Origin of the sequence: Microvirga soli, assembly GCF_016734765.1 — a bacterium.
GTDB lineage: Bacteria > Pseudomonadota > Alphaproteobacteria > Rhizobiales > Beijerinckiaceae > Microvirga > Microvirga soli.
Genome location: NZ_JAERQE010000005.1, coordinates 113,169 through 168,593 on the forward strand (window position 1 = coordinate 113,169; position 55,425 = coordinate 168,593).

Sequence of the window (55,425 nt, forward strand, 5' to 3'; positions counted from 1 at the left end):
CGCGGGACACGATGGCGGTGTTGATGTTGGGGATCACCACCGTGCCGGCATCGGCCACCTGCGTCTGCGGCAGGGCTGAAGCCACCTCACGCGAGGTCTGCGGCTGAGCGGGCACCGGGGAGCCGGATGCGCTGGCCTGAGCCGTCGCAGGAGCCTGAGCCGAGGCGACCTGGGCCGGCACGTTGAAGCCGACCTCGGCCCTGGACCTCACCTGACCGGAGACAGGATCCACGTCGTCGAGACGGATCCGGTAGTCGCCGGGCTTCACCCCGCTGGCGATGGAGAAGGAGACCTTGCCGTCGCCTCCGGCTCCACCGGGGGCGATGAAGCTCTCGTTGAGATAGAGACGAATGGTGGCTCCAGGCGAGGACTGGCCGGACACATAGAGCTTCCCCTCCTCCGCCTCGACCGTCACGATCTTGATCTCAGGCCGGGCAGTGGGAGCCGCCGGCGCTGGCGCGGTTGGTGCCGGCGGGGAAATGGTCGGAGCGGCGCCAGCCTGCTGCTGCGCAGAAGGAGCGCTAGGCTCGGCGGGCTTGGTTTCGGGATTCGACGCCTCGGCCACCTTGGCCGCAGGCGGCTCGGGGTTGGACAGAACCACCGTGGGCGAGTCTGGAGAGGTCAGGGTCACCAGCGGGCGGGTCTTGCCGTCCGTGATGACGACCGTGACGGCCTGGGCGGAACGCTGGCGCGTTCCATCCGGCGCAATGGATTGCAGGACCACCTGATGGGATCCGGGCGGCAGCGGCGGCGGCACGATGGCGAAGAGACCGGACGCATCGGCCGCGGCGCGGGCATGGACCTGGTCACCCCGGAGAAGCTCGATGGTGGCCCCGGGCGCGGCGCGGCCGGCAATGACGCTCTCCCCGTCCGGCTCGACACGCACGAGGTCGAAGGACGGGACGACCGGGGCTTCCTTGACCTGTGCCGGAGGCGCCTCGCTGGAAGACGGCGGCTTGGCGGCGGCCTGCTGCTGGCCGGGTGTGGGCTGGGCCGGAGGGGCGGACGGCTGCGCCGTCTGGGCAGGCGCTGCGTTCTGGGAGGTTTCAGGCTTTCCGGACCAGGACCAGTACAGCACGCCGAGGAGCACCGCGACGACGGCCGCGGCAGCGGCGCCGAGAAGCGCGATCGTGCCCTTTAACTCTTTCGGTTGCGCCATGATGCTTTTTCTCAAACGCGGCACTTTCCGCCATTTAATCCGTTTATCTTTCAAAAGGCTACGGCCATAAAGGACAAATAATGCACTACGACTCAGCCAGGGAGGCTCCCCGCCTCCCCGAAATGCCCATGTCATCTGTCAAATCGATCAAATCCATCTGCGTCTATTGCGGCTCCGGCTTCGGAGACGACCCCGTTTTCGCTGAGAATGCGGCGGCATTGGGCCGCTTCATGGCCGAACAGGGGATCAATCTCGTCTATGGCGGCGGCAATGTGGGCCTGATGGGCACCGTGGCCCAGTCCGTCCTCGATCATGGCGGTTATGTCACAGGCATCATCCCGGAATTCCTGAAGTCCCGAGAGAAGCTCCTCGATGACGTGCAGGAAACCATCGTGGTGCCGGACATGCATACCCGCAAGCGGCTGATGTTCGAGAAGGCCGACGCCTTCGTGGCCATGCCCGGCGGCATCGGCACCTTGGAGGAACTCGTCGAGCAGATGACCTGGTCGCAGCTCGGCCGACACACCAAGCCGATCCTGATGCTGAGCACCCAAAGCTTCTGGAAGCCTCTCCTGACCCTTATCGCACACATGCGCGACCAGGGCTTCATCCGTCCTGGTCTGGAACTCAACTACCTCGTGGCCGAGCGCGTCGAGGAGGTGATCCCGATGCTGGAGAACGCCGCCCGGCGGGTCGGAATCGTGGGCAACGAAGAAGCCATCGAGCGCCGGTTTTAAAGGGCGCTCTCCTCCATCTCGTTTGCGAGATTATGTCCGGAGATGCGAACCAGCGAGTCGTTGCGAAGTTCGTAGACCACGCTTCCGTTCACCCTGGTTCCATCTTCCCATGCCCCTACGTAGCGAACGATGAACTGAGGGCCGTTCACATGCCAAAGACCTTCAATTGAGCGGCATGGTTTATCGCTCAGCTCACAACTGTCGCCGCCCAAGGAAATCCCTTCTTTAGGGCCGATAGGAGCCATGCGACCGTTCCGGATCAGGAAAAGGCTCGCATATTTGTAAGTGTAGCCCTGGAACGTGCCTCCCCCCTCGATGACGATGCCTGCCTCAAGGCCCAAGCGCAGAGGCTTGACTCTTCCAGGGCTTCCCCAAGTGCCCTCTTCCGTAAAAGTATCATGACTACCTACAGGCTTCAGCCTGCCGTTATCGAAGTTGAGAAAGTCGGCACTGATCTTCGCGCCGCAGCCGTGACAAGCCTCGCCTGGCACCCCTCCGAGCGTGATAAAGACCACGAATTTGTTGAACGACAAGGCTTGGTAAGGGTAGCGACAAGGGGTGCTGCTATGATGCAGCTTACGGGGCCTTTCCAGAATACCTGGATAAGCAGCCTTGAGTGCCTGACGAAGCAGAGGCTTGGTTGCGACGATCTTCCGTGTGCTCGGACACAGCGGCAGTTCCGATGGCGCGTCGGCAGCCTGAACGGGGTAGCAGGTGCCGATTAAAAAGAGTGATGGGAGAACCCACATTTTGAGCATCGAACGATCTTTCCTCCCCTACAGCAGGACATCGAGCCCTGTCGAGGCAAGCAGATGTTCGAATTGTTATCACAAATCATAACTTAGCCTGTGCGGGACAACACGAGCCCGCCCAGGATCATGCCCGCTGCCAGAAGCCGCTGCCATGTGATCGCCTGGACCGGTAGGCCAAACGCCCCTAAGGCATCGAGAACCAACGCGGCTACGACCTGCCCGAAGATCAGGGCTGCCACGGTGCTGACGACGCCGAGCTGCGGCACGCCCCAGATCACGATGGCGACATAGAATGCGCCCAGCAATCCGCCGAGCCAGGACCACCATGGCGCTGCCGCAACGGCACTGCCCGACGGCCACGCACCCCGGAACGCGCTGACGACGGCAAGGATGAGAAATCCGATTCCGAAAGAAATGCAGGCGGCCAGCACCGGATCACCGAGCGACTTCGCCAGCGCGGCATTGATGGGTGCTTGGGCGGAGAGAAAAACACCGCCCAGGAGAATTCCAAGGATCGGCAATAGGAGGGAGACGCTCATGGGATCACCTCGGACTCGATTCGGCTTCAGCGACGTCGAACTCATACACGGTCCTCATCCTGAGGAGGCGCGGTAGCGCCGTCTCGAAGGAGGCTCCAGTGCTCTCTGAAACCTCCTTCGAGACGCAGACTAACGTCTGCTCCTCAGGATGAGGTTGAGTTTGGTTGTCTCAGAGCGCCGCTCCGCCCTTCAAAAGCTTGTAGACCATCGAATCCGTCAGGGCCTGGAAAGAGGCGTCGATGATGTTGGGGGAGACGCCGATGGTGGTCCAGCGCTCGCCCGTTCCATCGGAAAACTCGATCAGCACGCGCGTCACCGCATCCGACCCGCCCTGGTAGATGCGCACCTTATAGTCGACGAGTTCCAGATCCTGGATCAGATGCTGGTACTTGCCGAGGTCCTTGCGGAGCGCAACGTCGAGCGCGTTCACCGGGCCGTTGCCTTCGGCGGCCGAGATCAGAACCTCATCGCCGACGCGCACCTTCACGATGGCCTCGGACGCGGTGACCATTTCGCCGACCGCATTGAAGCGGCGCTCCACGTTGACGGAAAAACGCTCCACGTCGAAGAAAGCCGGCACCTCGCCCAGCATGCGTTTGACCAGCACGTAGAAGGACGCATCCGCACCCTCGAAGGCGAAGCCCTCCGACTCCTTGCGCTTCACCTCGTCGAGCACACGGGCGATGCGCGGATCGCCCTTTTCGAGTTCGAACCCGCAGCGCTTGAGTTCCGCCAGGATGTTCGACTGACCGCCCTGATCCGACACCAGAACCTTGCGCGCATTGCCGACGACGTCGGGCTCCACATGCTCATAGGTGCGCGGATCCTTGAGCACCGCGGAGGCATGGATGCCGGCCTTCGTGGCGAAGGCGCTCGAACCCACGAACGGCGCGTGGCGGTTCGGCTGGCGGTTGAGGATCTCGTCCACCTGTCGCGACACATGGGTGAGCTGGCCCAAGGTCTCATCGGTGACGCCGAGGTCGAAGCGGGCGGCATAGCCGTCCTTCAGTTTCAGCGCGCCGATCAGCGTGATGAGATTGGCGTTGCCGCAGCGCTCGCCGAGGCCGTTGAGCGTGCCATGGATCTGGCGCGCTCCGGCCTCGACAGCCGCGAGGGAATTAGCAACCGCGCAGCCGCAATCGTCATGAGCATGGATGCCGAGATGCGCGCCCGGCACCACCTTCACGACCGCCGAGACGATCTCCGTCACCTCATGGGGCAGCGTGCCGCCATTGGTGTCGCAGAGCACGACCCAGCGCGCGCCCGCTTCATACGCGGTCTTCACACACGAGAGCGCGTAGTCGGGATTGGCCTTGTAGCCGTCGAAGAAATGCTCGCAATCGACAAGCACCTCGCGGCCCTTGGCGCGGGCGGCCTCGACGCTCTCGTGAATGCCGGCGAGGTTCTCCTCAGGCGTGGTCTCCAGCGCCACGCGGACATGATAATCCCAGGCCTTGGCGACGAAGCAGATGGCGTCGGCCTCGGCTTCGAGCAAAGCCGCCACGCCGGGATCGTTCGAGACGGAGCGCCCCGCCCGCTTCGTCATGCCGAAGGCCGTGAACTTGGCGTTTTTCGTGCGTTTTTCAGCAAAAAAGGCGGTATCCAGCGGGTTCGCCCCCGGATAGCCGCCTTCCACGTAATCGATGCCGAGCCGGTCGAGGAGCGTGGCGATCGCCTTCTTGTCCTCGAGCGAAAAATCGACCCCCGTGGTCTGCGCCCCGTCGCGCAGGGTGGTGTCGAAAAGGGTGACGCGGTCTCGGCTCATGATGACAACTTCCTGTCTTCCTGGGGCGTCAGACGCTTTTCCATGGTGGTGGTGCCGAGCCATTCGTCGCCGAGCGGCACCGTGTTGCGGCGCTGCGGCTGGAAGCCATGCTTCTGAAAGAACGGCAGCGCGTTGTCGCTCACCTCGGCGACGAGACGCGGGGCGCCGCGTGCACCGGCGAGCTTCTCGACCGCATCGAAGAGCATCGTGCCGATGCCTTGGCCTGCCACGGCCGGGTGCACGTAGAACAGCTCGATCAGCTCGTTGTCCTTGAGCGCAATGAAGCCGACGGGCGAGCCCTCGACGGTGGCCACCAGCGTGAGGCTTTTGTTAAGCTTCTCGGCAAAGGCATCGTCCTCGGCGCGGGCGATCCACGCTTCCTGCTGGCTCTCGCTGTAATCCTCGCCGGTCAGCTCCGCGATGCTGTCCTCATAGATGTCGACGAGCAGCGGCAGATCGGCCGGCAGGAAGGGCCGAAGCCCCGGTTTCGGCAATGCCTGTCCCATCAACGTGCAACCTCCCAGGTGGTGGTGCCGTCCTTGTTGTCCTTCACCACGACATTCAAAGCCGCAAGCTCATCGCGGATGCGGTCGGACTCGGGCCAGTTCTTCGACGCACGCGCTTCCTTGCGGGCGGCAATCAGCGCCTGGACCTGCGCAGCATCGACGTTCAGCGCCGATTGCTTGCGCGCCTTCCACGCCTCCGCCCCTTCGAGCAGGAAGCCCAGGGCACGAAGGTTCGCGCCGAGTTCTTCATGAGCGCTCTGCCCGTCGAGGGCATGAAGCTCCGCCAGCATCTTCGGTGTGTTGAGGTCATCGCTGAGCGCATCGACGATGTGGTCCGAAACAAAAGCAGTCTCTCCCCTGCCTGCCAGCTCGTACCAGCGGTCGAGGGTCTTCTCGCTTTCCTCAAGCCCCTTCACCGTCCAGTCGATCGGCTGGCGGTAATGAGTGCGCAGCATGTTGAAGCGCAGCACCTCGCCCGGCCAGTCCTGCAACAGCTCGTTGATTGTGAAGAAGTTGCCGAGGGATTTCGACATCTTCTCGCCTTCCACCTGCAGGAAGCCGTTGTGCATCCACACATTGGCCATGCGCGGCGTCTCGAAGGCGCAGCAGGACTGCGCGATCTCGTTCTCGTGGTGCGGGAAGACAAGATCGATGCCGCCGCCGTGGATGTCGAAGATCTCGCGGGCGTTCGGATCGGCGCAGGTGAGCCTTGTCTCGAAAGCCTGGACGAGGTGCCGCCACGCCATGGCCGAGCACTCGATGTGCCAGCCCGGGCGGCCCGGTGTCTGGATGCCGGCCGGCGAGGCCCAAGCCGGATCCTGCGGGCCCGAGGGCTTCCAGAGCACGAAGTCCATGGCATCGCGCTTGTAGGGCGCCACATCCACGCGGGCGCCGGAGAGCAGTTCGTCGAGAGAGCGCTTCGAGAAGGCGCCGTATTTCGGCACGCCGGACAGGTTCTGCATGGCCGAGACCGAGAAGAGCACGTGCTCCTCGGCCACATAGGCTGCCCCGCGGGCGATCAGCCGCTCGATGATCATGCGCATCTCGTCGATATGCTCGGTCGCCCGGGGCTCGACGAAGCGCGGGGGCTGGTCAGCTTCGTTCACATCCTCGGGCATGAGCACGCCGAGCGCCCGGATGTCCGCGTGGAACTGCTCCTCGGTCTTCCCCGTCACGACCCGGATCGCCTCGTTGTGCGGCATTCCCGGGCAATCCCGGGCCGCGCGGGCGTTAATCTTGTCGTCCACATCGGTGATATTGCGCACATACGTCACGGCCTGCTTGCCGTACACATGTCTCAACAGACGGAAGAGAAGGTCGAAGACGATGATCGGGCGGGCGTTGCCGATGTGGGCGTAGTCGTAAACGGTGGGTCCGCAGACGTAGAGGCGCACGTTCTCAGGGTCGATCGGGACGAAATCGTCCTTCGACCGGGTCAGCGTGTTGTAGAGGCGAAGCTTGGCCGCCATGAAACCATACCCCTGTCAGGCCGCGGGCCGGAGGGTGGTTTCGATCTTGGAATGAGAACGAGACGGCTCCAGCCAGCGAAGTGCGCTAGCCGCAAATAATCCCGGAAATGAGGATCGTTGCCGTGTTCATGAAGCCATCAATGCCTTTTCAGGCAGAAGCCGTCAAGATTTCCGAATTGGTAATCATGTTTAATTTGCACGGCCGCATGAAACGGGTTCAGCTTGAGCGCGTTAGAGCTTTGTTCACGCACACTCGCGCCATAATGGCACGAGTTCAAACAAAGAGGTCTTCGATGCGCCGCGCATTTGCCATGCTCGGAATGGGTACTGCCGTGTTTTTTGCCGCCGCGTCCCTGACGCTGCTTCCCAATGGTACCCAGGCCTCTTCCACAGAAGCGACCTTCATGATCCCCGCCGCCGACGGCTATGGCGTTGCGGAATGCCTCATAGGAAACCAGGCTTGTGGCCAAGTTGTGGCAACCGCCTGGTGCGAGGCTCATGGATACACCAAGGCCGTTTCCTTCCGTCAGATCTCGCCGGAAGAAGTCACCGGCACCATCCAGAAGGCCTCGTTCGGCCCCAAGGATCCGCCGGTCTCCGTGACCTGCTCGAACTAAGGCCGGTCATACGCGAGACGGCATTGGCGAAAGCATGGCCCGGGCAGTCGACAGAACGGCTCGGGTCAGATCGGCTAGCAGAGGACCGACGATCCGGCTCTGCTGCCAGTAAAGCGGGACCTCGAACGGTTCAGAGGGCTCCAGCGCCACAAGGCGTCCTTCGCGAATATGCTCCTGAACCGTCGATTCCAGGTTCATCCCCCACCCCAGTCCTGCAAGGGCCGCATCCACGAAGGCCTGCGATGACGGCAGCCAGTGGACAGGCGGCCTGACATCGGTGCCAAGCGCCCTTTTGAGCCAGAGCGCCTGAAGCTGATCCTTCCGGTTGAAGACGAGACACGGCGCCCGAGAGGCCGATGGTTCATCCAGTCCGTCCGGAAGCCAACGTTCCACAAATCCTGGGCTGGCGGTCGCGAGGTAGCGCAGGGCGCCGAGAGAATAGCAATTGCATCCCTGGATCGGCTTGCCGTGCGAGGTCACGGCCGCCACGACCTCGCCGCGTCGCAGCCATTCGGCGCTGTGATCCTGGTCATCCACCACGAGGTCGAACAGGAAGCCCTCGGTCTCGGCCATCGCCGGGATGAACCAGGTGGCGAGACTGTCCGCATTGACGGCGATGCGCAGGGTCACGGGGCGGCTCTCGGGCTGAAGACCCGGCAGATTCTGGCGCAGGGAACTCTCGAGCAGGGCAACCTGCTCCACATGCTGGCACAGGCGCTGGCCGGCCTCGGTCGCCAGACACGGCTGGCCCCGCACCACGAGAACGGTCCCGATCCTCTCCTCCAGAAGCTTGATCCTTTGGGAAATGGCGGAAGGCGTCACGTTTAGCTGCTCCGCCGCCCGCTCGAAGCTACCGGTGCGCACCACGGCGGCGAGCGCGGACAAAAGGGCGTAATCCAGCATCAGATTAGTTTCTCTAAACCCGCAGCAGAGACTTTAACTGTTCTAATCCTATGCTGGGGCGTAGGAGACGTCGACTCCTCTCAAGGCACTCGACATGACAGCTCCCCTGCTCGCTGGCTTTCTCCTCGGCCTCAGCCTCATCCTGCCCATCGGGGCTCAGAACGCCTTCGTGCTGCGCATCGGCCTACGGGGCGAGCATGTGCTGGCCGTTTGTCTCACCTGCGCGCTCTCGGACGCCGTGCTTATCCTGGCCGGCGTCTCGGGCTTCGCGCAGCTGAGCGCACAGGTACCCTGGGCCGAAACCGTTCTGCGCTACGGAGGCGCTGCGTTCCTCCTGGCTTACGGGGTGCGCAGCTTCATGGCCGCCTTCGGGTCGGAAGCCTTGAGGCCATCCGAGGCGACGCCAGCGACCTTAAGCCGGGTGGTTCTCACGAGCCTTGCCCTCACATGGCTCAACCCGCACGTCTATCTCGACACGGTGGTCCTGATCGGCTCGATCTCGACTCAGTTCGACGAGGGCAAGGGATTGTTCGCCGCCGGGGCCACGCTGGCCTCCTTCGTGTTCTTCTTTTCACTCGGCTATGGAGCGCGCCTGCTGAAACCGCTGTTCGCCCGACCGGTCACGTGGCGCGTCCTCGATGTGGCGATCGGCGTCATCATGTGGGCGACGGCGGCAAGGCTGCTCGTAAGCGAAAGCGCGGGCTGAACGCTCTACGAGTTCATCCACTCCCCGCATTTCGGAGGCGCCTCGGTGCCCCAGGGCATCAGCGGCACGGTAGAGGTGGAGTTCTTGGGCGAGCCTTCGATGGGCCGGTCCGAATAGACCATGTAGACCAGGGTGTTTCGCTTCACGTCACAGCCGCGCACGATCTGCATCTTCTTGAAGATGAGCGAACGGCGCTCGCTGAACACGACGTCGCCCTGGCCGAATTTCTGCTTGAACTTCACCGGCCCGACCTGCCGGCAGGCAAGCGAGATGTCGGACACCTCCTCGGCGACGCCAAAGGTGCCGGCAATGCCGCCGCGTTCCGGGGTCGTGTAGTGACAGGCCACGCCTTCAACGACGGGATCGTCGATGCCGTAGATGGCGAGCTTGTCGTCCGGGGTGAGCGCCCGCCAGACCGTCGACTTCTTGAAGATCAGGTCGGGCTCCTGGGCCACGGCACCAGTGGCGGCAGCCAGGGTGAGGGTCAGGGCAAGGGCAATTCGGGCAAGCATCGTCAGTTCGTCTCCCACGGTTACGCTGTCATGTGGGGATGGTTCAGGGGTTTGACGAGAGGCTATTCGGGCTGATGGCAGACGATGCAGATCTTGTTGCCGTCGAGGTCGCGAAAATAGGCGCCGTAATAATCCTTGTGATAATGCGGTCGAAGACCCGGCTGCCCCTCGTCCGTCCCTCCCTGCCCCATGGCGGCCGCATGGCAGGCGTCCACCAGGCTGCGTTTGGGCGCGAGAAGGGCGATCATGGCTCCGTTCCCAACACTCGGGGTCTCTCCGTTGAAGGGCCGCGCCGCCAGGAACTGCGGCGGCCCTCCGGGCGCCCCCCATCCGACGAGCATGTCGTCCGCATACCGCACCTCGTGCCCGAGCGGCGCGAGGACGGCATCGTAGAACACCCGGGCCCGGGCGAGGTCATTTGCCCCGATGGTCGTATGGGAGTACATGCTGGATCTCGTCTCAGGGTCGCTCATGCGGGAAGGCTAGACAGCTTCCCCTGGAGCGGGCAAGGCGTTAATCACAATAGGGTCAAATTCGGGCGTCACATGACAAGCCAGCCCGGCATATGATGCCCAACGGACCGGTTCTGCGATCAGCTTTATGACAAAGACATCTTTCCTCCGCTCCTTCATCGCCTTGGCGGCCTTCCTGGCCGCCGGACAGGCGGCACTCGCCCAGTCCGCGCAGTGCCAGCGCTTCCAGGCCGAACTGGCCTCCCTGGAGCGCAGCGGCGGCAGCGCGCCGACTGGCCAGATGCGCACCCAGCGGGCGGAGATCAACCGGCTCGTCACCTATTACCGCAACATCGGCTGCGAGCGCGGCCCTCTCGGCTTCCTGGCAGGTCCCGCGCCGGCCGAGTGCGGCTCCATCGCCACGCAGATCCGCCAGCTTGAGGCCGGGTATGCTCGCCTGGCTGCTCAAGGAGCAGAGCAGGGAGACATCGAGGCCCGGCGTCGGCAACTCCAGGCTGCAGTCCAGCAGACCTGCTCCACGGAGCCCCGCGGCTTCTTCGAATCGCTCTTCGGCGCCCCGCGCCAGCCGCAGCAGCAGCAGGTCATGCCCGAGGGCCAGCCGATCATTGCCGATGACGAGCCGCGCTCTCTCGGCGGCGGGCGCCTGATCTGCGTGAAGACCTGCGACGGCTCCTTCTTCCCGCTCACCACCCCGCCGGGTGGTGGCCAGAGCGCGAACGAGATGTGCCAGGCCCTCTGCCCCGGCACGGAGACCACCGCCTTCGCCTATCCGGGCGGCGACAACGGCCTCAACCGCGCGGCTTCGCTCTCCACGAACCAGCCGTATACGTCGCTGGCGAACGCCTTCAAGTTCCGCAAGAGCTTCGACGAGAGCTGCGCCTGCAAGAAGCCCGACGAGAGCTGGGCCACGGTGCTGCGCAAGGCCGAGGGCATGCTCACACAGCGCAAGGGCGACCTGATCGTCACCGCCGAGCAGGCAGAGGAGCTGTCGCGCCCCAAGGCGCAGGCCGCCCGCAAGGCCGCCGACAAGAAGGCCGAGGAAGAGGCCAAGGAAGCCGCCGAGATCGCCGCCGCCGCGCCGACCGCCAGCAAGGAATCGGCCGGCATCGGGCCGCAATCGATCGACAACACCACTGTCGTCCGCCAGGGCGAGGGTGCGAAGCGCGAGGTCGCCGCCAGCAACGGCCAGAAGAAGACCGTCCGCGTGATCGCCCCCGACGTGATCCCGGTTCCGAACGTTCAGAACTGATCGTTCTCGCATCTTGTGCGTCATCCCCGGACTTGTTCCGGGGATCCACGTCTTCAAACCATCAAAACGTGGATGGCCGGGACAAGCCCGGCCATGACGGCTGCGTGTGAGGTGCCAGAAGCGTCTCCATTCCGCCCCGCCTCCCGCCATGCTATCACCCCGGCATGAAACCGCTCGATTCTCTTGAGATGCCCCGCCCTGCCGGCACGTCCGACCCGATCATCACCGTCTCGGGACTGACCAAGACCTATGCGTCCGGGTTCCAAGCTTTGAAGAAGGTCGATCTGGAGATCCGGAAAGGCGAGATCTTCGCCCTTCTGGGCCCGAACGGCGCCGGCAAGACGACGCTCATCAGCATCATCTGCGGCATCGTCAATCCGAGCACCGGAACCGTCGTCGCAGACGGGCATGACATCATCCGGGATTTCCGGCCCGCCCGCACGAAGATCGGACTTGTGCCGCAGGAACTCACCACCGACGCCTTCGAGAGCGTGTGGGCGACGGTCAAATTCAGCCGGGGCCTCTTCGGCAAGCCGCCGAACCCAGCCTATCTCGAGAGGATCCTCAAGGACCTCTCTCTCTGGGACAAGCGCGACAGCAAGATCATGACGCTGTCCGGCGGCATGAAGCGCCGGGTGATGATCGCCAAGGCCCTGTCGCACGAGCCCACGATCCTGTTCCTCGACGAGCCCACCGCCGGCGTCGACGTGGAGCTGCGGCGCGACATGTGGAACATGGTCCGTCGTCTCAGGGAGAACGGCGTCACCATCATCCTGACCACCCATTACATCGAGGAAGCCGAGGAGATGGCCGACCGGATCGGGGTGATCAACAAGGGCGAGATCGTCCTGGTCGAGGACAAGCATGTTCTGATGCAGAAACTCGGCAAGAAGCAGCTCACCCTGCACCTGCAGAACCCGGTCACGAGCCTGCCGCCCGAGCTGCAATCGGACAACCTCCAGCTCTCCGCTGACGGCACCGAACTCGTCTACACCTTCGACACGCAAAGCCAGGAGACGGGCATCGCACGCCTCCTGCGCCGCCTGAGCGAGCACGGCATCGACTTCAAGGACCTTCAGACCTCCGAGTCGTCGCTCGAGGAAATCTTCGTCAGCCTGGTGCGGGGGCGCTCATGAACTTCTATGCAATCAAGGCGATCTATCTCTTCGAGATGGCGCGCACCTGGCGCACGATCATGCAGAGCATCGCCTCGCCCGTGCTGTCGACCTCGCTCTATTTCATCGTGTTCGGCTCGGCCATCGGTTCGCGCATGGCCAGCATCGAGGGCGTGAGTTACGGCGCCTTCATCGTGCCAGGCCTGATCATGCTCTCGATCCTGACCGAGAGCATCTCCAACGCCTCCTTCGGCATCTACATGCCGAAATTCGCTGGCACGATCTACGAGGTCCTGTCCGCGCCGATCTCGGCGGTGGAGACCGTGATCGGCTATGTGGGGGCAGCCGCTACCAAGTCGATCGTCATCGGCACGATTATCCTGATCACGGCTCGGCTTTTCGTGGATTTCTCCATCGAGCATCCTGTCTGGATGATCGCCTTCCTGGTGTTGACCTCCGTCACCTTCAGCATGTTCGGCTTCATCATCGGCATCTGGGCCGACAGCTTCCAGAAGCTGCAGGTCGTGCCCCTGATGATCGTGACGCCGCTCGCCTTCCTCGGGGGCAGCTTCTACTCCATCAACATGCTGCCGCCGTTCTGGCAGACCATCGCCCTGTTCAACCCGGTGGTCTATCTGGTGAGCGGCTTCCGCTGGAGCTTCTACGGCGTCGCCGATGTGGGCGTAGGCATCAGCCTCGGCATGACCCTGGTCTTCATGCTCCTCTGCCTCGGCGGCATCGGGTGGATCTTCAGGACCGGGTACAGGATCAAGGCGTAAGCCTCCGCCTTCATTCTCCTCTCCGTCATGGCCGGGCTCGTCCCGGCCATCCACGTTTTGAGCGGGTTAAGACGTGGATGCCCGCAACAAGTGCGGGCATGACGAGGTAGATTTGTGCAAGAGCCTTTAAGCCACCTGACCCGACAGCCGCGCCTTCGCGCGTTCCGCTCCGATCAGCGGCAGGAGCGCCGCTAGCTCGGGACCATGATCCAGCCCGGTCAAAGCGAGACGAAGCGGCATGAAAAGCGCCTTGCCCTTGACCCCCGTAGCGGCCTTCACGGCTTCCGTCCAAGCTTTCCAGGTAGTCGCATCCCAAGGAACTTCCGGCAGAACGCCGGTCGCAGCCTCGATGAAGGCTTTGTCCTCGATGGCCGGCGTTACGGGACCGTGCACGACCGTGGCCCACTCTGCCGCATCCTGAACCTTCGTCAGGTTACCGCGAACCGCATTCCAGAACGCCTCGCCCTCATCTGCGCCAAGCTGCGCCAGCCGCTCGCGAGCGACCTCATAAGGCATCTCATGGATGAGGCGGGCGTTCAGGTGCTCCAACTCGCTCTCGTCGAACTTCGCCGGCGCGCGGGAGATGTGCGAAAAGTCGATGAGCTTGGCGAGTTCGTTGAGATCGGCGATGGGCCGCACGGACTCGGCCGAACCGACCAGCACCGCAAGCGATGCGACCGCCTGCGGCTCGAGACCGGCATCGCGCAGGCCCTTCACCGAGAGATGGCCGAGACGCTTCGACAGTCCCTCGCCGCTCGCCGTGATCAGCAGGCTGTGATGGGCGAAGGTGGGCGAACCGGCGCCGAGCGCCTCGAAGATCTGGATCTGCACCGCCGTGTTGGTCACATGGTCCTCGCCCCGGATCACGTGGGTGATCTTGAGGTCGATGTCGTCCACCACGGACGGCAGGGTGTAGAGATAGGTGCCGTCCTCGCGCACCAGCACCGGATCGGACAGCGAGCTGCAATCCACGTGGCAAGGGCCGCGCACGAGGTCGTCCCAGGCGACGTTCGTCGGCTCCAGTCGGAAGCGCCAGTGGGGCTTGCGGCCCTCCTCTGCGAGCTTGGCGCGATCCTCATCCGTAAGCTTCAAGGCGGCCCGGTCATAGATCGGCGGCAGGCCGCGGGCGAGCTGGCGCTTGCGGCGGAACTCGAGCTCCTCCTGCGTCTCGTAGCAGGGATAAAGCCGCCCGGCCGCCTTTAGCCGCTCGGCGGCGGCGTCATAGAGCGGGAACCGCTCCGACTGGCGCACGACCACGTCGGGCGGGATGCCGAGCCAGTGCAGATCGGTCTCGATGGACTCCGCATATTCCTGCTTCGACCGCGCCAGATCCGTGTCGTCGAAGCGCAGGATGAAGGTGCCGCCTTCCCGACGCGCATAGAGCGCGTTGAGCAGGGCCACGCGGGTGTTGCCGATATGGATGTGCCCGGTCGGAGACGGGGCAAAGCGAACGATGGGCTTGGACATGCAATTGCTATGGCGAAGGGAGCGAATGTGCGCAAGGGGCGAAGGGCGTTTCGGCGTTATTCCCGGCCGGGGCAGCGGAGGGAAGCCAATAGCGCTGAGCGTGGAAGTGGATCCCCGGAACAAGTCCGGGGATGACGTGGTGGATGTTAAAAGCGCTAAATGTCTAATGATCCAACCCGTGGTTTGCCCATAGCGCGCTCCAGGGCCTCGTCCTTTTGGTGCGCCACCAACCCTTGGTCGCGGTAGCGGTTGACGATGGGGTAGCGGCGGTCGCGGCCGAAATTTCGGCGCGTCACCTTCACGCCGGGCGCCGCCTGCCGGCGCTTGTACTCGGCGATGTAGAGCAGGCGTTCCACCTTCTTCACCACCTCGAGATCATAGCCCTTGGCCACGATCTCCGAGACCCGCAATTCCTCCTCCACGAGTCCGCGCAGGATCTCGTCGAGATCCTCGTACGGCGGCAGCGAATCCTGATCCTTCTGGTTCTCGCGCAGCTCCGCAGTTGGCGCCTTGGTGAGGATGTTTTCGGGAATGACGATGCCGTCGGGACCCAGTGCCCCCTTCGGCTTCCAGCGGTTGCGCAGGGCCGACAGCGAAAAGACCTCCATCTTGTAGAGATCCTTGATCGGATTGAAGCCGCCGTTCATGTCGCCGTAGATCGTGGCGTAGCCGACCGACATCTCCGACTTGTTGCCGGTGGTCAGCACCATGGCGCCGAACTTGTTCGAGATCGCCATCAGGATCGTGCCGCGGGCGCGGCTCTGAAGGTTTTCCTCCGTGATGTCCCGCTCCCGCCCTGCAAACAGAGGCTTCAGCGCGGCTTCGAAACCCTCCACGGGCCCGGCAATCGGCAGGGTATCGTAGCGCACGCCCAGCGCCTTGGCGCAATCTTCCGCATCCTTCAGGGACTCGCCCGAGGTGTAGCGGTAGGGCAGCATCACGCAATGCACCCGGTCCGGCCCCAGGGCATCCACCGCCATGGCGGCGCAGATGGCGGAATCGATTCCGCCGGAGAGCCCCAGCACCACGCCGGGAAAGCGGTTCTTCTCCACATAGTCGCGCAGGCCAAGCACGCAGGCGGCGTAATCGGCCTCCTCGCCCTCCTCCACCGTGACGACCGGAGCCTCCCGGCAGACCCACCCCTCCTCGCCCTTCTCCCAGGTGGTGAGGGCGATGGTCTCCTCATAGGCCGGCAGCTGGCAGGCGAGCGAGCAATCCGCATTGAGCACGAAGGAGGCACCGTCGAAAACGAGTTCGTCCTGGCCGCCGATCTGGTTGAGATAAACCAGCGGCAGGCCGCTCTCGGTCACGCGGGCGGCCGCGATATTGAACCGTTCCTCCGTCTTGCCGCGCCAATAGGGCGAGCCGTTGGGCACGAGGAGCATCTCGGCTCCGGTCTCGGCCAGGCACTCGACCACGTCCCCGCTCCAGATGTCCTCGCAGATCGGAAGGCCGAGGCGGATGCCGCGGAAATTGACCGGTCCCGGCAAGGGGCCGGCCTCGAAATTGCGCTTCTCGTCGAAGACGCCGTAATTGGGCAGATCGACCTTGAAGCGCACGGAGACCGTGCCGCCGTCGAGGAGCGCATAGGCGTTATAGAGAAGCCCCTCCTCCCGCCACGGCAGGCCGATGAGCATGCCGGGCCCGCCATCCGCGGTCTCGCGGGCGAGCCGCTCGAGCGCCGCCCGGCAGGTATCCTGGAAGGCGGGCTTCAGCACGAGGTCCTCGGCGGGATAGCCCGCCAGGAACTGCTCGGCGAACATCACGATGTCGGCGCCCATCCGGGCCGCCTCGGCGCGGGCGTGGCGCGCCATTTCTTCGTTGCCGGCCACATCGCCGACGATGGGGTTGAGCTGCGCGAGCGCGATCTTGAGAATGTTCTGAGCCATGGCACCTGCAGATTTAGCGCGCAGCCGGGTGCGCAGCAATGCAACGAGCAAAGCTTTCCCACGGCGGTTCAACGCGTCTGGTGCCATGCCGATCCGCCATTTGGTATCAGCGATGGCAGAGCACTCGTGGGCTGCACTCCACGCCTTGTGCAAAGCTCAAGCTTTGTGGGAACCCGCAACAGTCCAGTTCGTTATTTCCACACGAAACACTGGGAGACTGACATGTTCAAAGGCGGCCTGCTTTGGCTCATCGGCATTCCTCTGCCGATCATCCTTATTCTCTTCTTCATGGGCTGGCTGAGCTAAGCTCAAATACTTGTAGAGTAGCGTACGCGTGAAAGAAAAAGGGGCGCCCGAGGCGCCCCTTTTTCTTCGATCATTCAGCTCTTCATTCCGCCGCCAGGGCGGCCGGCTGTTCCCTCGCCTGACGCTCGCGCTTGATGAGCTCCGAGGTCAGGAACGCGATTTCCAGCGCCTGTTCGGCGTTGAGGCGCGGGTCGCAATAGGTGTGGTAGCGGTCGCGCAGGTCCGCATCCGTGAGCGCGCGGGCGCCGCCCGTGCATTCCGTGACGTTCTTGCCGGTCATTTCCAGATGGATGCCGCCTGCGTGCGTTCCTTCCGCCTGATGGATGGCGAAGAAGTCCTGCACCTCGCTCATGACCTGCTCGAATGGCCGGGTCTTGTAGCCCGAGCCCGCCTTGATGGTGTTGCCGTGCATCGGGTCGCAGGACCACACGACCGTGCGCCCTTCCCGTTCGACCGCGCGGATCAGGCCCGGCAGGTGATCGGCCACCTTGCCTGCGCCAAAGCGGCAGATCAGGGTAAGGCGTCCGGCCTCGTCCTTCGGGTTGAGGGTGTCAATGAGTTTGAGCAGACCATCGGCCGAGAGTGACGGGCCGCATTTGAGGCCGATCGGATTCTGGATACCGCGCATGTATTCGATATGGGCGTGATCCGGCTGACGGGTGCGGTCGCCGATCCAGAGCATATGGCCCGAGGTGGCATACCAGTCGCCGGTCGTGGAATCGACCCGGGTCATGGCCTCCTCGTAGCCGAGCAGCAGCGCCTCGTGGCTGGTGTAGAAATCGGTCGAGCGCATCTCGGGATGGGTCTCGGGATCGATCCCGATGGCCCGCATGAAGTTGATGCTCTCGGTGATGCGCTCGGCGAGCTCGCTGTAGCGCGAGGATTGCGGCGAATCCTTCACGAAGCCCAGCATCCAGCGATGGGCGTTCTCGAGATTGGCGTAGCCGCCGGTCGCGAAAGCACGGATCAGGTTGAGCGTCGCGGCCGACTGGCGGTAGGCCATGAGCTGGCGGCGCGGGTCAGGCGTGCGCGCTTCAGGCGTGAATGCGATATCGCTGATGATGTCGCCCCGATAGCTCGGCAGCTCGACGCCGTCGATGATTTCCGTGCCTGAGGAACGCGGCTTGGCGAACTGGCCGGCCACGCGGCCGACCTTCACCACGGGCGAGCCGCCCGCATAGGTGAGCACCACGGCCATCTGCAGGAACAGGCGGAAAAAATCGCGGATGTTGTCGGCCGAATGCTCGGCGAAGCTCTCGGCGCAGTCCCCGCCCTGGAGCAGGAAGGCCTCGCCCTTGGCAACCTTGGCCAGGGTCTTCTTCAGCTTGCGGGCCTCGCCGGCAAACACGAGCGGAGGAAAGCCGGCGAGCTGCTGCTCGACGCTCTCAAGGGCCTCAAGGTCCGGATAGGCCGGAACCTGCTGGATCGGCTTGTTTCTCCAGCTATCGGGCGTCCACCGCTCGGTCATGACACTTACCCCCGTGTCCTTTCTTCAATGCTCATCGTGCGCCGCAACAAGCGGCATGAAACGGCACCTATACACGACACGAACGAAAAGGCGAGTGCGTAGAGGTGACGCCGCGCATGAGGGGACCGCATGTCGCGGGAGCCCCTAACCTTTGGAGTGGAAGAAAAGCGATCCTCAGCGCGCAGGACGCTGACGGCTCTCGCGCCGGGACATCCAGAGGGCGCCAAAGCCCATCGCCACGGCAATGACCGGGATGCCGAAGTAGACATAGGCTTCCAGGAGGGTCATGGCTTCAAGTCTCTCAAAATCAACTTCGCTATCGAATGTAGGATGAACCCGACGAAAAGCCAAACGATGCTGACGAGAATGGCAATGGAATCCCTCGCCATAGCCTCCGATCCGTAGCCGACAGCGACCATCGGCCCCACGAACCCGGCAATCACGAACGCCACCGCCACGTTATTGAGCGCTGTTGCTGTCAGCTTGGTCTGCTCGTTATGGATCAGGCTCACTCGGTACCCCCACGCAAATCCTACTACCCCACCGCCACCGGCTTCTTGACCACCACGGGCGTGCGCATAGTCACCAGTTCCTCGGCCGCCGTTGGGTGAACCGCCACGGTGCGGTCGAAATCGGCCTTGGTGGCCCCCATGGTGACGGCGATGCCGGCGAGCTGGATCATCTCGCCTGCGTCGTGCCCCATGACGTGGACGCCCACGACCTTGTCGGTGGCCTTGTCGACGATCAGCTTCATGAAGACCCGGTCCTTGCCGCCCGAAAGCGTTGCCTTCATGGGCCGGAACGCGGTCTTGTAGACGTCGATCTCACCGTAGATCGCCCGGGCAGCTCCCTCGCCGCAGCCGATGACGCCGATCTCCGGGGTGGAGAAGACGGCGGTCGGAATCAGGTCGTGATCGACGATGGTGGGCTTGTTGCCGAAGACCGTATCGGCAAAGGCGTGCCCCTCGCGGATGGCGATAGGCGTGAGATTCGCCCGGTTGGTCACGTCGCCCACCGCGTAGATCGACGGAGTCAGGGTCTGGGAATAGGCATCAACCGGAATTGCCCCAACCTCGTCGACGGTGATTCCCGCCGCCTCCAGGCCCAGCCCCTTGGTGTTGGGACGCCGCCCGGTGGCGACGAGAACCTGGTCGACCATGAGGGTCGAGCCGTCCGATAGGGTCGCGGCAATCCCCTCTCCTGTCTTCTCCAAGCTCGAGAGGGTCCGGCCCAGGGCCAGGTTGATGCCGCGCTGGGCATAGGCCTCTCCCAAGGCATCGCGGACGTCGTCGTCGAACCCTCGCAGGAGCTTGTCGCCCCGGTGCAGGAGCGTGACCTCGCTGCCGATGCCGGCGAAAACGCCTGCGAACTCGACGGCGATATAGCCGCCGCCGACGACCAGAATGCGCTTCGGCTGCTGCTGCAGATGGAACACCTCGTTGGACGTGATGCCGAGCTCGCCGCCCGGAATGACCGGCTCCAGGGTCGGATGAGCCCCGACTGCCACGAGAATATAGCGGGCACGGACGCGGGCGCCTGTCTTGAGCACATGAACAATGTGCGGATCCTCGATCACCGCGCGGCTGTCGACGACCTCGACGCCGGCCTTCTCCAGGTTGGTCCGGTAGATGCCTTCCAGCCGGTCGATCTCCCGGTCCTTGTTGCGGATCAGGGTCGCCCAGTCGAAGCGGGTCTCGCCGACGCTCCAGCCGAAACCTTCAGCCTCATGAAACTCGTCGGCGAAGCGGCTCGCATAGACCATCAGCTTCTTGGGCACGCAGCCGCGGATCACGCATGTGCCCCCGACCCGGTACTCCTCAGCCAGCATCACCTTGGCGCCGTAGCCGGCTGCGATCCGGGCCGCGCGTACGCCGCCCGACCCGCCTCCGATGACGAAGAGATCAACATCGAATGAGGTCATGGCGCGGTCTCCGCTCAAATTCCGGTTCAACAAGTCATATAGGCAGTGTCGTCAGGCTGCACCGCCCGAAAGCCCTGTTCCGGGCGCATGGCTGTCCGCCTGATAGCGTAGCTCTTACGCGAAGGTTCAACAGCGATAAAGAAGCAAGCGCTTGCCGCTCCCCGGTTCCCTCATTAGGGTCTGCCGCAGGACGCTCTCACCAAACGTCAGCGTCAATGGAGGAAACCAGATGACCCAGTTTCGCAAAGGCCTTTGGCGCGGCGCACTCGCTGCTGCCGCCGTGGCCGGATTCGTCACATCGGCCGCAGCCCAGATGGAGCTCAAGATCATGGCTCCCGCAGCGCCGGGCGGCGGCTGGGACCAGACGGCCCGCTCCATGCAGCAGGCCCTGACGCAGGCTGGCATCGCCAAGAGCGCGCAGGTCACCAACGTTCCGGGCGCCGGCGGCTCCATCGGCATCGCCCAGCTCGTTAACAACTCCAAGGGCGACGGCAACCAGCTCATGGTCATGGGCTACGTGATGGTGGGCGCGCTGCTGACCAACAAGTCGCCGATCACCCTCGACCAGACCACGCCCATCGCCCGCCTGACGACGGAATACGAAGCGATCGTGGTGCCGGCCGACTCGCCGATCAAGAACGCCAAGGATCTCGCCGCAGCCATCAAGGCCGATCCGGCCAAGGTGACCTGGGCCGGCGGCTCGGCGGGCGGCGTCGACCACATCGCCGCGGCACTCTTCGCCAAGGCGGCGGGCGCCGACCCGACCAAGATCAACTACATTCCGTTCTCCGGCGGCGGCGAGGCCCTGGCGGCCATCCTCGGCGGCAAGGTGACCGCCGGCATCTCCGGCTACGGCGAGTTCGAGAGCCAGGTGAAGGCCGGCAAGCTGCGCCTCATTGGCCTGACCTCGGCGAAGAAGACGGCGAATGTGGACGTGCCCTCCATCAAGGAGCAGGGCATCGACCTCGAGATCGCCAACTGGCGCGCGGTCGTGGCCCCTCCCGGCATCTCCGCCGACCAGAAGAAGGCTCTGACGGACACCATGGACAAGATGGCGAAGTCGAAGGAGTGGCAGGAGATCCTGAAGGCCAAGGGCTGGGAAGACGCCTACATCTCCGGCGATGCCTTCACCAAGATCCTGGCCGACGAGCAGGCCCGCACCAAGGAAGTGCTCACCGCCGTGGGTCTGGTGAAGTCGTAAGCTCAAGCCTAGAGCATCGTGCGGAAAAGTGGACCCGGTATTCCGCGCCCAACGATGCTCTCATTTATGGGAGGTAGCATCGGATGCATCCCAAAAGTGCAAATCCACTTTTGGGTCCGATGCTTTAGAATGACTTCCGGAGCGCCGCGTGTCGAAGCGCGGCGCTTCTTTTTTTGCAGGAATTGCCATGGCCACCTCTCCCCAGCGGCGCGTCGACGTAGCAGGCCTCGTCATCGCGCTCATCCTTCTCATCCTGGCCGGCGTTGTCTGGTGGGACATGAGCAAGCTTCAGATCCTGTCCCCCTATGACCTTGGCCCCAAGGTCATGCCCATTGTCGTCTCAGGCGGACTTGTTCTGCTTGCCATCGGCAATGCCATCGGGGCCCTGCGCGGCGACCTCCCCGCGCGTGACACCCTGGATTGGAAACCGATCATCCTGATCCTCGGGGCGCTGGTCTGCCTGATCGTGCTGATCCGCTTCGGTGGCGGCTTCATGATCGGCACGGCCCTGCTGTTTGCAGCAACATCCACGGCCTTCGGACGCCGGGCTTTCATCACCGATTTCATCATCGGTGCCGTGATCGCCCTCATCGTCTACGTGCTTTTCGCCAAGCTCCTGACCCTGTCCCTGCCGGCAGGGCCGCTCGAACGCCTGTTCTGAGGTCTTTCCATGGAAGCCTTCGCCTCCCTCGCCGATGGCCTCGTTGTCGCCATCCAGCCGGCGAACCTGCTCTTCGCCCTCATCGGCGTTCTCCTCGGCACCGCCGTGGGCGTTCTGCCCGGCATCGGTCCGGCGCTCACGGTGGCGCTGCTCCTGCCGATCACCTTCAAGCTCGATCCTGCCGGATCGATCATCATGTTCGCCGGCATCTATTACGGCGGCATGTATGGCGGCTCGACCACGGCAATCCTGATCAACACGCCGGGCGAGAGCGCATCCATGGCGACCGCGCTGGAAGGCAACCTGATGGCCAAAGCCGGCCGCGGTGGCCCGGCGCTTGCCACAGCCGCCATCGGCTCCTTCGTGGCGGGCACGATCGCCACCCTCGGCCTCACGCTCCTGGCGCCCTACCTTGTCGATATCGCCGTGAGCTTCGGGCCGGAGGATTACTTCGCCCTGATGGTCGTTGCCTTCGTGACGGTCTCAGCCACTTTCGGCGATTCTCCCGTTCGCGGCCTCACCAGCCTGTTCATCGGCCTGATGCTCGGACTGGTCGGCATCGATCTGCTCTCCGGCCAATCGCGCCTGAGCTTCGGGGTGCCGGAGCTCTACGACAATATCGAGGTCACCACCCTGGCGGTCGGCCTCTTTGCCGTGGGCGAGGCGCTCTATGTCGCCTCCCGCCGCCATATCCAGGAGGAAAAGCTCGAGGCCGTTCGCGGCTCCCTGTGGATGACCAAGGAGGACTGGAAGCGATCCTGGAAGCCCTGGCTGCGGGGCACGATGTTCGGCTTCCCCATCGGTGCCCTCCCGGCGGGCGGTGCGGAGATTCCCACCTTCCTGTCCTACGCGACGGAACGGCGCCTGACCAAGTACCCGGAAGATTTCGGCAAGGGAGCCATCGAGGGCGTGGCAGGCCCGGAGGCTGCCAACAATGCCTCAGCCGCCGGCACCCTCGTGCCGCTGCTGACGCTGGGCCTTCCCACCTCGGCCACGGCCGCCATGATGCTGGCCGGCTTCCAGCAATACGGCCTTAACCCCGGACCTCTGCTCTTTGCAGAGCAGCCCAATCTCGTGTGGGGCCTTATCGCCAGCCTGTTCATCGCCAACGCCATGCTGCTCGTGCTGAATCTGCCGCTGGTCGGTCTGTGGGTCAGGCTTCTCATGATTCCACAACCCTGGCTGTATGCAGGCATCCTGGTCTTCGCCACGATGGGGACGATTGCGGCCAACCCGTCGCCGGTAGAACTCATCATGCTGACCGTCTTCGGCGTGCTCGGCTTCCTGATGCGGCGCTTCGACTTCCCGATCGCGCCGGTCGTGGTCGGCCTGATCCTCGGCCCCATCGCTGAAAGCCAGCTGCGCCGGGCGCTCTCGATTAGCCTCGGCGACCCGATGACGCTTCTGCAGAGCCCGATCTCCGCGACGCTGCTGGCTATCGCGCTCATCGCCCTCATCCTGCCCTTCTTCCTCAAGGGACTGGGACGGTTCAAGGCGGTGGAGGACTAAAGCTCCACGACCTCTCGAAACAATAAAGGCGCCTCAATGGGAGGCGCCTTTATTCTGCCTTGTCGGCTACAGCTCACACGGGCATCAGCCGATGGATGCCGAAGCCTCGCGGACTTTCAGGGTAGCCGTGCTCACCAGCTCGGCGGAGCGCGCGATCTCGTTCATGCTGGCGCTGATCGACGAGACGCTGCGCGAGGCTCCCTGCATGTTGGATGACATCTCCTGCGTCACCGCCGACTGCTCCTCCACGGCAGCGGAGATCGCAATCGAAATCTCGTTGAGCCTCTGAACGGTCGAGGTGATGGCCTCGATGGCCGACACGGCCTGCTGCGTTGCCGCCTGTGTCTGTGCAATCTGTGCACCGATCTCTTCCGTGGCTTTCGCGGTCTGCGTGGCCAAACTCTTGACCTCGGAGGCAACCACTGCAAACCCCCGTCCAGCCTCGCCCGCCCGTGCCGCCTCGATGGTGGCATTCAGAGCGAGGAGATTGGTCTTGGACGCAATGCTGTCGATGAGGGTGACGATCTCGCCAATCTTCCGTGCCGAGGTTGAGAGTCCCGACACGATAGCATTCGTCTGCCTGCCCTGCTCCACGGCCTCGGTGGAGATGGAGAGTGCGTGATTGACCTGCTGGCCGATCTCATTGACGGATGCTGCAAGCTCCTCGGCCCCGGCTGCAACCGCCTGTACGTTCTCCGATGTCCCGCCTGACGCACTCGCTGCACCTTCAGCCTGAGCCGTGACGCCGGCGATCGCCCTCGTGATCTGGATAAGTTCAGCGGCAATCGATTGCTGGATCTCGGCGCGGCGCAAACGCTCATGCACCTGCGCCGTGATGTCGGTCGCGAACTTGATGACCTTGTAGGGGCGCCCTGCCATGTCGAAGATCGGGTTGTAGGAGGCTTGGATCCAGACCTCTCGGCCGCCCTTGGCAACACGCTTGTACTCGGCTGACTTGTACTCGCCCCGTGCGAGGGCGGTCCAGAATTCTCGGTATTGATGGCTGTTGCGATAGTCGGGCTCGACGAAGAGGCTATGATGCCTGCCCTGGATCTCATCGAGGCCGTAGCCCATCGTGCTGAGGAAGTTCTCGTTGGCAGTCAGGATAGTGCCGTCGAGCTTGAAGGCGATGACCGCCTGGGAACGGTGGATCGCTTTGATTTGCCCTTCAAAATCGGCAGCCTGAAGCTTCTGCTCGGTCGTATCCGTGGCGAACTTGACGACCTTGTAGGGCTTTCCGCCTCGGTCGAGGACAGGATTGTACGAAGCTTGAATCCAGACCTCCTTTCCACCCTTGCCGAAGCGCTGATACTCGGCCGTCTGCGCTTCACCCCGGCTCAGAGCAGCCCAGAACTCACGGTAATCAGCGCTACCCTTCTCGGCTGGGGCTACGAACAGGCTGTGGTGCCCGCCCTCGATCTCCTCCAGCCGGTATCCCATCACGTCGAGAAAGTTTTGATTGGCGCTGATGATCGTGCCGTCGAGCTTGAACTCGATGATGGCCTGAGACCGGTCCAAGGCCTCCAGCTTGTCCGACATCTCACCACTTGCCCGAAACATAAACATCAACCGCCCCCAAGCCTTGCCCATTGGCGCGTCTTGGCGCCGCTCCTTGGGGAGATGCGGAAGACGCTCTTGACGAGACCGGAGCAAGCCCGGTCTTGAACTGGCGCCAATTTGGCCATCAACTCCTAACGGCTTGTTAAGGGGAGCAGCGGTAACGCAGAGAAACTGTCTGGCTCTACTAGGTAAAAATGCAAATTGTCATTTGCATTTTAAGTCGATGCTCAGCCCGACCTTTGCATCAGCAGAAGTCGTGAATTCAACACCATGGATTTCCATGGTTCGTCTGATGGCATCGATACCCGCCTTCCGTACAGTATCGCTGCCGTGAGCCTCAATGCGCTTGATCGTTGTTGCCGAGACGCCCGAGGCGTCGGCGAGCTCACGCACGGACCAGTTGAGGAGGGCTCGCCCGGCGCGGATCTGCTCACTTGTAAGGGGGACCGCAAGGTCGAAGGCGAGCGCCGTTGCTCCTGCGGGAGCAGGCTTCAGATTCGCTCTAGCCAATCCAGCCTGCTCGAGGTGGTGAAGCCATAGCTCGTCGACAACGAGTCTTCCCAACCCGGCGAGAACAGCCGCCTGATCCGGCTGAAACTCGCGCGGTTCGGTATCGATCAGGCACAGGGATCCGAGTCGTATACCAGGCTCGGTCGTCAGTGGTGCGCCGGCATAAAACCGAATGCCGGGCTCGCCCGTCACGTAAGGATTGGTTGCAAGATTCCGGTCTGCCTTCGCATCGGGCACGACGAAAACCTCATCATGCATGATGGTATACTGGCAGAAGGAATGCTCGCGCGCCGTGACCTTGAGGTCGGGGATCCCGACAGTCGACTTGAGCCATTGCTGCGTGCCATCGAGAAAGGTCACGGCAGCGATCGGAACTTTGAACAGCTGCTGGGCCACACGACAGATACGGTCGAGGGAGGGAGAGGTCGGAGCGTCGATGATGCCGAGCCTCCGGAGGGCTGCGAGACGCTCCACCTCGTTAGGGGGAAAAAGAATTGCCATGAAACGGCCCTTAGCCCTGCCATGGGCAGAAACGCATGATCGGCGGCAGCGGTCCGACCGGGCGCCCCGGCCGTGGCACGATGAAGCCTGCGTCTCACACCTCAATCCATCCTGAAAAATCCTGAGATTCAGCCACGACAATACAAAGGCTCGGTTGCCCGAGCCTTTCGCCGGTGAGGCGGACGATGCGATCGTGCCTTACTGCAGCTGGTGGCCGCGCTTGCCCATTTCCTCACGGGCGCGGCTCATCACGAACTGGGCGGTCTGCTGCGTCCAGGTCGCGAGATCACGAACCACATCGTCAAGGATGCCTGGCTGGGTCTCCACGTACTTCTTGCCCGCCGGAGACTTGTAGAAGTCGGAGATCGTCTTCAGCTCGGCCTCGGTCATCCGGCTGGCAAAAGCCCGCGCGGCGTTGTCGACCATCTTCAGCTTTTCCTTGTCGAGCTCAGGGCGGATCTGAGCCACGACCTGATCGAGGTCCTGCTTGATCTCAGGACGCGTCACGTTCATCTGCTGCAGCTGCTCGAGAAAAGGCTCGACCATGGCGTCGAACGAGCGGGTCATGCCAGACGTGATGGCGACTTCGCGGGCAAGGGCGAGATGGCTGGCGCTCGGCTGCGCCTGGGCGAAGACCGGGCTGGCGAGCATGAACAGCGCGACCGAGGTCGCGGCCAGTCGTGAGGCATTACGGATCATCAATGTGGCTCCAATCGTCATGGCTTTGGTCAGAGCTGACCGAGTTCGACGAGCCCGTCAGCGGTGGCGAGGATCGCCCCGGTGGCCAAGCCCAGGAAAAGACCGTGCTCCACGACGCCGGGGATGTTGTTCAGCGTCGAGGCAAGCACGTTCGGCTTGTCGATGCGCTCAAGATGCGCATCGAGAATGAAATGGCCGCCGTCCGTCACATAAGGCGCACCGTCGGCGGCGTGCCGGAGGCGCAGCTCGCCGGTCATGGACAGGGAATCCAGCAGCCGGGCGATGGCGCGCTCGGTAGCCGTGAGGCCGAAGGGCATCACCTCGATGGGCAGCGGAAAGCGGCCGAGCTTCGTGACGAGCTTCGACCCGTCGGCGATCACGATCATGCGCTGGCTGGCAGACGCGACGATTTTCTCCCGCAGCAGCGCACCGCCGCCGCCCTTGATGAGACGCAGGTCGCTGTCGAGCTCGTCGGCCCCGTCGACGGTCAGGTCGAGGTCCGGCGTTTCATCGAGACTCGTCAGGGGAATGCCCTCGCGCTGAGCCTGCTCGCGGGTCGCCTCGGAGGTGGGCACGCCCATCACCTTCAGCCCGCCCCGGACGCGCTCGCCGATGGCCGCGACGAAATGGGCCGCCGTGGAGCCGGTGCCGAGCCCCAGCCTCATCCCGTCGGTGACGAGCCGGGCTGCCCGTTCGGCTGCTTCGCGCTTGAGAGTGTCGCTCACGAATATCCTCGAAGATCATGGAGGCGCCCGGCCGGTGGGCCGTATGACCCGCCTCTAGCATGCCGGAACGCCTGGAAGAAAGAACGTTTCATAGGCTGCTCGCCCGCTAACCCGCCAAGAGGCCTCAGGGCCGCTGCGGCGAGGCTCCCGTACCTGGGCTGACGCTGGGGGTCGCCACAGGGGCGGCCGCCGAGGAGGTCGCTGCCGATGGTGTCGTCTGCGGGGTGCACACCACCCGCTCGTCGAACACGTAGCAGATGCTCATCTGGCCGGTCCGGAAATTGACCCGGAACACGCCCCCCTCCCGCTCGTGGCGGGAGGCGACAAGCCCATACTCGCCCGGCGTCTGGGGACCCGCGCCCTCACCTGCGCTGAAGCATAAGGTCACCCCAATTGTGCCTTCCTGGAGACCATACTGGCAGGAACTGACCTCGCCGGTGATCCGATCGATCCTATAAATACGGTTCAGGTCGGTCTGGGGAGCGGGAACGAAATCATAGGACGCAGCCAGGGCGGGTCCTCCGAGGCTTCCCGACGCCAGGGCCGCAAAAACAATCACCGCGGAACCAGAGAACCGCATTCAACACTCCATTCGGTAAGAACGAATCAACCTTAGGACCTTATCATCCCCATGCTTGATTCCCTTGCCCGCAGCAGGTAGCCGACCTTCATGGCCATTGATACCCCGCACAATGTCTCGCCCATCGCCGTCTTCGACCTCGATGGAACCCTGGCAGACACGGCCGGCGACCTCGTCGGAACCCTGAACGTGATCCTCGATCGTGAGGGATTGGCGGCCCTGCCCGTCCGCAAGGCACGGGACATGATAGGCGTGGGTGCCCGCGCGTTGATCCAGCGTGGGTTCGAGGCGGCCGGCAAGGAGCTGACGCCAGACTATCTCGACGAGCTGTTCCGGCAGTTCATGGTTCATTACGTGGAGAATATCTGCGTCCGCACCAAGCTCTATCCCGGCGTGGCCGAGGCCCTGGATCGGCTGGAAGAGGCAGGATTCATCCTGGCGGTCTGTACCAATAAATTCGAGGAGCAGTCAGTGAAGCTCCTGAAGGAGCTCGGCATCGGCCATCGGTTTGCGGCCAATTGCGGCCGCGACACCTTCCGCTACTTCAAGCCGGACCCGCGCCACCTCACCATGACCATCGAGCGGGCGGGCGGCCATCCGAGCCGGGCAGTCATGATCGGCGACTCGCGCACCGATATCGTGACGGCGAAGAACGCCGGGATTCCGGTGATCGCCGTGCCCTTCGGCTACACGGACGTCCCGGTCCAGAGGCTGGAGCCGGATCTCGTCATCAAGCATTTCGATGAGCTGTTTCCCGCCATCCAGCGCCTCATGAGGCCGCTCGCGGCCTGACGCGCGCAAGTCATCGCCCGTGCACTTGGTGCACACGAACTTGTGAAGCTTATCTGTCAGGAAGGAAATGGTGGGCGCGACAGGGATTGAACCTGTGACCCTTCGCGTGTGAAGCGAATGCTCTCCCGCTGAGCTACGCGCCCTGACAAGGGCCTTCTAAAGGCGCAGAACCCTCTGCGTCAAGCCAAAGAAGCGGCCAAGCCGGCAAGTATTTTGTTGCAAGGATTGTGGCGCCTTGGCCTTAACGTCTCGGTTACGACGTGGCCAGATTGTGGCGCATACGCACTAGGATTTTATAGCAGAACCCTGATAATCCTTGGATCCGAAGCGGGGCTGTTGCGTTGTGCAATCACGAACCCGTCACCAAACTTGTTCAAACAGAGGCAATTATGGGACGCACTTTCGCTGCTCTCACTGGGTTGGCTTGCGCCTTCGCGGCGCTCGCAACACCGGCTGCGGCATTTACGGCTATCGATCCTCTCACCCGCCAGCCGCTCTACAGCGCCGAGGAGACATACCGGGCGCAGGCCTCCGCGTTTCCGCGGCAGATCGTGACATTCAATGGCCGCTATGCCCCTGGCACAATCGTCGTCTCTACCAGCGAGCGCCGCCTGTGGTATGTGCTCGGCAACGGCCAGGCCGTGCAGTACGGCGTCGGCGTAGGCCGTCCGGGCTTCACCTGGGCGGGCACTCATTCCGTCACCATGAAGCGCGAATGGCCGGATTGGCGCCCGCCGGCCGCCATGCTCAAGCGCCGTCCCGACCTGCCTCGCTACATGAAGGGCGGCCCCGACAACCCGCTCGGCGCCCGCGCCCTCTATATCGGCAGCACCATCTACCGGATCCACGGCTCGAACGAGCCGGAGACCATCGGCGAGGCTGTTTCCTCGGGCTGCATCCGCATGACCAACGAGGATGTCACCGACCTCTACAGCCGCGCGAAGGTCGGCTCGCGGGTCGTGGTGCTGCGGTAAATCCTTGTAGTTCAGAAACTCGATACGTCATGGCCGGGCTTGTCCCGGCCATTGTCGTTTCTAAGAGCGCTTTTCACTGTCATTACGGGGCGACCAGAGGCCGAACCCGGAATGACAGTGCTGGTTCTCACCGGACCCGATCCCGCGACAATCCCTTGGCAGCCAGTTCGTCGAGGTAACCCTGCCATTTCTCCCCCTGCTCCGCCCCGAGCCGATAGAGATAATCCCAGCCGTAGATCCCGGTATCGTGCAGGTCGTCGAAGACCAGCTTCACGGCATAGTTGCCCACCGGCTCCACGCCGATGATCGCCACCTCACGTTTGCCCGGCACGGTCTTGCGCTCGGCGGGGCTGTGCCCCTGCACTTCGGCCGAGGGGCTGGTCACCCGCAGGTACTCGGCCGGGAGGCTGAAAGCCGTGCCGTCGTCGAACGCGACATGCAGGCTGCGCCTGTCCTTTGACAGCCTAAGTTCCGTCGGCCAGCGCTCGGATGCCATGATCTCACCCTTTTCCCGGTTGCAATTGACGCTACGTGCTTGATGATGCGGATTGAAGCAAGATTCCTGTGAGCGAGAGCGTTTCCACCATGAGAGCCATGTCGGCTCAGCTTGAGACTTCCGAGGCTGACCAATCTCTGATTGACCCGTTCGGCCGGGCCATCACGTATCTGCGCGTCTCGGTGACGGATCGCTGCGACTTCCGCTGCGTCTATTGCATGTCCGAGGACATGGCCTTCCTGCCCAAGCGCGACCTGCTGACCCTGGAGGAACTCGACCGGATCTGCTCGGCCTTCGTGGCCAAAGGCGTGCGCAAGCTGCGGATCACCGGCGGCGAGCCTCTGGTGCGCCGGGACATCATGACCCTGTTCGGCTCCCTCTCCCGCCACCTGGATTCGGGCGCCCTCGACGAGCTGACAGTCACCACCAACGGCTCGCAGCTCGCCCGCCACGCAAAGGATCTGGCGGCCTGCGGCGTCAGGCGCATCAACGTCTCCCTCGATACCCTCGACCCGGACAAGTTCCGGAGCATCACCCGCTGGGGCGATCTCGCCAAGGTGATGCACGGGCTCGATGCCGCTCAAGGAGCGGGCCTGAAGGTCAAAATCAACACCGTTGCGCTCAAGGGCGTCAACGAGGACGAACTGGAAGCCCTGCTCGAATGGGCGCATGGCCGCGGCATGGACCTGACCCTCATCGAGGTGATGCCGCTGGGCGAGATCGACGGGCAGCGCATCGACCAGTTCCTTCCGCTCTCCATGGTTCGGGCCCGCCTTGCAACGCGCTATACGCTGGAAGATCTGGACGACCGTACAGGTGGCCCAGCCCGGTACGTACGGGTGCAGGAAACAGGGGGGCGCCTCGGCTTCATCACGCCGATGACCCACAATTTCTGCGAAAGCTGCAACCGGGTGCGGGTGACCTGCACGGGTCAGCTCTTCATGTGCCTCGGCCAGGAAGATGCCGCCGACCTCCGGGCGCCCGTGCGTGCCTCCGAGAGCAACGAACTGCTCGACCGCGCCATCGTCGACGCGATCGCCCGCAAGCCCAAGGGCCACGACTTCATCATCGACCGGCGTCACTCCCGCCCGGCGCTCAGCCGCCACATGAGCGTCACGGGCGGCTGATCCGCATTTTTTACTGCTCCCGGTAAGTACTGAGACAGACTGTCATTTGACTGTGCAGTATTTTCAAGTGATATCGAGCCAGACCATTGGGCTGGGCTGCCGTGAACGTATCGGGTATTGGACGAAGACTGGCGATTGCCGCCGGGCTGCTGCTCGGGCTGGGCATGAGCCCATGCCTGTCGCAGGCACAAGCGCCCGCGCCGCAGCCTGTCATCCGGGTCGCCATCGAGGGCGCTTATCCGCCCTTCAACTTCATCGATCCCAACAACGAGCTGCAGGGCTTCGAGGTCGATCTGCTCAAGAGCCTCTGCGAGGCCATGCAGGCCCAGTGCGAACTCGTCCAACATGAATGGGACGGCATCATTCGCGGCCTCCTGGACCGGGAATACGACGCCGTCATGTCATCGGTGGAGATCACGGAACGGCGCGGAAAGCGGATCGCCTTCTCCGAACCATATTACCGCATTCCGGCGATCTTCATCGGCTCGAAGGAGACGGCTCCCGGCGAGATCTCGCCGGCCGCGCTCGCCGGCAAGACCATCGGCACCACGGACCGCAGCGACCATGAAACCTATCTGAGAGAGTTCTACAGGGACTCGCAGATCGAGGTCTATGCGAAGCCGGACGAAGCCAATCTCGACCTCCTGGTCGGGCGTCTCGATGCGGTCTTCGGGGACAAGCGCCTGCTGACCCGGTTTCTGGCAAGCCGCGAAGGCAGCTGCTGTCACATCCTGGGCGACACGCCCAAGGATCCGGCCTATCGGCATCAATCCTACGGCATCGGCCTGCGCAAGGAAGACGCGGCTTTGCGCGAGCGGTTCAACCGCGCCATTGCCGAGGTGCAGGCCAACGGCACCTATGACCGGATCCGGGCCAAATATTTTTCCTTCGATATCAAGTAGAGCCGTTTGACCCTGGCGCCCTCTCTTCCTAGAACCGGTAAGGTTTTCAGGGAGCGGACAATGGCGAAGGTTGCATTCCTCGGTCTTGGCGTGATGGGCTATCCCATGGCGCGCCACCTCAAGGACAAGGGCCACGAGGTGACGGTCTACAACCGCACGGGCCCCAAGGCGGACAAATGGGTTTCGGAGAACGGCGGACGCGCCGCCAGGACCCCGCGTGAGGCCGCCGAGGGCCAGGAGATCGTCTTCGCCTGCGTGGGCAATGACGACGACTTGCGCCAGGTGACGCTCGGAGACGATGGCGCCTTCCAGGGCATGGGCCGGGGCGCGATCTTCGTCGACCACACCACCGCGTCGGCAGAAGTGGCGCGCGAGCTTTACGCCGCCGCCCAGGAGAAGGGCTTCGCCTTCATCGACGCTCCGGTCTCGGGTGGCCAGGCTGGTGCGGAGAACGGCGTTCTCACCGTGATGTGCGGCGGCGACGCCGAGCCTTACGGGACAGCCGAGCCGGTGATCATGAGCTTTGCCCGCGCCTGCCGGCTGCTGGGCCCCACCGGCTCCGGCCAGCTCACCAAGATGATCAACCAGATCTGCATCGCCGGCCTCGTGCAGGGCCTGGCCGAAGGCATTCACTTCGGCAAGAAGGCCGGCCTCGACATCGAGGCGGTGCTGGAAGTGATCTCGAAGGGCGCCGCCGGCTCCTGGCAGATGGAGAACCGCGGCAAGACCATGAACCAGGGCAAGTTCGATTTCGGCTTCGCCGTCGACTGGATGCGCAAGGACCTGTCCATCGTACTGGGCGAGGCGCGCAAGAACGGCGCCAGCCTGCCGGTCACGGCCATCGTCGACCAGTTCTATGCGGAGGTCCAGAAGATGGGCGGTAAGCGGTGGGATACATCGAGCCTGATCGCCCGGCTCGACAAGTAAGCGGCAGAGTTATCCTTTCAAAGCAAAACGCCGGGGCCAAAAGCTCCGGCGTTTTGTTGTCCAGGATCAGCGCTCCTGCGGACAGGGACGTCCGGGCAGGCAGCGCTGGGCGCGGCCCTCGCCACCCTGCCGCCTTTGTCCCTCGAAGGAAGGCCGTTCGCGCGAGGGCCTGTCCATGTCCCGTCCCGGGCGCGGCTGGTCGAAAGCTCTTGGCGGCTCGCGATTAGCCCGCTCCACCCGGGCGGGAGCCTCCATGCGCGGCCTCGGCTGGAACGCGGGCGCCTCCGGCCGTTCGAACCGGCGTGGTGGGGGGCGCTCCTCGAAGAGCGGGCGGGGGCGCCTCTCGGCGCGCTCAATCTCCCGCGGCGCGACATCACGGGACGGACGGTCCGGGCGCATGTCATCCCGCAGGGCAGGCCTTGCCGGACGGATGGGCCTCTCGTCCTGGTCCGGCCTTTCAATGCGCCGACGCGGCGCCTCATCGTCATCACGACGCGGGCGGCGTTCTTCGATCTGTGGCAGACCAATCACCGGCGCTCTATCAACCCGCTCCGGATCGGGCCTCCTGTCCGGCCGGATGTGCGGATCGCGGCGCTCGGGCTCGCGACCGGCCCTCTCTCTGTCCCGATCAGGACGCTCGCGCTCGATCTCGATCCGTGGCTGGTCCGGCCTCGGCCGACGCTGCAGGATCTCATCCGCATCGAGCCTCGGGTCACGCGGACGTGCCGCGTCGCGCGTGGGAGCATCAGGTCGAGCCTCACCCCTGTCGCGATCCTGCTCGACAGCGCGTGGGCTGCGCTCCCGGTCGGGCCGCTCCCTTGGCTCAGCTGCGTTGGGGCGAACTGCGCGCGGACGCTCCTCCTGCTCGCCGATGAGCGGGATCCGGCGCGAGGGGATGCGGTCCGGCTGCATGCGCGGACGCTCGCCGGAGCGCACATCCCTGCCCTCACGAGGCTCCCTCGGGCCGACCGAAACCGGGATCGGCTCGATAGGCGCGACAAGACCGGGCTGCCTCGGCACGCGGGGCTCCTCGGCGCGCAGGTTGCGGCGCGGTCGCGGCAGGGGCTCATCGCTGCGGTCGAAGACGTAAGGAGCCCGCACGGGAATGGCGACAGGCCCCCTCGGGGTTCTCGGAGCGATCGGCTGGTAGAAGTAGCGGGGCGGACGCGCCCGGTACGGCACCGGGATCGCATACGGGATCGGCAGGATGCCGGCCATGATCGGCGGCGGCGGCGGCTCGCGGATGATGGTGATGAAGTCCTCGTCGTCCTCGTCCCATCGCGGCAGGAGATAGGCCGGCATACGCGGCGGCGGCACGTCGCGGATGATGGTCACCACCTCGACGACCTCGATCCGCTCCACCCCTGGCAGCGGCGGAGGCATGTCGTCGTAGATCACTTCCTCGAAGACGGCCGGCGGAGCATAGGGGGCCGAGAGGCGCGCGAGCCTGCGCCGGCAATCCGGCGCGTGCGGACCGTTGGGATAGGCACGAAGATAGGTCCAGTAGGCCTCGCGCGTGTTGCGTGTGACGGTGCGGCGCCACACGGCAGCCTCGCGGCGGGCGGCGAGAAGCGCCGTCACGCGCCGGGAGAGGCGATGGTCGGGGTAGCGGCGCAGGAAAGCCTGATAATCCTGGATCGTGTCACGCTCGACCGCGATGGCATAAGCCTCCTCGGCGGGCACCTCCTCAATGCGCCGAACCTCACGAACAAGAGGCGTGGCAGCGGCCTCAGCCCGCTCGAAGAAGACGAAGGAGGCATCACCGAGATTGGCCGAATGCCAGGGGATCTGCAGGCCGTTCGTGGTCTCGTGCACCCGCAGGCGCGTGCGGGCGAAAACCTCATCCAGGGGCAAGCCCGGCTGGCGGATCATTTCCGCAAGCGCCGTGGCGTAGGGGCCGTAAGGGCCCGATCCGTCCGTGGCGACGATGTTGGGCGCCGAGGAGAAGGCCATCAGGAAGCCTGAGGGCGGCTCCACCAGGGCCAGCCCCTTGGCGATGGGCTCGCCCGTGGCGCCAAGAGAATACTCGCGGGCCATGTCGGCGACGACCACCCTCACCCTGGCCGGGCTCCGCTCAAGGGAGCGGACGAGGTCGGAGAGCCGAAAGCCCTCGATGGCGATGTCCGCGTCACGCTGGATGCGGGCATCGACCGGCAGCAGATAATTGTCGCCTTCGAGCTGGACCCCGTGCCCGGCCAGATAGACCATCACCGTGGAGCCGGGCTCAAGGCCCTCGACCTTGTCGAGAAAGTCCCGCACGAGGCTGCGCAGGTCGTTGGCGTTGAGATCGCGGCCCTGCACGACCTCGAACCCGGCGCTTGTCAGGGTCTGGGCGATCAGGCCCGCATCATTCGCGGCCGTTGCAAGATTGCGCCCCTCATAGGCGCCCTGCCCGACCAAAAGGGCAAGACGATCCTGCGCCAGAGCGGCGGAGGCCTGACTCAGGGCAGCCGCCAGGATGAAGGCAGCAAAAACGATAGCACGTTTCAGGGAAAGCACGGTTTGAGGCCCCTCTGCGACCCCCTTTTTGCGGGATCATGCCAGGAGGATAAGCCCAAGGCGGTTGAATGTCCTGTGAACAAACCGGGACAATCGGCAGGGCGTCAGCGCCGTGTCATCGTGAGATAGACCACGAAGGCCCCGATGGCGATTGCCAAGCCCATGATCACCATCTGTCGGGTCTCGCCGGTGAGGGCCGCATCCCGGTACATCTGCGAGAGCCGCTCGGCGCGCTCAGGGTCGCGAGACACGAACAGGCCGATCACGATGCTCAGGGTGGCAAGGCCAAGGATCCAGTAAGTGGGGCGCATGGCTCTTTCCTCAGCGTCCCTGGAACCGGGGCGCACGCTTCTCGCGGAAGGCCGCGACGCCCTCCATGAAGTCGTCGCTGGACCCGGCTTCACTCTGCAGCTTCGCCTCGAGCTTGAGCTGCGCTTCGAGATCGTTCGAAAGGCTCTGCGCCACCGCCTGCTTGGTGAGGCGGTAGGAGAGCCCCGGCCCGGCCGCGAGCTTTGACGCGAAGGCCGCCACATCGACCGCGAAGTTAGTGTCTTCGAACAACTTGTAGACGAGGCCCATGCGCTGCGCCTCCTCGGCGGGGACGGATTCCGCGCTGAGCATGAGGGCGAGCGCGAGCTTGGGGCCGATCAGGCGCGGCAGGATCCAAGTGCCTCCGGCATCGGGGATCAGGCCGATCTTGGCGAAAGCCTCCTGCAGATAGGCGGAGCGGGCCGCCACGACGATGTCGCAGGCGAGCGCGATGTTCATGGAAGCCCCGACGGCCGGGCCGTTGAGGGCGGCAATGACGGGCTTGGGATAGTTGGAGAGCCTTAGGATCAACGGGTTATAGTCCCGCTCCAGAGCCGGCCCGAGATCGAGACGCCCTTGCTCGTCGCGCTTGAGGTCGACCGTCAGGTCCTGGCCCGAGGAAAAGGCGCGCCCCTCGCCTGTCAGCACCACCACGCGCACGTTCTCGTCGCGCTCGCACTGATCGAGCGCGTCGCGCAGCTCGGCATGCATGGTGGCGTTGAACGCGTTCATCTTGTCGGGCCGCGCAAGCGTGATCGTCGCGACCGGTCCGTCGACGGTGCAGCGCAGGGTCGTCGGGCTCATCTATCCAAGCTCCTTATCGTCGCGCTTGAACATAGAGCACCGGCCCCAAAAGTGGACACCACTTTTGAGACCCAGACCAGTTCAGATTGTGGAGTGATCTAGAAAACGGACGACTGCAGGGTCTCGGCCCGAGCCGTCAGGTCGCTCTCCAGAGCTGCGCGGGTGTAGGTCTCCCCGATTCTCTGGATCTCGTAACGGGGCTCTTCGCCGCCGGACGGCAGCAGCTTGGTGACGACGAAGTCGCCGGTCCATGAGGGACTCATGAGGCGCTTGCCCGTGAACGTCACTTGCTGGCCACGGGCATAAAGATAATCGGACAAGGAAGGTCTCCTTCAGAGAGCGGAATCGGGCGCGATGCAGCGGCAGCCGACGGGACTTACTACTGCCTGAACAGGCGAGGCTGCTCGTTCCGGTGCCGGGCCCTGCGTGGCAGGTTCATCCAGGGAACGAGGTTGAGATCTGCCGGATCGTCCATGTCGGGGGAGTCCAGCAAGCCGGAAACCTCCGCCTCCCGAAAAACCCCGATCGGCGATGCCATCGGGCTGAACTCATCCTCACCGGTCACGCCATCATAAGGGCAGACCGTCGAGCGGATGAGGCGTCCGTCAAAGAAATGGCTACTTTGATGGAAAGGAACATATGTCATGGAATTACCTGATTGTATCAAGTAAACACCCCGCAAGACTAATCGTTCCACATGTGACTTTAATTACTATTATTATTCTTCATTAGACCAACGTATATTCCAGTATCTCTAAATTTTTTACTCTCCGCCGTCTCGAAGCAATTCACGGACTTCCCTCTGCAGTGTCGGCAGCAATTCGGCCTGAAACCAGGGGTTTTTCTTAAGCCAGCCGTTATTGCGCCAGGAGGGATGCGGCAGGGGCAGGATACGGGGCTTTTGCGGGCTGCCAAGAATATCGCGCCAGCGCCTCACCGTCTCAGTGAGACCATCCTTGAAGTCGTCGCCCATATGCCAAGCCTGCGCGTACTGGCCGATCAGCAGGACGAGTTCGAGATTGGGCAGGGCCTGGAACAGGGGCTGGCGCCAGGCTTCGGCGCATTCCCGGCGCGGCCCGAGATCGCCACCCTTCGCATCCTGACCTGGAAAGCAGGAGCCCATGGGCACGATGGCAACCTTGGAGGCGTCATAGAAGGTGGGCTCGTCCATGCCGAGCCAGTCGCGCAGCCGGGTGCCTGAACGGTCAGCAAAGGGGATGCCGCTGGCATGGGCCCGGGTGCCCGGCGCCTGGCTGGCGATGCACAGGCGCGCGGTGGCGCTGCCCTGGAGGATCGGGCGCGGCTCGTGCGGCATGGCCGTGCCATAGCGCGGCGCATCGCGGCAGATGCGGCAGGCCCGCAATTGCGCGGCGAGATCGTCGAAGTTCGGCGGAGGATTCATTCCTGATGAAATGGGAATTCCAGCACAGGTCTTGGAGACACTGCCCGCGGGACATGACGTCGCTCTTTTACGAATGCTCCCGGCGCCAATCCTGAGGCCGCTCGAACTCGCCTTCCCAGAGCCCAACTCCGCGCTCCTGGGCACGGGCTTCCTCGGCGTCGTAATCGCGTCCGTAGGAAACCGCCCATCCGCTCTCCACCATATGGGTGCCGATGTCGGTGCCGTTAACGGTGCACCGGGCGAGGATGCGCTGATAGCGGTCTCGTCCGGCGGCGCGGCAGCGGACATTGTTAGCTGACACGAGATCGATCAGCGCCCGCCGGGCCGTCTCTCCGCAGGCATAAGAGCGGCCGGCCCGGGAGCAGCGCTGCTCCATCTCGGGAGCGTCGATGCCCTTGAGGCGGATGCGGGCCTCGCCGATGCGGATCGTGTCGCCATCGGTGACCTGCGCCCTGCCCTCCAGCGAGCGCCCGCCCGGTTTCAGCACGAGCCCGGCTCCGCCCGCGAGCGCCAGCGCAACGATGAGCGAGGTGATGCCGTTCCGCCCGGAGCGGCGGCGTCGGAACCTTACGACAGGCGCTCGGACACTCCCGCCTGCCCGAAGGTGGCCATGTCGCGATGAACCGCAGCGGCCGCCTTCACGAGGCCGGTGGCCAAAGCCGCGCCGGAGCCTTCGCCGAGGCGCATGCCCAGCGCCAGTAGTGGGATCTTGCCGAGGCGGGCGAGCACGTCCTGATGCGCGCCTTCGGCGCTCAAATGACCTGCAATGCAGTGATCGATGGTCGAGGGATGGATGGCGTGGAGAACGGCCGCGGCGGCGGTCGCCACATAGCCGTCGAGCACAACCGGAATCCGCTGCAGCCGCGCAGCCAGGATTGCGCCCGCCATGGCAGCGATCTCGCGTCCGCCGACGCGGCGCAGCATCTCGAGCGGGTCCTTCAGGTTTTCGCCATGGTGAGCGATGGCCGCCTCGACAGCCGCGACCTTGCGCTTCAGGCCCTCGTCATCCACGCCCGTGCCGCGCCCGACCCAGTGCTCGGCAGGTCCACCGTAAAGCGCCGTGTAGATCGTCGCCGCGACCGTGGTGTTGCCGATGCCCATCTCGCCGATGGCGAGAAGGTCGGTGCCGCCGGCAATCGCCTCCATACCGAATGCCATGGTGGCCACGCAGGATTTCTCGTCCATGGCGTCAGCCTCGGTGATGTCGCCGGTCGGCATGTCGATGGCGAGATCGAAGACCTTGAAGCCTAAGCCATAGGCCGCGCAGATCTGGTTGATGGCGGCACCGCCCGCGGCAAAATTCTCCAGCATCTGCCGGTTCACGTCCGACGGAAACGCCGACACGCCCTTGGCGGTCACGCCATGGCTTGCCGCGAACACGCAAACGAGCGGCCTGTCGACGCTGGGCGTGGGCTTCGCCTGCCAGGCGGCGAGCCACTCGGCGATCCGCTCCAGACGCCCCAGGCTGCCGGCCGGTTTGGTGAGCTGCCGGTCGCGCATCCGCACGGCCTCGACGGCGGCCTCGTCCGGACCCGGCATGGTCGTGATCAGGCGGCGGATATCGTCGAAAGGTGAGGACACGGCATCAGACATGGAGGGCTCCAGCCCATGGGGCATTGCAGAACGCGAAGAGGCGTGACCTATAACGGCCCATGCACGCGGGGTGAAGCATGTCGGAGCAAATTGAACCGGACGAGGTGGCGCCCGTGAGCGCGTGGCAGGCGGCTACCATCGACCTAGCCCATTGCGTTCGCTTCTATTCCCGCCTTCCGGTGCCAGCCCTGCCGTGGGAGCAGGACGCCCATGCGCCGCCGAGCTTTCCGCGCCTGCTGCGCATGATTCCCGTGGCGGGCCTCGTGCTCGGCCTCCTGCCGGCCACCGTGCTGGGGCTTGCCCTGCTCGTCGATCTCGGCCCCTGGCTTGCCGCGACCCTGTCGGTCGCCGCCATGGTGCTGACCACAGGCGCCCTGCACGAGGACGGCTTGGCCGATACCGCCGACAGCGTCGGGGGCACCACCCGCGAGAAGCGCCTTGAGATCATGCGCGACAGCCGGATCGGCTCCTTCGGCGCCTCGGCCCTGGTCCTCGCCCTCGCGCTTCGGATTGGCGCGCTGGCGGCCCTGGCTGCGCGGATCGATGGCGCTGCCGTCCTAGCGGCGATTCTTATTGTAGCCTCCCTGTCCCGCACGGCGGGCCTGATGCCCCTCGTTTTCCTGCCCCCGGCCCGCCTGGACGGGATGTCCCAAGCGGTCGGCAAGCCGGCGCGGAAGACCTTCTGGCGGGCGGGAGGAATCGCCGTCATCCTGGCGATTGTGCTCGGCGCGCTTGCCGATCTGCCGGCTGGCGGAATCGCCCTGATGCTGGCGCTTTCCGGCCTCTCCGGCCTTGCCCTGACCCGCTTCGCGAAGCGCTATCTCGGTGGGCAGACGGGAGACATCGCGGGCGCCGCCCAGCAGGTCGCCGAGGTCGCCGCGCTGATCGGCCTCTTGACCGTTCTCAAACCGTGACGACATGAGAAGCAGATGACCCGTGTTTCCAGCCCCTGCATCCGCGTCTGCACCCTCGATGCCGAGACGGGCCTCTGCGAAGGCTGCGGCCGTACGCGCGAGGAGATCACCCGCTGGTACCGCATCACGGAAGAGGAGCGTCAGCTGATCATGGCCGAGCTGCCGGAGCGGATGCGCCAAGCCTTCTCCCTCGAATCCCCCTTCGCGTCCGAACCGGGCAAGGCCGATTGATGCCGGGCATTCGCGGAGCGGGCCTGCTTCTCCTGATCGGCGCCCTTCTAGTGGGGCTCTTTGGCGAGGAGAATATCGGCGAGTTCTCCACCATGGAGGCGGCGGGTCTCATGGCCTTCGGCGGCCTCTCCCTCCTAATGGCCGCGTCCATCGTGGAAGGCTTTGGGCGGCATTGGACCTTTGGTGTGCAGTCCGTTGCCATCAGCGGCGGCATCCTCATCGCACTGCTCGTGACCTATGCCTCTCGTGAGGAACTGCAGACCGTGCTTGACCGCGCCATCGGCGACATCGCGGTCGGCCGCACCGTCACGACCCCCGAGGGCGAAGTGGTGGCCGCACGGCGGATGGACGGGAGCTTCATGGTGCAGGGAGAGGTGAACGGATTTGAAGCCCGGTTCATCTTCGACACGGGCGCCAGCACCGTGGTCCTGCGGGCGGAAAACGCTGCGGCACTGGGGTTCAAGCCGGAAACGCTGAACTACTCGGTCCCCGTCTCGACCGCCAATGGCGCAGCGCTGGCCGCTCCTGTGATCATCGAGAGCCTCACCGTCGGGACGATCACGGAGCGCAACGTCCGCGCGCTCATCGCCCGCACCGGCGTGCTCCATGCCAACCTGCTCGGCATGAGCTTTCTCGAGCGTTTGGGGTCGTACGAGGTGCGGGGCAACCGGCTGATCCTGCGGGGTAAGGAAAGCGCAGGCTGAAAACCTTGTCCTCCCGGATCGCCTGCGGCGTCCGGGAGGACCACCGGTCTTTACTCCGCAGCGGAGAGTACAGGCGTCGTCTCACGCGACACATGCGCCACCGCATCCCGCAGCGTCTGCAGGTTCGCTCCAGGCTTCACCGCCTCCGTCGCCAGATGGCGGCGATAGGCGCGCGCGCCGGGGCGGCCGGTGAAGAGGCCGAGCATGTGGCGGGTGATGTTGTGCAGGCGCTCGCCCTTGGCGAGATGCTCCGCAACGTAGGGCTCATAGGCCTCGACCGCCTCGAACCCGTCGGCGACGGGTGCGGCTTCGCCGTAAAGCTCGGGATCAACCGCGAGCAGGATCTCGGGCTCGTGATAGGCCACGCGACCGAGCATCACGCCGTCCACGTGCTTCAGGTGCTCATGCACCTCGGCAAAAGTCTTGATGCCGCCGTTAATGGCGATGGGCAGGTCCGGGCGGGCCTGCTTCAGGCGATAGGCCCTGGGGTAATCGAGGGGCGGAATGTCCCGGTTTTCCTTCGGCGACAGGCCCTGCAACCAAGCCTTGCGGGCATGGACCGTCAGCTCGTCACAACCGGCCGACACCACGCAATCCGTGAGACGGTTCAGGGCTTCTTCCGTGTCCTGATCGTCCACCCCGATCCGGCACTTCACGGTCACCGGCAGGGACACGACCGCCTTTATGGCCGCCACGCACTCGCCCACCAACGCTGGCTCCTGCATCAGGCAGGCCCCGAAGCGGCCGTTCTGCACCCGGTCGGAGGGGCAGCCCACATTCAAGTTGATCTCGTCATAGCCGAATTCGGCACAGATCCGGGCAGCCTCAGCCAGATCCTTCGGATCCGACCCGCCAAGCTGCACCGCCACCGGATGCTCCACGTCGCTGAACCCTAGCAGCCGCTCCCGCGGTCCATGAATGACCGCCCCGGTGGTGACCATCTCCGTATAAAGCCGCGCCCGGCGCGACAGGACGCGATGGAACGCCCGGCAGTGCCGGTCGGTCCAGTCCATCATGGGGGCCACGGTGAAAAACTTCTGTGTCATGCTCAGCAAAACAGTCGGGCAACGCTCGGGGATTGGCCCTTTCATATGGGGATGGCGGGCTCAAGGCAAATAGAGTTGGTTTCAGACATTAGGGGCATGTTCATGTCGATTTAACAATGTATTCACAAAGATGAATATACGTTCACAGATGAATAAACAAATATACACCGACCACGGAACCAGGGATCATAATATCCGTTCCTCACATCCAAGATATGCACTCTCAAAAGGAGCATAGACGTGAAGAAGACGCTTGGACTTTCTTGTGCCGCTGCCCTGTTCGCTGCTCTTCCGATGGCTAGCTATGCGCAATCCTCGAACACGAACAGCGCATCGCAGCATGCTCCCGGCCACCAGATGCAAAACAACACATCCAGCTCGACGACCAGCCCTGGCGCATCCAGCTACGCTCCTGGCCATAAGATGCAGAACGACACCACCGGATCGGTGACCGGTCAGGGTGCTTCGAGCTACGCCCCCGGCCAGCAAAAGAAGCTGCCGACGGATGCCACCGGCACCACGACGCAGCGCAAGTAAGCTGTTCTTTGCGGAGAGGCCACGCCTCTCCGCGCTCTGCCCCTGTATTAATGTATTGGTCAACCTGCAAATTACCGCAGCAACCTTGGCGCTAGATTAGGAATTGCTAAACGCCTTGAGTGGATCTGCTCTGGCTAGCCTTAATAAACACCTGTGTGTTTTAAATCAGCATCTGTCAGATGCAGCTTTGATTTCGCCTCTAAGATCATTGGCGGCACGGCCGCCCTACTTTCGTCCAGCGAGAATCAAGTATATCGTGCTCTCGGCTGGGCCCATGCCTCCCCCTCCACCGGGAAAGTACAATCCATACAGGGCTAAGACGATCATCGAACCGACTGTTCGAGCGCCAAGCACAAGGAGGGATTGCGCATATTGCTCGCAATGGGAGGTTTACCGATGAAGCTGTCTGCCCCTGTTTATCATTTGAAGCGCAAAGCAAAGCTCCTGTCACGGGACGAAGGGATTCCTCTGCACAAGGCGCTCAACCGGATAGCCATTGAAGAAGGCTACAATGCCTGGAGCCTGCTCGCGGCGAGACACTCCGCCGTCACACCCGCCAGCAAAGTTTTTGCGCAACTCACTCCTGGGGACCTTGTGCTTCTAGGCGCACGGCCGGGACAAGGCAAAACCTTGATGGGGCTTGGGCTCATTGTTGAGGCGATGAAGGCTGGCAATCGAGGCGTATTCTACACTCTGGAATACACGGAGAAGGATGTTCTGGACCGTTTCCGCGCCATTGGCGTGGACCCGGGCAAGTACGACAGCCTGTTCGAATTCGATTGCTCGGATGCTATCAATGCCGATTACATCATGCAGACGATGGCATCCGCCCCTCGCGGTACGATGGCGGTTGTGGACTACTTGCAGCTGCTCGATCAGAAACGCGAGAGCCCGGCATTGGCGGCTCAGGTCGCCGCACTCAAGTCATTCGCTCAGGCTCGCAAGGTGACCATTGTCTTCATCTCGCAGATCGACCGCTCGTATGATCCGCTACGGAAGCCGTTTCCTGATCTTCAGGACATCCGTTTGCCGAACCCTCTCGACCTGAATCTGTTCAGCAAGCTGTGCTTCTTGAACAATGGGGAGGTCCGCTTCCAAGCCATGAGCTAGAGCAGCCAACTCATAAATAGCTCTTAGCTTCCGAGAGCATGGGTGGTTTGGATGACTTCAGACCACCCCCGCCACCTTCGCGCCCAGCAACTCAGCCGCAGCGCGAGGGTCGAGCTTCACCTGTAGTCCCCTCTGCCCACCGTTGATGAAGACGCTCGCGTGCTCGAAGGCCGATTGCTCAAGCACAGTCGGGACGCGCTTCTTCTGGCCGAAGGGGCTGATGCCGCCGACGTGGTAGCCAGTGATGCGCTCCGCATCAGCCGGCTTCATCATCTGGGCCGCCTTGCCACCCAAAGCCGCAGCGAGCTTCTTCAGGTTCGCCTCCTGGTCGGAGGGCAGGATCACGCAGGCCGGCTTGTTGTCCACCAGCACCATCAGGGTCTTCAGCACGCTCGACGGATCGGCCCCCATGGCCTCGGCCGCCTGCAGGCCGATGCGCTCCGCATTGGGGTCGTAATCGTAGGTATGCACCGTGAAGGGCACGCCGGCCTGCTGCAGGGCTAGCGTCGCGCGGGTGGTCTTGGACATGGGCGGGAAGAGCTGGAGCTGGAGCTTCAGGCCTGATCAGTGATCGTGCTTGTGGCCGTGATGGTGGCCACATCCGCAGCCGGGGCCATGCTCGTGATGATGAGCATGATCATGTTTGTGCTCGTGTGCATGATCATGACCATGGCTGTGAGAATGGTCGTGGCCATGAGAATGCCCGTGGTCATGGCTGTGCGCATGTCCATGATGGTGATGCCCATGGTCGTGATCGCACACATGGGTGCTGCGCTCCGGCTTGAACGGGCGCTCCACCGGGGTCACGGTGCAGCCCTGGCCACGGGCCAGTTCCGCCAGGGCCGGGTTGTTCTCGATGTAGAGGGCGTCAGTCGTCATCTCGGCGAAGCCGTGATTGCTGCCGAGATGCCAGGCGAGGCGCATGAGGCGCAACGGGTTCTCGGCCCTCACCTCCAGCAGCGACTCAGCCGCCGCCTTCACCTGCACGAGTTGCCCGTCTTCGAGCCGCAGGGCATCGCCGTCATTGATGGTGGTTTCCATATCGAGATCGAGCACGATGTCGGTGCCGCCCTCGGCCCTCAGCGTTCCCTGGCGGCGGCTGCGCGCCTCATGGTCGAGGGTAATCGTGGCGACGACGCGGTCGGCCTTCACGGCGGGCTTGCGGACGATGGTGGTGACGCGGGGCATGGGTTCGTCTCGGTCTGTGATCGGTTGAGGCTCAGATAGGAGGCTCGGCCGGGCGCTGCCACCCGGCCGGCCATTAATAGGCGATCTTGTCGTCCTTGTCCGCCCAGGCATCGAACACCGCCTTGGCCTCAAGGCTCGGCTGGTGGTCCATGGGGATCAGGCGCTCGGATACGGGCTTGGGGATCTCGTCATAGATCAGGCTGTCGTCGAAGCCGATGTCGGCCGCATCCTGCCGGGTGTTGGCATAGACGATGCGGCTCATCCTGGCCCAATAGGCGGAGGCCAGGCACATGGGGCACGGCTCGCAGCTGGTATAGAGCGTCGCGCCCTCTAGGGAATGGTCACCAACCGCCCGGCAGGCGAGCCGGATCGCCGTGACCTCAGCATGGGCTGTAGGGTCCTTGGCGGAGGTCACCTGGTTCCAGCCCTCGGCCAGAACCTGGCCGTCGCGTACGACCAGGGCGCCGAAGGGGCCGCCAGCCCCCTCCTCCATGTGCTCGCGGGACAGTTCGATGGCGCGTGCCAGATGGCGCTGATCGTCGAGTCGATTGATGCTCATGATGCTTATGTATCGTTGGAGGCCGCGGGAGGCGAGAATTTTTGGGCGACACCCCCGTGCTCCCGCACCTGCAGCAGCTGCACGGTCACGGAAGCCGCAATGATCGCCGGGTCCTTGTCCTCGATGCCGGGCAGTCCGATGGGGCAGACGAGGGAGCGGATGGTCTCCTCAGGAATTCCCAGCTCCCGGAACCGCTTCTCGAAGCGCGCCCGCTTCGTGGCGCTGCCGATGAGGCCCACATAGGGGAAGTCCCGCCGCAGGGCGGCCGCCGTGATCGCCATGTCGAGGGGGTGGTCATGGGTCATGACCAGGATGAGCGAGTGAGGGCCGGCCTCGGCGATCTCCGCCTCCGGATCCCACATGCGGATGGCCTTCGCGTTCGGCGGGAGATGGGCCGGAAAAGCATCGTCCCGGTTGTCGAGCCAGCGCACGGCAAACGGTAGGGGTGCCAGCGACAGCACCAGCGCCCGGCCCACATGCCCGGCGCCGAACAGGAGCACGGGCGTGCGCACCTCGCCGTGGGTTTCGCGCCAGCCGGTCCAGCGGTCGTCGCCGACGGCGGAGGCGAAGTCGCGCCGCACGCGGCCTTCCTCCACCCGGCATTCCAGCTCGAACAGCCCACCTCCCGCCTCCGCTTCGACGAGGGGCGCGAGATCGTCCATATCGCGCGTGTCAAAAGTCTCGATCAGGATCTTCACCCGGCCGCCGCAGCATTGGCCGAGATCGGGCCCGAGCGCCTGATCGACGATCCGGGCCGGACCGCGGCCAGCCCCGAGCATCTCGCGGGCGATGTCGAGCATGCGGAATTCGAGCTGCCCGCCCCCGATGGTGCCGTGGAAGGCGCCGTCGGGTCGCACCACCATGCGCGTGCCGGCCTCGCGGGGAGCGGAGCCCTTCACGTCATGGACGGAGATGAGAGCGGCGCCTCCGTGCCGCTGCACGAAATCGGCCAGCTGGCGCCAGACCCTCACCCCATGGGCCTCCCCCGCAGCGCCTCGCAGGCGCGCAGGATCGCCTCCGGCGTCGCGGGCGCATGGAGCGGCACGGGCTTTTCAGGATCGAGCGCATGAATGGCATCGGCCAAGGCACAGAAGACGCTGTTCGCCAGCATGACCGGCGGCTCGCCCACGGCCTTGGAACGGTAGATCGTCTCCTCCCGGTTGGTGTTGGGATAGAGCGCCACGTTGAAGGCTGCCGGCACATCGGAGGCGACCGGGATCTTGTAGGTTGAGGGCGCGTGCGTGAGCAGATGCCCCTCCTTGCTGAAGACCAACTCCTCAGTGGTGAGCCAGCCCATGCCCTGCACGAAACCGCCCTCGATCTGGCCGATATCGATGGCCGGGTTCAGGGAACGGCCGACATCGTGAAGAATGTCGGTGCGCAGCAGGCGGTTCTCGCCCGTGAGCGTGTCGACGATCACCTCGGAACAGGCCGCACCATAAGCGAAGTAGAAGAATGGGCGGCCCGTTCCCTTCGCCCGATCCCAGGTGATCTTCGGCGTCTTGTAATGTCCGGCCTCGGAGAGCTGTACGCGGGCCGCGATGCATTTCTTCGCCATTTCATCGAATGGCAGGCTCTCGTTGCCGATGAACACCCGGTCGTCGCGGAACTCGATCTGTTCCTCCGGCACGCCATGAGCTTCGGATGCATAAGCGATCATTCGTTTCTTGATCGCGCCCGCCGCAATCTTCGCCGCCATGCCGTTGAGATCGGAGCCGGAGGATGCCGCCGTCGGCGAGGTGTTCGGCACCTTCGCCGTCGTGGTCGCGGTGATGCGCACACGCTCCATGGCGATGCCAAATTCCTCGGCCACCACCTGAGCGACCTTGATGTAGAGCCCCTGCCCCATCTCGGTGCCGCCGTGGTTCAGATGCACGGAGCCGTCCTGATACACGTGCACCAAAGCGCCGGCCTGATTCATGTGCGTCAGCGTGAAGCTGATGCCGAATTTCACGGGCGTGAGCGCAAGCCCCCGCTTCATGATCGGCGAGGAGGCGTTGAAGGCCGCGATCTCCTCGCGACGCGCACGGTAGCTCGAGGTCTCTTCGAGCGTGCGCACGAGATTGATGAGGGTGTCGGTCTCCTCCACCTCCATGCCGTAGGGCGTTACATTCTCGCCCGGCCGATAGAAGTTGGCATAGCGCACATCGAGCGGATCGCGCCCCGTCGCCCAGGCGATCTGGTCCATCACATGCTCGATGGCGAGCATGCCCTGCGGACCGCCGAAGCCGCGAAAGGCCGTGTTGGACACGGTATTCGTCTTGAGCCGCTTCGACGCAACGTGCACGGCTGGCATCCAATAGGCATTGTCCGCATGGAACATGGCGCGATCCACCACGCCGGCGGAGAGATCGGCCGAATAACCGCAGCGGGCGAGCAGATCGACAGCATAACCCTGGATGCGCCCTTCCTCGTCGGCACCCACTTTCCAGTCGCAGCGGAAGTCGTGGCGCTTGCCGGTGAGGATGAAGTCGTCGTCACGATCCAGACGCAGCTTGCAAGGTCTGCCGGTCGCCCGTGCCGCAAGCGCTGCGGTCACGGCCCATTGCGTCGCTTGGCTTTCCTTGCCGCCGAAGCCGCCGCCCATGCGGCGCGTTTCGCAGATGACATAGGCATCGGGAATGTCGAGCACGCGGGCGACCACGTGCTGTACTTCCGTGGGATGCTGGGTCGAGGAATAGACGTGGATGTCGCCGTCCTCGCCTGGGATCGCCATGGCCACCTGGCCTTCGAGGTAGAAATGCTCCTGCCCGCCAACGCGGAACTGGCCTTCCAGCCTCGTTGGCGCCTGTGCGATGACGGCGCTCGGATCGCCGCGGCCGTATGCATAATCCGGCAGCACGGTCTCCTGGCGCTCCAGGGCATCCTCGACAGTGATGCTCGGTGTCTCCGACTCGATCTCCATCACGGCTTTCTTGACGGCACGCCGCGCGGTATCGCGCGTCGTAGCGACAACGGCGAAGAGCGCTTGCCCCAAGAAACCGATCTCGGTGTCGACAAAGAGCGGATCGTCGCCGAAGGCAGGCGACACGTCGTTCTTGCCTGGGATGTCCGCAGCTGTGAGCACCGCCACGACACCGGGAACGGCGCGCACGGCGGAGACATCGAGGGAGATCAGGCGCCCACGCGCCTTCGGCGACTGACCGATGGCCACATGCAGCGTGCCCTCGGGCTCGCGGATATCGTCGATATACTGCGCCACGCCCTGAACGTGCTTCGGGCCGGAATCATGCGGCAGGGGTTTGCGAACGTGTCGGAGGTTCTCGATCTGCTCTCCTCCCCCTTGTGGGGAGGAGTTGGAGGTGGGGGTGTGAGCGCTACGCTGATCCAGTTCCGCGCGTGCACCCCCCTCCCTACCCTCCCCCACAAGGGGGGAGGGAATTTGCGCTTGCATGTTCGGACGCTCGTTCATGGCCCTACTCCGCCGCCTGGAGCGCGTCGCGCTGGCCGATGATGCGCGTGGCATGGGTCTCGCCCGATGCCGTTTCGCTCAAAGCCTTGAACACGAGGTTGCGTGCTACCGTCGCACGATAAGCGGCCGAGGATCTGTGATCGTCGAGGGGCTGGTAATCGCGCGCGATCGCCGCCATGGCCTCGCCCCAGGTCGAGGGCTCGTCGAGGGAAAGGCCAACGAGCGCCCGTTCCGTCTCAGGAGCCCGCTTCGGCGTCGCCGCCATGCCGCCGAAGGCAACGCGCGCCTCGGCGATACGCCTGCCGTCGAGAGTAAGCTTGAAGGCACCCATGGCGGCCGAGATATCCTCGTCGAAGCGCTTGGTGATCTTGTAGGCGCGGAACACCTCATTGCCTTTGAGCTTCGGCACCGCGATGCGACGGACGAACTCGCCGGGTACCCGGTCCTGCCTGCGATAGGCGATGAAGAAGTTTTCAAGCGGTAGCGTGCGCGTGGCATCGCCATGGCGCAGTTCCAGCTCGGAACCGAGCGCGATCAACGCCGGCGCAAGATCGCCGATGGGCGAGCCGTTGGCGATGTTGCCGCCCACAGTTCCGGAGGCACGCACCTGCCAGGATCCGAAGCGGCGCATGAGTTCGCCAAGATCAGGGTCGATACGGGCAAGGGACGGGTGAGCATCGGCATGGGTCACGGTGGCGCCGATGCCAAGCTCATCGGAGGTCTCGGCGATGACATCGAGGCCAGCCACGCGACCGAGCCAGATGATCTTCTCGATCTCGGCCATGCCCTTGGTGATCCACAGACCCACATCGGTGCAGCCGGCCACCAGGGTAGCATCGGGGTGCTGCGCATAGAGCGCCGCCAAGGAGTCTTCGCTCGCCGGCGCCGCAAAAAAGCGTGTCTCATCGCCGAGGAACACATCCTGCCCATCGGCGAGCGCCATCAGGCCCTGCACATTCTGCTCGGCATTCGTGGTGAAAGCATCCGCAGGCTCCTCGCCGCAAGCCTGCAAGGCCGCGTCGACGATAGGCCTGTAGCCTGTGCAGCGGCAGAGGTTGCCGGCGAGCGCATCGTTGACGGCCTCGCGGCTCAAGGGTCGCTCGGCCTCATGATAAAGCGTGAAGAGGCTCATTACGATGCCGGGGGTGCAGAACCCGCATTGGGAGCCGTGCGCATCCACCATGGCGGATTGCACCGGGTGGAGTTCGCCACCTGCAGCAAGATCCTCGACCGTGACGAGCTCGGTTCCGTCGATCTGGCCGAGCAGCAGGATGCAGGCATTGACCGGCTCGTAATGAACGCGCCCGCCTCTCACCCGGCCCAGGGCCACGGTGCAAGCGCCGCAATCGCCCTCCGCGCAACCTTCCTTGGTGCCGACGCGACGCTCCTGAAGCCTTAAGTAGTCCAGAAGCGTGGTGCGCGGATGAAAGCCTGAAACCTCGACTGCTCGTCCCTGCCGCCAGAAGCGGATTGTCTCTCGTACCACGATGTTCCTCCGCCGGTTCGACCCGGCTTTATTATGGTGGGCCGGGTAGAATGGCGGAGCAAGACCTTTTCGCCAAGGGGCGACCGAGCGGCAGTCGAGGGGCCGAGCTTACCAGGTGCCGGTGTTGGCCATGGACGCCCAGGGCTCCTGCGAGGGCTTGGGCTCACCGCGCTGGAGCAGCTCGATCGAGATGTTGTCGGGGGACTTCACGAAGGCCATGTAGCCGTCGCGGGGCGGGCGGTTGATGGTGACGCCTGCATCCATCAGCCGCTGGCAGGTCTCGTAGATATCGTCGACCCGGTAGGCAAGATGACCGAAGTTCCGGCCTCCGGCGTAGTCTTGCTCGTCCCAGTTATAGGTGAGCTCAAGAAGCGGCGCCTTGGTGTCCTGGGCCTTCTCCACATCGCCGGGCGCTGCCAGGAACACGAGGGTGAACCGACCCTTCTCGTTCTCGATCCGGCGGACCTCGACCAGGCCGAACTTGTTGCAGAAGAAATCGAGGGATTGTTCTAGGTTCGAGACGCGAACCATCGTGTGCAGGTATTCCATGATCGTCTCCGTGAGCGGAAGTCACGTGATGGCGTATTTCGACCGGAGATCAAGGGGTACCATTTTGTTGCGCGGAAAAAGCCTTGGATTTGGCCAAGATCCCGTGACTTTTAAGCGTTGCTGCGCCAAGCAGACTGGCGGTCCCTCCCCAAGGCCCTAGAACCAACGCAACTTCGTTTCAGACGAGTACCAGATGCGCACCGAGACAGCTCCCGTCGTTCGCCTTGAGGATTACCGGCCCAGCGACTTCCTGATCGACAAGGTTGAGCTTGATGTGAAGCTGCACCCGACGAGGACGAGGGTGACCGCGACGCTCATCATGAGACCCAACCCGGCCGGGCGCTCGGATGCACCCCTCGTTCTCGACGGCGACGAGCTGAACCTGAAATCCGTGACCCTGGACGGGCGCCCCTTGTCGGCAGAAGAGTTCGAGGCCTCGCCGCATTCGCTCACCATCGCGCAGGCGCCGCGCCAAGCCTTCACCCTGACGATCGAGACCGAGATCAACCCGACGGCCAACACCAAGCTCATGGGCCTCTACCGCTCGGGCGGCAATTACTGCACGCAATGCGAGGCGGAAGGCTTCCGGCGCACCACCTATTTCTTCGACCGGCCCGACGTTCTCTCCGTCTACACCACCCGCATCGAGGCCGACCGCGAGGAGGCTCCCGTCCTCCTCGGCAACGGCAATCTCGTCGAGAGCGGATCGATGGACGATTCCGGCCGCCACTATGCCGTCTGGCACGATCCGCATCCCAAGCCGTCCTACCTGTTCGCGCTGGTTGGCGGCCGCTTGGGCCGCGTTGCCAAAAATTTCACGACCATGAATGGACGTGAGGTTGAGCTTGCGGTCTATGTGGAGCCCGGCAAGGAGGATCGCGCCGATTACGCCCTGGACGCCCTCGAGCGCTCCATGCGCTGGGACGAGCGGGTCTTCGGGCTTGAATACGACCTCGACGTGTTCAACATTGTCGCCGTGTCCGATTTCAACATGGGGGCCATGGAGAACAAGGGCCTCAACATCTTCAACGACAAATACGTGCTGGCGAGCCCTGAGACCGCCACGGACATGGACTACGCCAATATCGAGGCCATCATCGCGCACGAGTACTTCCACAACTGGACCGGCAATCGCGTCACCTGCCGAGACTGGTTCCAGCTCTGCCTGAAGGAGGGCCTGACGGTCTTCCGTGATCAGGAATTCTCCTCCGACGAGCGCTCGCGCCCCGTGCATCGCATCGCCGAGGTGAAGACCCTGCGCGCCCGGCAGTTCCTAGAGGATTCTAGCCCGCTTTCCCATCCGGTGCGCCCGAACCAGTACCGCGAGATCAACAACTTCTATACCGCCACCGTCTATGAGAAAGGCGCTGAGATCGTCCGCATGCTCAAGACGATCATCGGCGAGGAGGATTTCCGGCGCGGCATGGATCTCTATTTTGAGCGCTGCGACGGCACGGCCGCGACGGTCGAGGATTTCCTGAACGCGTTCGCGGAGGTCACAGGGCGCGACCTGTCCCACTTCGCCCGCTGGTACGAACAATCCGGAACGCCCCGGGTCAAAGTAAAGAGCCATTACGACGAGGCCGCGCAGACCTACCGGCTGGATTTCACGCAAGTCACACCCCCGACACCCGGACAGGTGAAGAAGGAGCCAATGGCCATTCCGGTCACGCTCGGTCTCGTCTCTCATGATGGATCGGCCATGGCTGCCGCCTGCGACCGGGTGGATGAGCGGGGCGTGTTCCTGCTCGACAAGGCCACCGACAGCATTACCTTCACGGGTGTGACGTCCCTGCCGGTTCCGTCTCTCTTCCGAGGCTTCTCGGCCCCGGTGAAGGTCTCGCTCGATCTGCCCAACGAGGAACTGCTCGTTCTCCTGAAGCACGACACGGACGCGTTCAATCGGTGGCAGGCAGCCCAGACCGTCGCCATGCGGCTGCTGGCCTCCCTCTCGACCGACAGGCCGGTCGCGGATGAGGAGATCGACGCATGCTCGACCGCCCTCTCCTCCTTCATCGACAAGGATGCCGAGAACGATCCCGCCTTTGCGGCCCTCGTCATGACCCTTCCGAGCGAGGCTGATATCGCGCAGGAGATCGGCCAGGAGGTGGATCCGGATGCGATCCATCGCGCCCGCTCCGAACTGCGCCAGCGCCTTGGATTGGCCTGTGCGGGGCACCTGCAGCGCATTTACGAGGCCTTCACCGCTTCAGGCCCATACAGCCCGGATGCGGCCAGCGCCGGACGTCGCGCCTTACGCAATGCCTGCCTCGATCTTCTGGCCGCAGCCGATCCCAAGGCTGGTGAATCACTGGCCTCTGCGCAGCTCGAATCTGCCACCAACATGACGGACCGCCTCGCCTCGCTCAGCGTGCTCACGACCATTCCGGGCACAGCGCGCGAGGATGCCATCGCCCGCTTCGGTGAGCGCTATCGCAACGAGCCGCTCGTAATCGACAAATGGTTCACCCTGCAGGCTGCGATCCCGGAAGATGGAACGCTTGAGCGGGTGAAGGGCCTGATGCAGCATCCCGCCTTCTCTCTCGGCAATCCTAATCGGGTGCGTTCGCTGATCGGAAGCTTCGCCATGCTGAACCAAGTTCAGTTCAACCGGGCGGACGGCGCGGGATATCGGCTCCTCGCTTCGATCGTCCTGCGCGCGGACGAATTGAATCCGCAACTGGCTGCGCGTCTTCTCACGGCGTTCGGCACCTGGCGGATGATGGAAAACGGCCGGAGAAATCATGCGGAAGAGGCCCTGCGCTCCATCGCGCAAAAGCCCAATCTTTCCCGCGATGTAGGGGATATCGTGAGTCGTTCCCTTGAGGAGAGTCAGTCGAAATAACCTATATGGATGAAGAGGTTACAGGCTTGTCCCAGATTTCCCCAGGGGAAAGCAACATAGGAAATTTTTTATTAACCTTCGGGTTCTACTAACTAGACAAATCACCTGCCCAAGATTCTATTGTTAGTGATTCGGAGAGATGCGGCACGTCCTCCGAAACAGGACGCAAATGGTTCCGGAGGAAGCATCGCATGGCGGGGGCGGTGACCGCATGCGTACCCGCGCGTGCGGGTACGATTCTAGGGGTAACGCGATCAGACGCGAACCCCACCTATCGACGGCTTGAACGATACGAGCCCCTGCTCCGCTTGGCGGTGCCGGCGGTCCTGATCCTGTTTCTGATCACGCTTGCAGGCAGCGCCTGGGTGCAGATCCGTGACGGCCGCAAGGACACGCTCTTCGACGCCATCAGCGACATCGACATCATCGCTTCCCTCTCGGCGGCAAAGCTCGGCGCGGCTCCTGCTCCCAGCAACGGCGCGCAGGCTGCAGCGCAGCTGGAGCATCTCGCCAAGGACATGCCGCCGAGCGCCCTGACGCAGAACCGCACTTTGATGCTGGTCGATCAGGCAGGCACCATCCTGGCCGTTTATCCGCCGATGAAGAATGCTCCCGGCAAGCTCACCGATATCCTGGGCGAAGCGCAGCCGCTGATGCTGTTCGCCGATCGCGCCGGCGTCATGACGGTCCGGCTCCCCAGCGGCGTTGAGGGCATGGCGACCGTTCGCTCGCTTGCCGCCT

57 protein-coding genes and 1 tRNA gene (2 of these 58 running past the window's edge) are annotated in these 55,425 nt (G+C 63.9%); 21 read left to right on the forward strand and 37 right to left on the reverse strand.

The annotated features are described in order from the left end of the window. Positions 1–1,159 carry the 5' portion of a LysM peptidoglycan-binding domain-containing protein gene (locus JKL45_RS07235; protein ID WP_201860439.1) on the reverse strand. 158 nt of this gene lie to the left of the window's left edge, so only the first 1,159 of its 1,317 coding nucleotides appear in the window; the start codon lies at positions 1,157–1,159; its stop codon lies beyond the left edge, outside the window. A gap of 128 nt (positions 1,160–1,287) precedes the next feature. Here JKL45_RS07235 and JKL45_RS07240 point away from each other — a divergent pair, with 128 nt between their 5' ends. Then, on the forward strand, positions 1,288–1,896 hold the full coding sequence (locus tag JKL45_RS07240) for an LOG family protein (RefSeq protein ID WP_246498355.1): 609 nt from the start codon (positions 1,288–1,290) through the stop codon (positions 1,894–1,896). On the opposite strand, the gene JKL45_RS07245 is transcribed toward JKL45_RS07240, so the two are convergent. The 5 genes from JKL45_RS07245 to cysS all read right to left on the reverse strand — a co-directional run bounded on the left by JKL45_RS07245 (position 1,893) and on the right by cysS (position 6,927). Next, positions 1,893–2,654 (reverse strand): hypothetical protein, encoded by a 762-nt coding sequence (locus tag JKL45_RS07245; protein WP_201860441.1) that lies wholly within the window; start codon positions 2,652–2,654, stop codon positions 1,893–1,895. The genes JKL45_RS07240 and JKL45_RS07245 overlap by 4 nt on opposite strands. A gap of 83 nt (positions 2,655–2,737) precedes the next feature. After that, positions 2,738–3,187: a DMT family transporter gene (locus JKL45_RS07250; protein ID WP_201860442.1), complete on the reverse strand. Its 450-nt coding sequence runs from the start codon at positions 3,185–3,187 to the stop codon at positions 2,738–2,740. 169 nt (positions 3,188–3,356) lie between these two features. Beyond that, positions 3,357–4,952 (reverse strand): citramalate synthase, encoded by a 1,596-nt coding sequence (gene cimA / locus JKL45_RS07255; protein ID WP_201860443.1) that lies wholly within the window; start codon positions 4,950–4,952, stop codon positions 3,357–3,359. Next, positions 4,949–5,458 (reverse strand): GNAT family N-acetyltransferase, encoded by a 510-nt coding sequence (locus JKL45_RS07260; protein ID WP_201860444.1) that lies wholly within the window; start codon positions 5,456–5,458, stop codon positions 4,949–4,951. The genes cimA and JKL45_RS07260 overlap by 4 nt, the downstream gene beginning before the upstream one ends. Further along, the gene (gene cysS / locus JKL45_RS07265; RefSeq protein WP_201860445.1) at positions 5,458–6,927 is read right to left on the reverse strand and encodes a cysteine--tRNA ligase; all 1,470 of its coding nucleotides are present in this window, start codon (positions 6,925–6,927) and stop codon (positions 5,458–5,460) included. Before cysS ends, JKL45_RS07260 begins: the two co-directional genes overlap by 1 nt. A gap of 122 nt (positions 6,928–7,049) precedes the next feature. On the opposite strand from cysS, the gene JKL45_RS07270 reads away from it, so the two are divergent. Then, on the forward strand, positions 7,050–7,544 hold the full coding sequence (locus JKL45_RS07270) for a hypothetical protein (protein WP_201860446.1): 495 nt from the start codon (positions 7,050–7,052) through the stop codon (positions 7,542–7,544). A gap of 6 nt (positions 7,545–7,550) precedes the next feature. Here the strand turns inward: JKL45_RS07270 and JKL45_RS07275 are convergent, their stop codons facing one another. Next, positions 7,551–8,447: a LysR family transcriptional regulator ArgP gene (locus JKL45_RS07275; protein ID WP_201860447.1), complete on the reverse strand. Its 897-nt coding sequence runs from the start codon at positions 8,445–8,447 to the stop codon at positions 7,551–7,553. Positions 8,448–8,541: 94 nt separating this feature from the next. Here JKL45_RS07275 and JKL45_RS07280 point away from each other — a divergent pair, with 94 nt between their 5' ends. Next, positions 8,542–9,153 (forward strand): LysE/ArgO family amino acid transporter, encoded by a 612-nt coding sequence (locus tag JKL45_RS07280; RefSeq protein ID WP_201860448.1) that lies wholly within the window; start codon positions 8,542–8,544, stop codon positions 9,151–9,153. A 5-nt stretch (positions 9,154–9,158) separates the two neighbouring features. Here the strand turns inward: JKL45_RS07280 and JKL45_RS07285 are convergent, their stop codons facing one another. Next, on the reverse strand, positions 9,159–9,665 hold the full coding sequence (locus JKL45_RS07285) for a CreA family protein (RefSeq protein WP_201860449.1): 507 nt from the start codon (positions 9,663–9,665) through the stop codon (positions 9,159–9,161). Positions 9,666–9,727: 62 nt separating this feature from the next. Beyond that, positions 9,728–10,111 carry a VOC family protein gene (locus JKL45_RS07290; protein WP_201860450.1) on the reverse strand — a complete coding sequence of 128 codons (384 nt, stop codon included), beginning with the start codon at positions 10,109–10,111 and terminating at the stop codon, positions 9,728–9,730. A gap of 154 nt (positions 10,112–10,265) precedes the next feature. Here JKL45_RS07290 and JKL45_RS07295 point away from each other — a divergent pair, with 154 nt between their 5' ends. The 3 genes from JKL45_RS07295 to JKL45_RS07305 all read left to right on the forward strand — a co-directional run bounded on the left by JKL45_RS07295 (position 10,266) and on the right by JKL45_RS07305 (position 13,281). After that, a complete protein-coding gene (locus tag JKL45_RS07295; RefSeq protein WP_201860451.1) occupies positions 10,266–11,387 on the forward strand; it encodes a DUF2865 domain-containing protein in 1,122 nt (373 codons plus the stop codon). Between the two features lie 164 nt (positions 11,388–11,551). Next, on the forward strand, positions 11,552–12,523 hold the full coding sequence (locus JKL45_RS07300) for an ABC transporter ATP-binding protein (protein ID WP_201860452.1): 972 nt from the start codon (positions 11,552–11,554) through the stop codon (positions 12,521–12,523). Further along, the gene (locus JKL45_RS07305) at positions 12,520–13,281 is read left to right on the forward strand and encodes an ABC transporter permease (protein WP_201860453.1); all 762 of its coding nucleotides are present in this window, start codon (positions 12,520–12,522) and stop codon (positions 13,279–13,281) included. The genes JKL45_RS07300 and JKL45_RS07305 overlap by 4 nt, the downstream gene beginning before the upstream one ends. 126 nt (positions 13,282–13,407) lie before the next feature. Here the strand turns inward: JKL45_RS07305 and gltX are convergent, their stop codons facing one another. The 5 genes from gltX to gor form a co-directional block, all read right to left on the reverse strand. Then, positions 13,408–14,748, reverse strand: a complete 1,341-nt coding sequence (gltX, locus tag JKL45_RS07310; RefSeq protein WP_201860454.1) for a glutamate--tRNA ligase — start codon at positions 14,746–14,748, stop codon at positions 13,408–13,410. A 155-nt stretch (positions 14,749–14,903) separates the two neighbouring features. Next, positions 14,904–16,637 (reverse strand): NAD+ synthase, encoded by a 1,734-nt coding sequence (locus JKL45_RS07315; RefSeq protein ID WP_201860455.1) that lies wholly within the window; start codon positions 16,635–16,637, stop codon positions 14,904–14,906. Between the two features lie 388 nt (positions 16,638–17,025). After that, positions 17,026–18,411, reverse strand: coding sequence for a class II 3-deoxy-7-phosphoheptulonate synthase (locus JKL45_RS07320; protein ID WP_201860456.1), 1,386 nt, complete (start codon positions 18,409–18,411; stop codon positions 17,026–17,028). A 284-nt stretch (positions 18,412–18,695) separates the two neighbouring features. Beyond that, positions 18,696–18,923 (reverse strand): hypothetical protein, encoded by a 228-nt coding sequence (locus JKL45_RS07325; RefSeq protein ID WP_201860457.1) that lies wholly within the window; start codon positions 18,921–18,923, stop codon positions 18,696–18,698. A gap of 23 nt (positions 18,924–18,946) precedes the next feature. Next, a complete protein-coding gene (gor, locus tag JKL45_RS07330; RefSeq protein WP_201860458.1) occupies positions 18,947–20,332 on the reverse strand; it encodes a glutathione-disulfide reductase in 1,386 nt (461 codons plus the stop codon). A gap of 229 nt (positions 20,333–20,561) precedes the next feature. Here gor and JKL45_RS07335 point away from each other — a divergent pair, with 229 nt between their 5' ends. From JKL45_RS07335 to JKL45_RS07345, 3 genes are all read left to right on the forward strand, one after another. Next, positions 20,562–21,533 (forward strand): Bug family tripartite tricarboxylate transporter substrate binding protein, encoded by a 972-nt coding sequence (locus JKL45_RS07335; protein ID WP_201860459.1) that lies wholly within the window; start codon positions 20,562–20,564, stop codon positions 21,531–21,533. A gap of 187 nt (positions 21,534–21,720) precedes the next feature. Further along, positions 21,721–22,194 carry a tripartite tricarboxylate transporter TctB family protein gene (locus JKL45_RS07340; protein WP_201860460.1) on the forward strand — a complete coding sequence of 158 codons (474 nt, stop codon included), beginning with the start codon at positions 21,721–21,723 and terminating at the stop codon, positions 22,192–22,194. A 9-nt stretch (positions 22,195–22,203) separates the two neighbouring features. After that, a complete protein-coding gene (locus JKL45_RS07345; protein ID WP_201860461.1) occupies positions 22,204–23,703 on the forward strand; it encodes a tripartite tricarboxylate transporter permease in 1,500 nt (499 codons plus the stop codon). Between the two features lie 84 nt (positions 23,704–23,787). Here JKL45_RS07345 and JKL45_RS07350 read toward each other — a convergent pair whose 3' ends face one another. The 5 genes from JKL45_RS07350 to JKL45_RS07370 form a co-directional block, all read right to left on the reverse strand. After that, positions 23,788–25,269, reverse strand: coding sequence for a methyl-accepting chemotaxis protein (locus tag JKL45_RS07350; RefSeq protein ID WP_201860462.1), 1,482 nt, complete (start codon positions 25,267–25,269; stop codon positions 23,788–23,790). Positions 25,270–25,467: 198 nt separating this feature from the next. Then, on the reverse strand, positions 25,468–26,274 hold the full coding sequence (locus JKL45_RS07355; protein WP_201860463.1) for a GAF domain-containing protein: 807 nt from the start codon (positions 26,272–26,274) through the stop codon (positions 25,468–25,470). 198 nt (positions 26,275–26,472) lie between these two features. Beyond that, positions 26,473–26,973 (reverse strand): DUF2059 domain-containing protein, encoded by a 501-nt coding sequence (locus tag JKL45_RS07360; RefSeq protein ID WP_201860464.1) that lies wholly within the window; start codon positions 26,971–26,973, stop codon positions 26,473–26,475. Positions 26,974–27,002: 29 nt separating this feature from the next. Next, on the reverse strand, positions 27,003–27,698 hold the full coding sequence (rpiA, locus tag JKL45_RS07365; RefSeq protein WP_201860465.1) for a ribose-5-phosphate isomerase RpiA: 696 nt from the start codon (positions 27,696–27,698) through the stop codon (positions 27,003–27,005). A 124-nt stretch (positions 27,699–27,822) separates the two neighbouring features. Beyond that, the gene (locus tag JKL45_RS07370) at positions 27,823–28,278 is read right to left on the reverse strand and encodes a hypothetical protein (RefSeq protein WP_201860466.1); all 456 of its coding nucleotides are present in this window, start codon (positions 28,276–28,278) and stop codon (positions 27,823–27,825) included. 90 nt (positions 28,279–28,368) lie between these two features. Between JKL45_RS07370 and JKL45_RS07375 the strand changes: the two genes are divergently transcribed. Further along, a complete protein-coding gene (locus tag JKL45_RS07375) occupies positions 28,369–29,070 on the forward strand; it encodes an HAD family hydrolase (RefSeq protein ID WP_201860467.1) in 702 nt (233 codons plus the stop codon). Between the two features lie 68 nt (positions 29,071–29,138). On the opposite strand, the gene JKL45_RS07380 is transcribed toward JKL45_RS07375, so the two are convergent. Then, a tRNA-Val gene (locus tag JKL45_RS07380) sits at positions 29,139–29,213 on the reverse strand. 246 nt (positions 29,214–29,459) lie between these two features. On the opposite strand from JKL45_RS07380, the gene JKL45_RS07385 reads away from it, so the two are divergent. After that, on the forward strand, positions 29,460–30,044 hold the full coding sequence (locus tag JKL45_RS07385) for a L,D-transpeptidase (RefSeq protein WP_201860468.1): 585 nt from the start codon (positions 29,460–29,462) through the stop codon (positions 30,042–30,044). A gap of 127 nt (positions 30,045–30,171) precedes the next feature. Here the strand turns inward: JKL45_RS07385 and JKL45_RS07390 are convergent, their stop codons facing one another. Continuing rightward, positions 30,172–30,540 (reverse strand): gamma-butyrobetaine hydroxylase family protein, encoded by a 369-nt coding sequence (locus JKL45_RS07390; RefSeq protein ID WP_201860469.1) that lies wholly within the window; start codon positions 30,538–30,540, stop codon positions 30,172–30,174. 89 nt (positions 30,541–30,629) lie between these two features. On the opposite strand from JKL45_RS07390, the gene moaA reads away from it, so the two are divergent. The 3 genes from moaA (at position 30,630) to JKL45_RS07405 (ending at position 33,496) form a co-directional block, all read left to right on the forward strand. Further along, positions 30,630–31,667, forward strand: a complete 1,038-nt coding sequence (gene moaA, locus JKL45_RS07395; RefSeq protein ID WP_201860518.1) for a GTP 3',8-cyclase MoaA — start codon at positions 30,630–30,632, stop codon at positions 31,665–31,667. Positions 31,668–31,768: 101 nt separating this feature from the next. Beyond that, entirely contained in the window at positions 31,769–32,569 is an 801-nt protein-coding gene (locus tag JKL45_RS07400; RefSeq protein ID WP_201860470.1) for an ABC transporter substrate-binding protein, read from the forward strand. 12 nt (positions 32,570–32,581) lie between these two features. Beyond that, positions 32,582–33,496, forward strand: a complete 915-nt coding sequence (locus JKL45_RS07405; RefSeq protein WP_281401739.1) for an NAD(P)-dependent oxidoreductase — start codon at positions 32,582–32,584, stop codon at positions 33,494–33,496. Positions 33,497–33,562: 66 nt separating this feature from the next. Here JKL45_RS07405 and JKL45_RS07410 read toward each other — a convergent pair whose 3' ends face one another. The 8 genes from JKL45_RS07410 to cobT form a co-directional block, all read right to left on the reverse strand. Then, positions 33,563–35,995: a caspase family protein gene (locus tag JKL45_RS07410; protein ID WP_201860472.1), complete on the reverse strand. Its 2,433-nt coding sequence runs from the start codon at positions 35,993–35,995 to the stop codon at positions 33,563–33,565. Between the two features lie 104 nt (positions 35,996–36,099). After that, positions 36,100–36,306, reverse strand: coding sequence for a hypothetical protein (locus JKL45_RS07415; protein ID WP_196264270.1), 207 nt, complete (start codon positions 36,304–36,306; stop codon positions 36,100–36,102). A 10-nt stretch (positions 36,307–36,316) separates the two neighbouring features. Next, positions 36,317–37,108 carry an enoyl-CoA hydratase-related protein gene (locus tag JKL45_RS07420; protein ID WP_201860473.1) on the reverse strand — a complete coding sequence of 264 codons (792 nt, stop codon included), beginning with the start codon at positions 37,106–37,108 and terminating at the stop codon, positions 36,317–36,319. Between the two features lie 98 nt (positions 37,109–37,206). Then, positions 37,207–37,428: a hypothetical protein gene (locus JKL45_RS07425; protein ID WP_201860474.1), complete on the reverse strand. Its 222-nt coding sequence runs from the start codon at positions 37,426–37,428 to the stop codon at positions 37,207–37,209. Positions 37,429–37,487: 59 nt separating this feature from the next. After that, positions 37,488–37,754 (reverse strand): hypothetical protein, encoded by a 267-nt coding sequence (locus JKL45_RS07430; protein ID WP_201860475.1) that lies wholly within the window; start codon positions 37,752–37,754, stop codon positions 37,488–37,490. A gap of 117 nt (positions 37,755–37,871) precedes the next feature. Continuing rightward, complete coding sequence (locus JKL45_RS07435) at positions 37,872–38,510, reverse strand: uracil-DNA glycosylase family protein (RefSeq protein ID WP_201860476.1); 639 nt, start codon at positions 38,508–38,510, stop codon at positions 37,872–37,874. A 67-nt stretch (positions 38,511–38,577) separates the two neighbouring features. Next, on the reverse strand, positions 38,578–38,997 hold the full coding sequence (locus tag JKL45_RS07440; protein WP_201860477.1) for a thermonuclease family protein: 420 nt from the start codon (positions 38,995–38,997) through the stop codon (positions 38,578–38,580). Positions 38,998–39,077: 80 nt separating this feature from the next. After that, positions 39,078–40,103, reverse strand: coding sequence for a nicotinate-nucleotide--dimethylbenzimidazole phosphoribosyltransferase (cobT, locus tag JKL45_RS07445; RefSeq protein ID WP_201860478.1), 1,026 nt, complete (start codon positions 40,101–40,103; stop codon positions 39,078–39,080). Between the two features lie 77 nt (positions 40,104–40,180). Between cobT and cobS the strand changes: the two genes are divergently transcribed. The 3 genes from cobS to JKL45_RS07460 are packed head-to-tail and all read left to right on the forward strand — an operon-like array spanning position 40,181 to position 41,952. Then, positions 40,181–41,017: an adenosylcobinamide-GDP ribazoletransferase gene (cobS, locus tag JKL45_RS07450; protein ID WP_201860479.1), complete on the forward strand. Its 837-nt coding sequence runs from the start codon at positions 40,181–40,183 to the stop codon at positions 41,015–41,017. Positions 41,018–41,032: 15 nt separating this feature from the next. Then, positions 41,033–41,248, forward strand: coding sequence for a DUF1289 domain-containing protein (locus JKL45_RS07455; protein WP_201860480.1), 216 nt, complete (start codon positions 41,033–41,035; stop codon positions 41,246–41,248). Further along, positions 41,248–41,952: a retropepsin-like aspartic protease family protein gene (locus JKL45_RS07460; RefSeq protein ID WP_201860481.1), complete on the forward strand. Its 705-nt coding sequence runs from the start codon at positions 41,248–41,250 to the stop codon at positions 41,950–41,952. The genes JKL45_RS07455 and JKL45_RS07460 overlap by 1 nt, the downstream gene beginning before the upstream one ends. Positions 41,953–42,002: 50 nt before the next feature. Here the strand turns inward: JKL45_RS07460 and dusA are convergent, their stop codons facing one another. Further along, positions 42,003–42,998, reverse strand: a complete 996-nt coding sequence (gene dusA, locus JKL45_RS07465; RefSeq protein ID WP_201860482.1) for a tRNA dihydrouridine(20/20a) synthase DusA — start codon at positions 42,996–42,998, stop codon at positions 42,003–42,005. Positions 42,999–43,238: 240 nt separating this feature from the next. Between dusA and JKL45_RS07470 the strand changes: the two genes are divergently transcribed. Continuing rightward, entirely contained in the window at positions 43,239–43,535 is a 297-nt protein-coding gene (locus JKL45_RS07470) for a hypothetical protein (protein WP_201860483.1), read from the forward strand. A 396-nt stretch (positions 43,536–43,931) separates the two neighbouring features. Further along, positions 43,932–44,645, forward strand: coding sequence for a DNA helicase (locus JKL45_RS07475; RefSeq protein WP_201860484.1), 714 nt, complete (start codon positions 43,932–43,934; stop codon positions 44,643–44,645). A 57-nt stretch (positions 44,646–44,702) separates the two neighbouring features. Here the strand turns inward: JKL45_RS07475 and ybaK are convergent, their stop codons facing one another. The 7 genes from ybaK to JKL45_RS07510 all read right to left on the reverse strand — a co-directional run bounded on the left by ybaK (position 44,703) and on the right by JKL45_RS07510 (position 51,839). Continuing rightward, a complete protein-coding gene (gene ybaK / locus JKL45_RS07480) occupies positions 44,703–45,173 on the reverse strand; it encodes a Cys-tRNA(Pro) deacylase (protein ID WP_201860485.1) in 471 nt (156 codons plus the stop codon). A 36-nt stretch (positions 45,174–45,209) separates the two neighbouring features. Beyond that, entirely contained in the window at positions 45,210–45,833 is a 624-nt protein-coding gene (locus JKL45_RS07485; RefSeq protein ID WP_201860486.1) for an urease accessory protein UreE, read from the reverse strand. 73 nt (positions 45,834–45,906) lie between these two features. Continuing rightward, a complete protein-coding gene (locus tag JKL45_RS07490) occupies positions 45,907–46,392 on the reverse strand; it encodes a nucleoside deaminase (protein WP_201860487.1) in 486 nt (161 codons plus the stop codon). A 5-nt stretch (positions 46,393–46,397) separates the two neighbouring features. Then, entirely contained in the window at positions 46,398–47,363 is a 966-nt protein-coding gene (xdhC, locus tag JKL45_RS07495) for a xanthine dehydrogenase accessory protein XdhC (RefSeq protein ID WP_201860488.1), read from the reverse strand. Next, positions 47,360–49,804, reverse strand: a complete 2,445-nt coding sequence (xdhB, locus tag JKL45_RS07500; protein WP_246498359.1) for a xanthine dehydrogenase molybdopterin binding subunit — start codon at positions 49,802–49,804, stop codon at positions 47,360–47,362. The genes xdhC and xdhB overlap by 4 nt, the downstream gene beginning before the upstream one ends. A gap of 4 nt (positions 49,805–49,808) precedes the next feature. After that, positions 49,809–51,290 carry a xanthine dehydrogenase small subunit gene (xdhA, locus tag JKL45_RS07505; protein ID WP_201860489.1) on the reverse strand — a complete coding sequence of 494 codons (1,482 nt, stop codon included), beginning with the start codon at positions 51,288–51,290 and terminating at the stop codon, positions 49,809–49,811. Positions 51,291–51,398: 108 nt separating this feature from the next. Next, positions 51,399–51,839, reverse strand: coding sequence for a VOC family protein (locus tag JKL45_RS07510; protein ID WP_201860490.1), 441 nt, complete (start codon positions 51,837–51,839; stop codon positions 51,399–51,401). 193 nt (positions 51,840–52,032) lie between these two features. Here JKL45_RS07510 and pepN point away from each other — a divergent pair, with 193 nt between their 5' ends. After that, positions 52,033–54,684 (forward strand): aminopeptidase N, encoded by a 2,652-nt coding sequence (pepN, locus tag JKL45_RS07515; RefSeq protein WP_201860491.1) that lies wholly within the window; start codon positions 52,033–52,035, stop codon positions 54,682–54,684. Positions 54,685–54,998: 314 nt separating this feature from the next. Next, positions 54,999–55,425: the 5' end (the start) of an ATP-binding protein gene (locus JKL45_RS07520; protein ID WP_312896923.1), read on the forward strand. The gene runs 1,778 nt beyond the window's last position; 427 of the gene's 2,205 nt are visible here — the first part of the coding sequence; the start codon lies at positions 54,999–55,001; its stop codon lies beyond the right edge, outside the window.

What these genes read in the sequence shown, in the direction of transcription:
- JKL45_RS07240 (WP_246498355.1), top strand. Translation starts at nt 1,288, where the DNA reads ATGTCATCTGTCAAATCGATCAAATCCATCTGCGTCTATTGCGGCTCC.
- JKL45_RS07245 (WP_201860441.1), bottom strand. Translation starts at nt 2,654, where the DNA reads ATGCTCAAAATGTGGGTTCTCCCATCACTCTTTTTAATCGGCACCTGC.
- JKL45_RS07250 (WP_201860442.1), bottom strand. Translation starts at nt 3,187, where the DNA reads ATGAGCGTCTCCCTCCTATTGCCGATCCTTGGAATTCTCCTGGGCGGT.
- cimA (WP_201860443.1), bottom strand. Translation starts at nt 4,952, where the DNA reads ATGAGCCGAGACCGCGTCACCCTTTTCGACACCACCCTGCGCGACGGG.
- JKL45_RS07260 (WP_201860444.1), bottom strand. Translation starts at nt 5,458, where the DNA reads ATGGGACAGGCATTGCCGAAACCGGGGCTTCGGCCCTTCCTGCCGGCC.
- cysS (WP_201860445.1), bottom strand. Translation starts at nt 6,927, where the DNA reads ATGGCGGCCAAGCTTCGCCTCTACAACACGCTGACCCGGTCGAAGGAC.
- JKL45_RS07275 (WP_201860447.1), bottom strand. Translation starts at nt 8,447, where the DNA reads ATGCTGGATTACGCCCTTTTGTCCGCGCTCGCCGCCGTGGTGCGCACC.
- JKL45_RS07280 (WP_201860448.1), top strand. Translation starts at nt 8,542, where the DNA reads ATGACAGCTCCCCTGCTCGCTGGCTTTCTCCTCGGCCTCAGCCTCATC.
- JKL45_RS07285 (WP_201860449.1), bottom strand. Translation starts at nt 9,665, where the DNA reads ATGCTTGCCCGAATTGCCCTTGCCCTGACCCTCACCCTGGCTGCCGCC.
- JKL45_RS07290 (WP_201860450.1), bottom strand. Translation starts at nt 10,111, where the DNA reads ATGTACTCCCATACGACCATCGGGGCAAATGACCTCGCCCGGGCCCGG.
- JKL45_RS07295 (WP_201860451.1), top strand. Translation starts at nt 10,266, where the DNA reads ATGACAAAGACATCTTTCCTCCGCTCCTTCATCGCCTTGGCGGCCTTC.
- JKL45_RS07300 (WP_201860452.1), top strand. Translation starts at nt 11,552, where the DNA reads ATGAAACCGCTCGATTCTCTTGAGATGCCCCGCCCTGCCGGCACGTCC.
- JKL45_RS07305 (WP_201860453.1), top strand. Translation starts at nt 12,520, where the DNA reads ATGAACTTCTATGCAATCAAGGCGATCTATCTCTTCGAGATGGCGCGC.
- gltX (WP_201860454.1), bottom strand. Translation starts at nt 14,748, where the DNA reads ATGTCCAAGCCCATCGTTCGCTTTGCCCCGTCTCCGACCGGGCACATC.
- JKL45_RS07315 (WP_201860455.1), bottom strand. Translation starts at nt 16,637, where the DNA reads ATGGCTCAGAACATTCTCAAGATCGCGCTCGCGCAGCTCAACCCCATC.
- JKL45_RS07320 (WP_201860456.1), bottom strand. Translation starts at nt 18,411, where the DNA reads ATGACCGAGCGGTGGACGCCCGATAGCTGGAGAAACAAGCCGATCCAG.
- gor (WP_201860458.1), bottom strand. Translation starts at nt 20,332, where the DNA reads ATGACCTCATTCGATGTTGATCTCTTCGTCATCGGAGGCGGGTCGGGC.
- JKL45_RS07335 (WP_201860459.1), top strand. Translation starts at nt 20,562, where the DNA reads ATGACCCAGTTTCGCAAAGGCCTTTGGCGCGGCGCACTCGCTGCTGCC.
- JKL45_RS07340 (WP_201860460.1), top strand. Translation starts at nt 21,721, where the DNA reads ATGGCCACCTCTCCCCAGCGGCGCGTCGACGTAGCAGGCCTCGTCATC.
- JKL45_RS07345 (WP_201860461.1), top strand. Translation starts at nt 22,204, where the DNA reads ATGGAAGCCTTCGCCTCCCTCGCCGATGGCCTCGTTGTCGCCATCCAG.
- JKL45_RS07350 (WP_201860462.1), bottom strand. Translation starts at nt 25,269, where the DNA reads ATGTTTATGTTTCGGGCAAGTGGTGAGATGTCGGACAAGCTGGAGGCC.
- JKL45_RS07355 (WP_201860463.1), bottom strand. Translation starts at nt 26,274, where the DNA reads ATGGCAATTCTTTTTCCCCCTAACGAGGTGGAGCGTCTCGCAGCCCTC.
- JKL45_RS07360 (WP_201860464.1), bottom strand. Translation starts at nt 26,973, where the DNA reads ATGATCCGTAATGCCTCACGACTGGCCGCGACCTCGGTCGCGCTGTTC.
- JKL45_RS07370 (WP_201860466.1), bottom strand. Translation starts at nt 28,278, where the DNA reads ATGCGGTTCTCTGGTTCCGCGGTGATTGTTTTTGCGGCCCTGGCGTCG.
- JKL45_RS07375 (WP_201860467.1), top strand. Translation starts at nt 28,369, where the DNA reads ATGGCCATTGATACCCCGCACAATGTCTCGCCCATCGCCGTCTTCGAC.
- JKL45_RS07385 (WP_201860468.1), top strand. Translation starts at nt 29,460, where the DNA reads ATGGGACGCACTTTCGCTGCTCTCACTGGGTTGGCTTGCGCCTTCGCG.
- JKL45_RS07390 (WP_201860469.1), bottom strand. Translation starts at nt 30,540, where the DNA reads ATGGCATCCGAGCGCTGGCCGACGGAACTTAGGCTGTCAAAGGACAGG.
- moaA (WP_201860518.1), top strand. Translation starts at nt 30,630, where the DNA reads ATGAGAGCCATGTCGGCTCAGCTTGAGACTTCCGAGGCTGACCAATCT.
- JKL45_RS07415 (WP_196264270.1), bottom strand. Translation starts at nt 36,306, where the DNA reads ATGCGCCCCACTTACTGGATCCTTGGCCTTGCCACCCTGAGCATCGTG.
- JKL45_RS07420 (WP_201860473.1), bottom strand. Translation starts at nt 37,108, where the DNA reads ATGAGCCCGACGACCCTGCGCTGCACCGTCGACGGACCGGTCGCGACG.
- JKL45_RS07430 (WP_201860475.1), bottom strand. Translation starts at nt 37,754, where the DNA reads ATGACATATGTTCCTTTCCATCAAAGTAGCCATTTCTTTGACGGACGC.
- JKL45_RS07435 (WP_201860476.1), bottom strand. Translation starts at nt 38,510, where the DNA reads ATGAATCCTCCGCCGAACTTCGACGATCTCGCCGCGCAATTGCGGGCC.
- cobT (WP_201860478.1), bottom strand. Translation starts at nt 40,103, where the DNA reads ATGTCTGATGCCGTGTCCTCACCTTTCGACGATATCCGCCGCCTGATC.
- cobS (WP_201860479.1), top strand. Translation starts at nt 40,181, where the DNA reads ATGTCGGAGCAAATTGAACCGGACGAGGTGGCGCCCGTGAGCGCGTGG.
- JKL45_RS07455 (WP_201860480.1), top strand. Translation starts at nt 41,033, where the DNA reads ATGACCCGTGTTTCCAGCCCCTGCATCCGCGTCTGCACCCTCGATGCC.
- JKL45_RS07460 (WP_201860481.1), top strand. Translation starts at nt 41,248, where the DNA reads ATGCCGGGCATTCGCGGAGCGGGCCTGCTTCTCCTGATCGGCGCCCTT.
- dusA (WP_201860482.1), bottom strand. Translation starts at nt 42,998, where the DNA reads ATGACACAGAAGTTTTTCACCGTGGCCCCCATGATGGACTGGACCGAC.
- JKL45_RS07475 (WP_201860484.1), top strand. Translation starts at nt 43,932, where the DNA reads ATGAAGCTGTCTGCCCCTGTTTATCATTTGAAGCGCAAAGCAAAGCTC.
- ybaK (WP_201860485.1), bottom strand. Translation starts at nt 45,173, where the DNA reads ATGTCCAAGACCACCCGCGCGACGCTAGCCCTGCAGCAGGCCGGCGTG.
- JKL45_RS07485 (WP_201860486.1), bottom strand. Translation starts at nt 45,833, where the DNA reads ATGCCCCGCGTCACCACCATCGTCCGCAAGCCCGCCGTGAAGGCCGAC.
- JKL45_RS07490 (WP_201860487.1), bottom strand. Translation starts at nt 46,392, where the DNA reads ATGAGCATCAATCGACTCGACGATCAGCGCCATCTGGCACGCGCCATC.
- xdhB (WP_246498359.1), bottom strand. Translation starts at nt 49,804, where the DNA reads ATGAACGAGCGTCCGAACATGCAAGCGCAAATTCCCTCCCCCCTTGTG.
- JKL45_RS07510 (WP_201860490.1), bottom strand. Translation starts at nt 51,839, where the DNA reads ATGGAATACCTGCACACGATGGTTCGCGTCTCGAACCTAGAACAATCC.
- pepN (WP_201860491.1), top strand. Translation starts at nt 52,033, where the DNA reads ATGCGCACCGAGACAGCTCCCGTCGTTCGCCTTGAGGATTACCGGCCC.